Source organism: Ruminococcus champanellensis 18P13 = JCM 17042 (genome assembly GCF_000210095.1).
Lineage (GTDB): Bacteria > Bacillota > Clostridia > Oscillospirales > Ruminococcaceae > Ruminococcus_F > Ruminococcus_F champanellensis.
This window is the reverse complement of sequence record NC_021039.1, coordinates 1,953,018-2,010,688: the sequence shown is the minus strand read 5'-3', so window position 1 is coordinate 2,010,688 and position 57,671 is coordinate 1,953,018. Positions and strand designations below refer to the sequence as shown.

General features: G+C 53.1%; 56 protein-coding genes and 2 tRNA genes (1 of these 58 only partly in view). 5 read left to right on the top strand and 53 right to left on the bottom strand.

Going from position 1 to position 57,671, the window contains the following annotated elements:
• From RUM_RS09220 to RUM_RS09170, 11 genes are all read right to left on the bottom strand, one after another.
• On the bottom strand, nt 1-59 hold the 5' portion of the coding sequence (locus tag RUM_RS09220; protein WP_041326384.1) for a tRNA (adenosine(37)-N6)-threonylcarbamoyltransferase complex transferase subunit TsaD. 892 nt of this gene lie to the left of the window's left edge; the window shows 59 of its 951 coding nt (coding positions 1-59); the start codon lies at nt 57-59; its stop codon lies off the left edge, out of view.
• Between the two features lie 2 nt (nt 60-61).
• Entirely contained in the window at nt 62-478 is a 417-nt protein-coding gene (gene nusB / locus RUM_RS09215) for a transcription antitermination factor NusB (protein ID WP_015558850.1), read from the bottom strand.
• Between the two features lie 31 nt (nt 479-509).
• Nucleotides 510-845: an Asp23/Gls24 family envelope stress response protein gene (locus RUM_RS09210; protein WP_015558849.1), complete on the bottom strand. Its 336-nt coding sequence runs from the start codon at nt 843-845 to the stop codon at nt 510-512.
• Nucleotides 846-957: 112 nt separating this feature from the next.
• A complete protein-coding gene (locus RUM_RS09205; protein WP_015558848.1) occupies nt 958-1,518 on the bottom strand; it encodes a SpoIIIAH-like family protein in 561 nt (186 codons plus the stop codon).
• A 46-nt stretch (nt 1,519-1,564) separates the two neighbouring features.
• Nucleotides 1,565-2,098, bottom strand: a complete 534-nt coding sequence (locus RUM_RS09200; protein WP_015558847.1) for a hypothetical protein — start codon at nt 2,096-2,098, stop codon at nt 1,565-1,567.
• Entirely contained in the window at nt 2,092-2,547 is a 456-nt protein-coding gene (locus RUM_RS09195) for a hypothetical protein (protein WP_015558846.1), read from the bottom strand. Before RUM_RS09195 ends, RUM_RS09200 begins: the two co-directional genes overlap by 7 nt.
• A gap of 10 nt (nt 2,548-2,557) precedes the next feature.
• Nucleotides 2,558-3,679 (bottom strand): stage III sporulation protein AE, encoded by a 1,122-nt coding sequence (locus tag RUM_RS09190; protein WP_015558845.1) that lies wholly within the window; start codon nt 3,677-3,679, stop codon nt 2,558-2,560.
• A complete protein-coding gene (locus RUM_RS09185) occupies nt 3,676-4,068 on the bottom strand; it encodes a stage III sporulation AC/AD family protein (protein ID WP_015558844.1) in 393 nt (130 codons plus the stop codon). The genes RUM_RS09190 and RUM_RS09185 overlap by 4 nt, the downstream gene beginning before the upstream one ends.
• Nucleotides 4,062-4,259, bottom strand: a complete 198-nt coding sequence (gene spoIIIAC / locus RUM_RS09180) for a stage III sporulation protein AC (RefSeq protein ID WP_015558843.1) — start codon at nt 4,257-4,259, stop codon at nt 4,062-4,064. Before spoIIIAC ends, RUM_RS09185 begins: the two co-directional genes overlap by 7 nt.
• A gap of 14 nt (nt 4,260-4,273) precedes the next feature.
• Nucleotides 4,274-4,771, bottom strand: coding sequence for a stage III sporulation protein AB (locus tag RUM_RS09175; protein ID WP_015558842.1), 498 nt, complete (start codon nt 4,769-4,771; stop codon nt 4,274-4,276).
• Nucleotides 4,764-5,651 carry an ATPase, T2SS/T4P/T4SS family gene (locus RUM_RS09170; protein WP_015558841.1) on the bottom strand — a complete coding sequence of 296 codons (888 nt, stop codon included), beginning with the start codon at nt 5,649-5,651 and terminating at the stop codon, nt 4,764-4,766. Before RUM_RS09170 ends, RUM_RS09175 begins: the two co-directional genes overlap by 8 nt.
• Before the next feature lie 115 nt (nt 5,652-5,766).
• Between RUM_RS09170 and RUM_RS09165 the strand changes: the two genes are divergently transcribed.
• Nucleotides 5,767-6,522, top strand: a complete 756-nt coding sequence (locus RUM_RS09165; protein ID WP_015558840.1) for an N-acetylmuramoyl-L-alanine amidase — start codon at nt 5,767-5,769, stop codon at nt 6,520-6,522.
• A 211-nt stretch (nt 6,523-6,733) separates the two neighbouring features.
• Here RUM_RS09165 and RUM_RS09160 read toward each other — a convergent pair whose 3' ends face one another.
• From RUM_RS09160 to trmL, 9 genes are all read right to left on the bottom strand, one after another.
• Nucleotides 6,734-9,898 (bottom strand): hypothetical protein, encoded by a 3,165-nt coding sequence (locus RUM_RS09160; protein ID WP_015558838.1) that lies wholly within the window; start codon nt 9,896-9,898, stop codon nt 6,734-6,736.
• Nucleotides 9,885-10,784, bottom strand: a complete 900-nt coding sequence (locus RUM_RS09155) for a glycosyltransferase family 8 protein (protein ID WP_015558837.1) — start codon at nt 10,782-10,784, stop codon at nt 9,885-9,887. The genes RUM_RS09160 and RUM_RS09155 overlap by 14 nt, the downstream gene beginning before the upstream one ends.
• Nucleotides 10,785-10,950: 166 nt before the next feature.
• Complete coding sequence (locus RUM_RS09150; protein WP_015558836.1) at nt 10,951-12,309, bottom strand: zinc ribbon domain-containing protein; 1,359 nt, start codon at nt 12,307-12,309, stop codon at nt 10,951-10,953.
• Nucleotides 12,310-12,475: 166 nt separating this feature from the next.
• Nucleotides 12,476-13,993, bottom strand: a complete 1,518-nt coding sequence (gene gpmI / locus RUM_RS09145; protein WP_015558835.1) for a 2,3-bisphosphoglycerate-independent phosphoglycerate mutase — start codon at nt 13,991-13,993, stop codon at nt 12,476-12,478.
• A gap of 52 nt (nt 13,994-14,045) precedes the next feature.
• Complete coding sequence (gene tpiA / locus RUM_RS09140; RefSeq protein ID WP_015558834.1) at nt 14,046-14,813, bottom strand: triose-phosphate isomerase; 768 nt, start codon at nt 14,811-14,813, stop codon at nt 14,046-14,048.
• Between the two features lie 42 nt (nt 14,814-14,855).
• The gene (locus tag RUM_RS09135; RefSeq protein WP_015558833.1) at nt 14,856-16,076 is read right to left on the bottom strand and encodes a phosphoglycerate kinase; all 1,221 of its coding nucleotides are present in this window, start codon (nt 16,074-16,076) and stop codon (nt 14,856-14,858) included.
• A gap of 214 nt (nt 16,077-16,290) precedes the next feature.
• The gene (locus tag RUM_RS12200; protein WP_015558832.1) at nt 16,291-17,799 is read right to left on the bottom strand and encodes a dockerin type I domain-containing protein; all 1,509 of its coding nucleotides are present in this window, start codon (nt 17,797-17,799) and stop codon (nt 16,291-16,293) included.
• Nucleotides 17,800-17,821: 22 nt separating this feature from the next.
• On the bottom strand, nt 17,822-18,703 hold the full coding sequence (locus RUM_RS09125; RefSeq protein WP_015558831.1) for a DegV family protein: 882 nt from the start codon (nt 18,701-18,703) through the stop codon (nt 17,822-17,824).
• A gap of 1 nt (nt 18,704) precedes the next feature.
• Entirely contained in the window at nt 18,705-19,223 is a 519-nt protein-coding gene (gene trmL / locus RUM_RS09120) for a tRNA (uridine(34)/cytosine(34)/5-carboxymethylaminomethyluridine(34)-2'-O)-methyltransferase TrmL (protein WP_015558830.1), read from the bottom strand.
• Nucleotides 19,224-19,497: 274 nt separating this feature from the next.
• On the opposite strand from trmL, the gene RUM_RS12705 reads away from it, so the two are divergent.
• Nucleotides 19,498-19,671, top strand: a complete 174-nt coding sequence (locus tag RUM_RS12705) for a hypothetical protein (protein ID WP_015558829.1) — start codon at nt 19,498-19,500, stop codon at nt 19,669-19,671.
• Here RUM_RS12705 and ruvX read toward each other — a convergent pair.
• The 24 genes from ruvX to RUM_RS09005 all read right to left on the bottom strand — a co-directional run bounded on the left by ruvX (nt 19,664) and on the right by RUM_RS09005 (nt 43,388).
• Nucleotides 19,664-20,086, bottom strand: coding sequence for a Holliday junction resolvase RuvX (ruvX, locus tag RUM_RS09115; RefSeq protein WP_015558828.1), 423 nt, complete (start codon nt 20,084-20,086; stop codon nt 19,664-19,666). The genes RUM_RS12705 and ruvX overlap by 8 nt on opposite strands.
• On the bottom strand, nt 20,083-20,808 hold the full coding sequence (locus tag RUM_RS09110; RefSeq protein ID WP_049775540.1) for a histidine phosphatase family protein: 726 nt from the start codon (nt 20,806-20,808) through the stop codon (nt 20,083-20,085). The genes ruvX and RUM_RS09110 overlap by 4 nt, the downstream gene beginning before the upstream one ends.
• The gene (locus tag RUM_RS09105; RefSeq protein ID WP_015558827.1) at nt 20,802-21,713 is read right to left on the bottom strand and encodes a dihydroorotate dehydrogenase; all 912 of its coding nucleotides are present in this window, start codon (nt 21,711-21,713) and stop codon (nt 20,802-20,804) included. Before RUM_RS09105 ends, RUM_RS09110 begins: the two co-directional genes overlap by 7 nt.
• Entirely contained in the window at nt 21,706-22,485 is a 780-nt protein-coding gene (locus RUM_RS09100) for a dihydroorotate dehydrogenase electron transfer subunit (RefSeq protein ID WP_015558826.1), read from the bottom strand. Before RUM_RS09100 ends, RUM_RS09105 begins: the two co-directional genes overlap by 8 nt.
• 87 nt (nt 22,486-22,572) lie before the next feature.
• Nucleotides 22,573-25,767 (bottom strand): carbamoyl-phosphate synthase large subunit, encoded by a 3,195-nt coding sequence (carB, locus tag RUM_RS09095; protein WP_015558825.1) that lies wholly within the window; start codon nt 25,765-25,767, stop codon nt 22,573-22,575.
• Nucleotides 25,751-26,881, bottom strand: a complete 1,131-nt coding sequence (locus RUM_RS09090) for a carbamoyl phosphate synthase small subunit (RefSeq protein WP_015558824.1) — start codon at nt 26,879-26,881, stop codon at nt 25,751-25,753. Before RUM_RS09090 ends, carB begins: the two co-directional genes overlap by 17 nt.
• Before the next feature lie 20 nt (nt 26,882-26,901).
• Nucleotides 26,902-27,825, bottom strand: a complete 924-nt coding sequence (pyrF, locus tag RUM_RS09085) for an orotidine-5'-phosphate decarboxylase (RefSeq protein WP_015558823.1) — start codon at nt 27,823-27,825, stop codon at nt 26,902-26,904.
• A 12-nt stretch (nt 27,826-27,837) separates the two neighbouring features.
• Nucleotides 27,838-29,097 (bottom strand): dihydroorotase, encoded by a 1,260-nt coding sequence (locus tag RUM_RS09080; RefSeq protein ID WP_015558822.1) that lies wholly within the window; start codon nt 29,095-29,097, stop codon nt 27,838-27,840.
• Nucleotides 29,098-29,628 carry a bifunctional pyr operon transcriptional regulator/uracil phosphoribosyltransferase PyrR gene (gene pyrR, locus RUM_RS09075; RefSeq protein WP_276694780.1) on the bottom strand — a complete coding sequence of 177 codons (531 nt, stop codon included), beginning with the start codon at nt 29,626-29,628 and terminating at the stop codon, nt 29,098-29,100.
• A gap of 189 nt (nt 29,629-29,817) precedes the next feature.
• Nucleotides 29,818-29,985, bottom strand: a complete 168-nt coding sequence (locus tag RUM_RS12700; RefSeq protein ID WP_015558821.1) for a hypothetical protein — start codon at nt 29,983-29,985, stop codon at nt 29,818-29,820.
• Entirely contained in the window at nt 29,982-30,644 is a 663-nt protein-coding gene (trmB, locus tag RUM_RS09070) for a tRNA (guanosine(46)-N7)-methyltransferase TrmB (RefSeq protein WP_015558820.1), read from the bottom strand. The genes RUM_RS12700 and trmB overlap by 4 nt, the downstream gene beginning before the upstream one ends.
• A 6-nt stretch (nt 30,645-30,650) precedes the next feature.
• Nucleotides 30,651-31,931, bottom strand: coding sequence for a phosphoribosylamine--glycine ligase (gene purD, locus RUM_RS09065; RefSeq protein WP_015558819.1), 1,281 nt, complete (start codon nt 31,929-31,931; stop codon nt 30,651-30,653).
• 31 nt (nt 31,932-31,962) lie between these two features.
• Nucleotides 31,963-33,141, bottom strand: coding sequence for a phosphoribosylaminoimidazolecarboxamide formyltransferase (locus RUM_RS09060; protein WP_015558818.1), 1,179 nt, complete (start codon nt 33,139-33,141; stop codon nt 31,963-31,965).
• A gap of 15 nt (nt 33,142-33,156) precedes the next feature.
• The gene (locus tag RUM_RS09055; protein WP_015558817.1) at nt 33,157-33,870 is read right to left on the bottom strand and encodes an IMP cyclohydrolase; all 714 of its coding nucleotides are present in this window, start codon (nt 33,868-33,870) and stop codon (nt 33,157-33,159) included.
• 18 nt (nt 33,871-33,888) lie between these two features.
• Nucleotides 33,889-34,533, bottom strand: a complete 645-nt coding sequence (gene purN, locus RUM_RS09050) for a phosphoribosylglycinamide formyltransferase (protein WP_015558816.1) — start codon at nt 34,531-34,533, stop codon at nt 33,889-33,891.
• Between the two features lie 17 nt (nt 34,534-34,550).
• Nucleotides 34,551-35,585: a phosphoribosylformylglycinamidine cyclo-ligase gene (gene purM / locus RUM_RS09045; RefSeq protein WP_015558815.1), complete on the bottom strand. Its 1,035-nt coding sequence runs from the start codon at nt 35,583-35,585 to the stop codon at nt 34,551-34,553.
• A gap of 11 nt (nt 35,586-35,596) precedes the next feature.
• Nucleotides 35,597-37,018 carry an amidophosphoribosyltransferase gene (gene purF / locus RUM_RS09040; RefSeq protein WP_041326382.1) on the bottom strand — a complete coding sequence of 474 codons (1,422 nt, stop codon included), beginning with the start codon at nt 37,016-37,018 and terminating at the stop codon, nt 35,597-35,599.
• Nucleotides 37,019-37,025: 7 nt separating this feature from the next.
• Nucleotides 37,026-38,447 (bottom strand): amidophosphoribosyltransferase, encoded by a 1,422-nt coding sequence (locus RUM_RS09035; protein ID WP_015558814.1) that lies wholly within the window; start codon nt 38,445-38,447, stop codon nt 37,026-37,028.
• Between the two features lie 5 nt (nt 38,448-38,452).
• Nucleotides 38,453-39,166: a phosphoribosylaminoimidazolesuccinocarboxamide synthase gene (gene purC / locus RUM_RS09030; RefSeq protein ID WP_015558813.1), complete on the bottom strand. Its 714-nt coding sequence runs from the start codon at nt 39,164-39,166 to the stop codon at nt 38,453-38,455.
• Nucleotides 39,167-39,219: 53 nt separating this feature from the next.
• Complete coding sequence (gene purE, locus RUM_RS09025) at nt 39,220-39,717, bottom strand: 5-(carboxyamino)imidazole ribonucleotide mutase (RefSeq protein ID WP_022357978.1); 498 nt, start codon at nt 39,715-39,717, stop codon at nt 39,220-39,222.
• On the bottom strand, nt 39,710-40,744 hold the full coding sequence (locus RUM_RS09020; RefSeq protein ID WP_041326381.1) for a hypothetical protein: 1,035 nt from the start codon (nt 40,742-40,744) through the stop codon (nt 39,710-39,712). Before RUM_RS09020 ends, purE begins: the two co-directional genes overlap by 8 nt.
• 54 nt (nt 40,745-40,798) lie before the next feature.
• Complete coding sequence (locus tag RUM_RS09015) at nt 40,799-41,773, bottom strand: glycosyltransferase family 2 protein (protein WP_049775539.1); 975 nt, start codon at nt 41,771-41,773, stop codon at nt 40,799-40,801.
• Between the two features lie 125 nt (nt 41,774-41,898).
• Nucleotides 41,899-42,486, bottom strand: coding sequence for a flavin reductase family protein (locus tag RUM_RS09010; protein ID WP_015558811.1), 588 nt, complete (start codon nt 42,484-42,486; stop codon nt 41,899-41,901).
• Nucleotides 42,487-42,518: 32 nt separating this feature from the next.
• A complete protein-coding gene (locus RUM_RS09005) occupies nt 42,519-43,388 on the bottom strand; it encodes an SPL family radical SAM protein (protein ID WP_015558810.1) in 870 nt (289 codons plus the stop codon).
• Between the two features lie 230 nt (nt 43,389-43,618).
• Here RUM_RS09005 and RUM_RS09000 point away from each other — a divergent pair.
• Together RUM_RS09000 and RUM_RS08995 are read left to right on the top strand one after the other, a co-directional pair.
• Nucleotides 43,619-43,695 (top strand) — tRNA-Met (locus tag RUM_RS09000).
• Between the two features lies 1 nt (nt 43,696).
• Nucleotides 43,697-43,771: transfer RNA gene (locus RUM_RS08995), tRNA-Glu, on the top strand.
• Nucleotides 43,772-44,285: 514 nt separating this feature from the next.
• On the opposite strand, the gene RUM_RS08990 is transcribed toward RUM_RS08995, so the two are convergent.
• The 6 genes from RUM_RS08990 to RUM_RS08965 all read right to left on the bottom strand — a co-directional run bounded on the left by RUM_RS08990 (nt 44,286) and on the right by RUM_RS08965 (nt 51,761).
• The gene (locus RUM_RS08990; protein ID WP_015558809.1) at nt 44,286-47,159 is read right to left on the bottom strand and encodes a carbohydrate binding domain-containing protein; all 2,874 of its coding nucleotides are present in this window, start codon (nt 47,157-47,159) and stop codon (nt 44,286-44,288) included.
• A 154-nt stretch (nt 47,160-47,313) separates the two neighbouring features.
• A complete protein-coding gene (locus RUM_RS08985; protein ID WP_041326380.1) occupies nt 47,314-48,039 on the bottom strand; it encodes an amino acid ABC transporter ATP-binding protein in 726 nt (241 codons plus the stop codon).
• Nucleotides 48,026-48,727: an amino acid ABC transporter permease gene (locus RUM_RS08980; protein ID WP_015558808.1), complete on the bottom strand. Its 702-nt coding sequence runs from the start codon at nt 48,725-48,727 to the stop codon at nt 48,026-48,028. Before RUM_RS08980 ends, RUM_RS08985 begins: the two co-directional genes overlap by 14 nt.
• Nucleotides 48,728-48,750: 23 nt before the next feature.
• The gene (locus RUM_RS08975; protein WP_015558807.1) at nt 48,751-49,533 is read right to left on the bottom strand and encodes a transporter substrate-binding domain-containing protein; all 783 of its coding nucleotides are present in this window, start codon (nt 49,531-49,533) and stop codon (nt 48,751-48,753) included.
• A gap of 169 nt (nt 49,534-49,702) precedes the next feature.
• The gene (locus RUM_RS08970) at nt 49,703-51,217 is read right to left on the bottom strand and encodes a coiled-coil domain-containing protein (protein WP_015558806.1); all 1,515 of its coding nucleotides are present in this window, start codon (nt 51,215-51,217) and stop codon (nt 49,703-49,705) included.
• Between the two features lie 109 nt (nt 51,218-51,326).
• Entirely contained in the window at nt 51,327-51,761 is a 435-nt protein-coding gene (locus RUM_RS08965; protein WP_015558805.1) for a GNAT family N-acetyltransferase, read from the bottom strand.
• A gap of 184 nt (nt 51,762-51,945) precedes the next feature.
• Between RUM_RS08965 and sigG the strand changes: the two genes are divergently transcribed.
• Complete coding sequence (gene sigG, locus RUM_RS08960) at nt 51,946-52,719, top strand: RNA polymerase sporulation sigma factor SigG (RefSeq protein WP_015558804.1); 774 nt, start codon at nt 51,946-51,948, stop codon at nt 52,717-52,719.
• Nucleotides 52,720-52,727: 8 nt separating this feature from the next.
• Here the strand turns inward: sigG and RUM_RS08955 are convergent, their stop codons facing one another.
• The 3 genes from RUM_RS08955 to RUM_RS08945 form a co-directional block, all read right to left on the bottom strand.
• Entirely contained in the window at nt 52,728-53,537 is an 810-nt protein-coding gene (locus tag RUM_RS08955) for a ZIP family metal transporter (RefSeq protein WP_041326745.1), read from the bottom strand.
• A 113-nt stretch (nt 53,538-53,650) separates the two neighbouring features.
• Nucleotides 53,651-56,218 carry a polynucleotide kinase-phosphatase gene (locus RUM_RS08950; protein WP_015558803.1) on the bottom strand — a complete coding sequence of 856 codons (2,568 nt, stop codon included), beginning with the start codon at nt 56,216-56,218 and terminating at the stop codon, nt 53,651-53,653.
• Nucleotides 56,209-57,588, bottom strand: coding sequence for a 3' terminal RNA ribose 2'-O-methyltransferase Hen1 (locus RUM_RS08945; RefSeq protein ID WP_041326744.1), 1,380 nt, complete (start codon nt 57,586-57,588; stop codon nt 56,209-56,211). The genes RUM_RS08950 and RUM_RS08945 overlap by 10 nt, the downstream gene beginning before the upstream one ends.
• Nucleotides 57,589-57,671: the final 83 nt, after the last annotated feature.

Here is a 57,671-nt window from a genome sequence, read left to right as displayed (position 1 = left end):
TCATACAAGGCAGCAGAGGTGGTGTAATTACTGGTATCGATGCCCAGGAACCGTGCCACCGTCAGCCTTCTTCGCTGCTGTGCGCCCGGGCATATGCCCCAAGCACACCGTTGACAAAGGACACATCCTCCTGCTGGGCATAAGTCTGAGACAGCTGCACTGCCTCATTGATTGCCGCATTCATCGGTGTCTTTTCATCATACAGGATCTCATACAGGGCAATGCGCAGCACCGCAATGTTGATCTTTGCGATCCGGGACAGCCCTCGTTTGGAGCTATATTCGGAAATAATCCGGTCAAGCTCCTCAGTTTTGTCCAGGGTGCCTTCCACAAGCTCCCGCACCTGATCGTTTACGGTGATTTCATCCACCTCGTCTGCAATGGCATACAGTTCCTCAATGGGATCATCCCGCAAAAGCTTTTCAAAAATCAGTTTGAATGCACAGTCACGCACTTCACGTCTGGTCATACTGCTCATAGATATCCTCCAATTTCAACGTTCGGGGCAGTTATTTTTTCTCAAAAGCAATGCCTGCCACAACAACATTGACCTTGGACACTGCGATCCCCGTCATGGTCTGCACCTGATCCTTGACGGTCTGCTGCACCTGTTCTGCAACGGTGGTTGCACGGCAGCCGTATTTTACAATAATGTACGCAGTGATCTCCACCACATCCCCCATCAAATGTACCTGAATGGGAGCTGCCTTTTTCTTAAAAACAGACTTTCTGACAGCAAGACTGTCCACGCCGGCAACCTCTGCAATTGCATAATTCGCCATTTTCACAATCACTGCCTCGGAGATCCGCAGATCCCCTACGTTTGTTTTTGTTTCCTGTTCCATTTTATGACCTCCATCACTGAAAGATAGAGCAGGAGAAACCGGTTTGCATCGCCTTCTCCTGCGAATATACATTCCTAATTTATATTATACCAAAAAAGTTCGGAAGAAACAACTACTTTACCTCAAAAATTCTGATATTTTCTGCGGGAACCGAAACCTCCCCCAAAATAATGTCCTTGATGGCTGCTGCCTGGGCTGCTTCCATGCCATCGGTCTGCACAACTACCTTGGCGCTGGTGCCGTCCAGATATACCACACACTCGTTAAAGCCCTGAGCCTTGATGAGGGATTCGATGTTTCCCTCACTCTCCACCAGCTTGGACAGTTCCACTGCGTTGATAGCATTTGTCACCATTTCATCCTCGGACAAATCGCCGCCCCCCATAATGCTCTGCAAGGTCTGTACCGCATTATCCCGGCTGGTCTGCTTTTCCAGTCGTGCCTGGGCAAAGTAATCGGCGGTGCTGCTGCCATTGACAAACTGGGTGTCCCCATAATTGCCGCTTTGCTCCTCTGCCTGCTGTCCCACCACCGGCGCATTGGTGCTGACGGAGGGATCAGCCAGACTCTGGTCACTCAGCACATAATTCACATACACTGCAATGGCCAGCATCAATGTCAGACAGGAAAGGATGATCTGCTTCTTCCCGATGATCAGGTTTGGTTTTTTCATAAGAACTGCTCCTTTCTAGATCCGGAATCGTATCCGGTATGGTATCCTAGGATTTCATGGCTGCTACATAAATCTGCGCAGTGGAGATGCTGCACGCCACTGACACCGCCTGATAGATCTGCTCCTTGACCTGAATGCTGTCACCTCCCTCGCAAACCACCACTGCCCCGATGATCCGGGGCGCCTGGATCTGCTCCACCAATGCGGACTGGGCATTGCCGCTGCCGATCAGTACATGCTTGGACTCCCGGCTGGTGCGGCTGCCGTCCGTTTCGGTTTTCTGCTCTGTGGCATAGACCTGGGTCTCGCTGCCGGAGATCCGCAGCATGACATGCACCCTGCCCACGCCACGGATCTGTCCCAGCAGTTCTGTCAGTTCCTGTTCCGCTGCCGTCCGGTAGGCATCCTCTGTTTGCTGACTGCCGGTCTGCATCGGCTCCTGGGATATTTCCTCTGCTTTGCCCCCGCCTATGCCGGAAAGAAAGATCAGCAGCATGCCTGCCACTCCCATCAGCACGATCCAGGTCGTTCGCCCGGTTCGCTTCCACAATGCCTTGCATCTTTCAAGCCATGCTACCATACGTCCACCTCTGTTATCGTTATATCTGCTCCAAGGGTTCGGTGCAGTTGGGTCACGGCAGCCTGAAAGTCTGCGCACTGCAATCGGACTTCCCTAATATCTATGCCGCCCTGCTGATCAATATGTATTTCCACCTGTACTTTTTGACATGCTACCCCGGCTGCCTCCAGCTGCTCCAGCAGGGCATCCGCCAGATGTGCCTCTGTCTGCCGGGTCAGTGCCTGGGTATACTGCTGTGTATATGCCGACTGTGAATCCTCCTGGATCGCCAGGGCAGGCAAAGAAACATCCTGCCGCAAAAAGGGCTGGATCAATGCGATCAACAACAGCAGGGTCAGTATCAGCCGCAGCTGCTTTGCAAATCGCTCTGTTGGCATCAGGTGGGAGAGAATCCCGTAAGCAAGACTCACTGCACAGGCGCATAGCGCCGCCTGTCTGCATGTTTCCATACTTCCTCCTTTACCCGCCGGTTCCGCCGGCAATTATCACAATGGCTGTGGACAACAGCAACAGAAAAACGAACGTACACAGCATGCCCAGCGCCAGGGACAGCACCTGCTCCAGACTATGCAGCAGCTTGCTTAGAGAGCGGACCCCTGCCAGCTCCGCCAGAGTACCTGCCGCCAGTACAGACAGACGATACAGCCCCAACAACAGGATGGGGGGCAGTACCATGGCGCCAAGGGCAAGGATCCCAACGCCTCCCACACCGCTGCGCAGAACCCCCACGCTGCCACGCAAGGTGGTGTATGCATCCGAAACTGCACCTCCCACCACCGGCACACAGCTGGAAAGCATGAATTTGGTGGCTTTGGTGGCAACTGTATCAGCGGAGGCGGAAACCATACCCTGTACCGTTTGTAAGCCCACAAACAACGTCATGACCAATCCAAGCCCCCACTGTGCCACCCGTTTGACCCCTCGGATGATGCTGCCAAAGGAAAAATCGGGATGTACCGCATCCATGATCCCCAGTGCAAGCAGGATCCGCAGCAGAGGCATCAGATACATGCAGGTAAGCTGTACTGCCAGTTCCGCCAGGGAGAATACCGCAAGCTGATACACGGAAGCAGACACCACGCCCCCTCCTGCCGCAAGAATGGAGGACAGCACCGGCGCAAAGGACAGCATGAACCGGCTGCCGGATTCCATGGTATCCGACACCATGAAAAAGCACTGCTCCATAGGAGTCAGCAGTACGGAAACCGCAACCATGGCCACCAGGAAGCCGTATGCCCCGGACAAGCCCCGGTCAGAAATGGTATCCCCCAACCCGGAGGTGAATGCGCTGCAAATCACCACAAGCCCTAACGTGAAAAAGAGCCGGAGAGGTGCTGCCAGCTGGGCACGGAATGTGTTCCACATGGAACAAAGCAGCTCCTTTGGTGAAAGGGTCAGTACGCTTTGGGGATCGGTGAAGGAAATGGCATGATCCTCCAGAAAGGAGCCGGTCTGCTCGTCCACCGCAATGGAATCCGCACCGCTTTGCGCCAAAATCTCCTCCTGGGTATCCGCCGATACCGGAATCCCCGGCAGAAACCATATCACAAGCATCACTGCCAACAGCAGTATTTTTCTCATCCCAGCACCTCCGAAATCATGGACATCAGCCCCCGGATCAGAGGCAGTGCCTGTACCATCAATGCAATTTTCCCCGCCATATGCACCACGGAACACAGCGCCTCCTCCCGGCTATCCCGGCACACATCCCCGGCAAGCTGGGTCACATAACAAATGCCAAGCGCCTTCCACAGCACTGCAATGTAGGTATCGGGCAGACCCGCCACCTGGAATAACTGGTGGATTTGAGTCAACAGCGGCTCCAGCATAGTCAACAACAGAAGAAGCACTCCAGCCGCCGTGCCAATGGTCAGCATCACAGCCTGTTCCCTGGCATAGCGCTCCAGCACCTTGCACAGCAGTACCGAGGTCATGCACAGTGCCGCCACTGCAAACAGGGTATTCACCATAGGCCGAATACCGTTTTGATAGTATCAAACAAAGCGGCGATTTCGTTGACGATCATCATCAACACCACGATCAGCCCCGCAAGGGTGGTAAGCATAGCCTGTTCCTCCCGCTCCGCCCGCTTGAGCACCAGATTCAGCACTGCCACAATGATTCCGATCCCGGCAATTTTAAAAATCAGGTCTATGTTCATCTTCCGTCCCTCCGCTATGCCAGCAAAATCGCCGCCAGCGTACCCAGCAGCGTGCCCATGGCTGTACACAGTTTTCCCTTTTCCCGGCTTTGCTGTCTGGCACTCTCCAGCAGCATATGTATCCGTTCCTCCGCCAGACCAATGGCTGCAAGCTGCCCATCAATATCCGAATTCCCCAGCTCTCCCCCCAGCTGCAGCAGCACCTGCTTTGCCTCCCGGTGCGAACACGCTTCCCTGACCGCCCGACTCCATGCCTGTCCGAACGGCATCTGCCCCAGATAGGATGCTGTACCGGACAGAAAGGTCAGTGATTGGTATGCAGGCTGTGCGTACAATTGGGAAAGCAGTTGCTCCAGGGGTGGTGCCAGATAGCGGATCTCGGTCTGCATGCTCCGAAGGAATCCTTCCAGTGCTGCCAGCCATGCAGCCTGGTTCTGGAGCTGCTTTGCTTTCTGTAAGCCCAGCATGCCGCCGGTACCTACCACCAGCAGAAGTCCCAACAGCTTAATCATGCTGTAGTCGCTGGATGCCGACTACCTGTCCGCATCCTCCCAGAAGCACTGCCCACCGGAACACGCCTGCCTCCAACAAACAACGCAGCTGCGGACGTCGCTCCGCCTGGGCTAGGCTTCCGGCATGGGCAGTGCCAAGAATGGATACGCCGCTGTTCATGGATGCCAGCACAGCGGTCGTTTCGGCTTCGCTGCCCAACTCATCGCAGATAATGTAATCCGGGGTCATCACACGCAGTGCGATTTGCATGCCCTGTGCCTTGGGGTAGCCGTCAAACACATCCGTCATGGCACCAAGATCATGAGTGGGAATCCCCTGTCGGCATGCAGCCAATTCTCCACGCTCGTCTACCACGCTGACCCGGTACCTGCTGCCAAGCAGTCGGCATAAATCCCGAAGCATGGTGGTCTTGCCGCTGGCGGGAGGCCCCAGCAGCAGCACACTCTGCCGACCCTGTGCAAAAAGCTTCTCATAAAGAGCCTGTCCGCAGCCAAGCACCTGTTTTGCAATCCGGATATTCAAACTGCTCACATACCGGATGGTTTCCACTTCCCCGTCCCGGATCACCCCATTGCCGCAAAACCCGATCCGGTTGCCGCCTTCTACCGTGACAAAGCCCTGGGATAGCTCTCGCTGAAAGCTGTACAAGGAATCGGCGCAGGCAGTTTTCAGACACGCCTGAAGCTGCGCCTGCCGCAGCGGTTCACAACCCGGCAGAGGCTGCTCCGTTCTTCCGTCATAGATCCGGGGCAGTTGCTGTACCCGAAGCCGGATCTCCTGGATCTGCGCCTGCTGATGCTCCGGCAGCCGCCGGATTCCCTGGGCGGTGCTCTCAGGCACATACCGAAGCCCAAGGTTCAGTCCTGTTCCTTTCTGCATGCTCATCGCCTCCTGTCACACTATATGCTGCACCGGACAAGGTTATGCCGGTTCTGTAAAGCCGCTCCGACGCATAGAATGCATATAGAATACAGCCATCATGAGGAGGAACACTATGCCCCGTATTTTTTTAAGTCCGTCCACCCAGGAGTGGAATACCTATGTAAACGGCGGAAACGAAGAGCAGTATATGAATCTGCTGGCGGATGCCCTGGAGCCCTATCTGCTTGCCAGCGGCATATCCTTTGTACGGAACGATCCGGACCGGAACGTACTCGGCGCGATCCGGGATTCCAACGCCGGATACTATGATGTGCATCTGGCACTGCACACCAATGCAGCACCGGAATCCCTGGCAGGACAGCTCCGGGGTATTGATGTGTACTATTCCCCGGTCAGCTACAACAGCGAACGGCTGGCAACTATTATGGCAAACAATTTCAAGAGCATCTATCCCCTGCCCCAGCGGAGCAATGCGCTTGCCACCACAAGTCTTGGGGAGGTAACCCAGACCAGAGCAGTTGCAGTGCTGGCGGAGGTCGGTTATCACGACAATCCGGAGGATGCAGCCTGGATCAAAGGAAATCTGCAGCCCATAGCCGCCAATATTGCCCAGTCCCTGGCGGATTATTTCGGCATTCCCTTCAACGAGCCCTCCGGCATCCGTACCGGCATCGTCACGGCAGACGGTTCCGCCCTGAATCTGCGTGGATATCCTTCTATGGAAGGCAGCATTCTTGGCAGCATTCCGGACGGCAGCGCCGTTCAGATCTACGGGGCGGTGGAAAACTGGTATGTGGTGTCCTACGATGGACAGCTTGGCTATGCCAACGGGGATTTCATCACCCTCACCAACGGAGAATCCGCATAAATAAACAGCCGGCGCAGGTGCATGCAGACCTGTTCCGGCTGTTTGGAAAAAAGAAAGCGCCTCAAATGAGGCGCTTTCTTTGTTGGCTGGTATTACTTGAATACCGGCAGTTCGTTTTCGTCCGGATCAAACGGATCGCTTGTGGTGATCACATCGTCACATGCAAACTCCACGATTTCCAGTTCCGGCTTGCTGTACGCTTCCTTCATGCTTATTCCCCTCCTTTATTCAGATTGTAGGTGTATACCTCATTATCATACAGGTAAAGGGATTTTACCAGTGCGATCAGTTTTTCATCTTTAGACTGCTCGCACGCTGCCTGTACATAGCTTAACGGCATACAAGTAATGCTCCAGTCTCCCACACGGATGAGTTTGTCCGTCCGCAGCTCGGACATGCTGTAATCCACTTCAATCATGTAGTACTTGCCGCTTCTGAGCTTCATGTTATATTGCTCTGCAAGGGCGGGATCCTCCACAACAAAGTAATGACGCATGGTCACCTGGGAATTCAGCACCAGACTAAAGCCGTAGTAGGAGATGCCCTCCGGCAGATCGTTCAGCGTATTGGGCCGACAGTCCGGAATGGATAACTGCTCCATTTCCTCCGTCATGGGAATCGGATCCGCATCCGGATCAAAGTATGCCTTTGCATAAGTACCGTAGTTAGATAATGCCTGAACCAGGTCTGCGGCAGCGGCGTATTCCGCATTGTTGTCCTTGTTTTCCAGGATTGTGTTCAGATATTCCTCAACGGAGCAGTGATAAATCTTACCCTCTCCCTTGGCTGCGAATATCTGTACCGTGTATTTCTCGTGGATGTACTGTGCCGGTACCATGCAATAGAAGGTATAGCTGCCGTCCGTATTGAGCGTTGCATCACGCAGATACTGCTTTTCTACCTTACCATCCGGTGTGGTAAACTGCATGTAGGTTTCTTCCGGGTTCTGAACGGATTCGTCCAGCCCCATATACACGTTCAACCGGATTGCACTGTTGTCGATGGTCAGGCTGTTACCCAGCAGCTGCGCGCCGATGCCGTCCTCAAAGTTACCACATACGCTGCACTTATCGTCTTGATACTGATGTGCCGGGCGAATGTCCGCATTGGTATTGGAATAAGCGGTAGTGGGTACGGTATCTGCCTTGCAGTCCGCATACACATTGATCTGGTACACTCTGGAACCACCTACCCGAGGTCTGCTTTCCTGACCCAGTACCTGCCCCCAGGCTTCTCCCAGCCGATAAGCCGCTTCGCCGCCGGAAAGCTGCTCCTCAGTCAGTCCATTACCCTGCTCTCTGGTAAATGTCAGACTGGAGTCGTAATATGCTTCCAGCGTACTTGTTCTGCCACGTCCATAAAACGCAGAGGTTTCATCTCCCTCGTTCCCCTGCACCGTACCAAGCATCAGGCAATTGGTAAAATTAGAACCATTAGTTGCATAGCCAGAAAATCCTGCCAGATATGCCAGACTGTTCTCCACGCTTGCGTGGGTCACCGTTCCGTCAAACAGGCAGTTGGTAAAGTACACTCCGGTATCCGAACCGCCCACAAAGCCACCTGCTTGTACCGCTATAATACTGGATCCGGATTGTGTGCTGTTACCCAGCAGCTTAACATTCACACTACTGGTGCAGTTTTCAATCCTTGCGTTATTATTAGCAGACAAAGCAATTCCGCCTGCGTTTGTAACTGCAATCACTTCACCATCTACGTGCAAATTACGGATCACACCACTGCTACCAAGAACGCCAAAGGGTGCTGCTGCATTTGCGCTTTCATCCGTATATGCCACCGTCATGATATACCCGTTCCCGTCAAAGGTTGCAGTGTATGCATTGTTCCCATTGCCGATTATAAGATCCGAAGGCATGGTCACATCGTTCAGCAGCAGCGCATTCGCACTGACGCCTTTGTCCAGCAGCGCATTATATGCCCGGATATCCTCCTGGTTTTCAATCGCAACGTAGGATTCATTTTCCTTCACCGCTGCCTTAACCGTATACAAGGTCATAGGCTCCTGTATCACCAGACGTTCCGTGTAGACCTTGCCGTTCTGATCTGCGTAACCCTGTCCATCCGGCAAGGTAAACACCGTGCCATAAAGCACCGGCTCCTGAACCACACCGTCAATGACGATCGGGCAAAACTGCTGAACATTGACTGTATAGTCCTTGGTGATGTTCTGTCCGTCAAATTCGCCGTCCTCAGTGGAGTATGCAACAGTACAGCCCTCCGGCACTGCGGGCAGCTCCACGTTGCCACCGTCATAAATCTGAATCAAACGGGTAGAACCGTCCGGCATATTGAAGGTTACAGTATGTACTGCTGCATCCAGCTTTTCAACGACGATCTCGGAATTTTCCATGAACAGCTTGTAGCAGGTATCTGCAGTATAGAAGTAATATACCTCGTCATTGGTAGTGAATGTCTCCGGTGTCCACAGGGTGACCTCGCCTGTTTCGTCCGTATAGAGTCCTGACCAGGCAGAGCCGCCCATCTGGGTAATGGCTGTGGGAGCGGTGATATCCGGCAGAGTAACCGTGTAATTGTGCAGTTCCTGTCCTGCTGCATTTCTCGCAGGTCCACCCCAGTCAAACATAACATCATTGATCAAAGTCCCGCCGGTGAGTACAAAGTTCGTGGGAAGATAGAATGCTTTTAAATAGAGCGTTCCGCCGGACATATTGTACTTTGTATAAAACGGTAAATTATTATGACTGCCCACATCAAATGCAACGTTGCCTCCAAACATGTTGAACAATGGGCCATTTATGTCTTCATTGAAGCTTATAGCTTCACCGTCAACATTCGTCAGAGTCAGCTTTCCGCTCTGCTCCCCATAGCTGTTGAAATTCATCGCACCGGTAAAGGAGCAGGTTCGGAATGCCAAGGTGGAATCCGCCTTGGTGTACACATTCATAGTTCCTCTAATGTCCAGCAGATCCACTGTGCCGTAACTTCCGCCGCAGCCGATTTCTCCGTCATCATTTTTTATGTCCACACCGTCAAAAATCACATGTACCGTTGTGCGACCTGGTACAGTAATCGTTGTGTCCACATAAGCGTCATTGATGTAGTTGCTGCCGGAGATGACATAGGTTGCCCCGTCCTGATCCAGGTTCAGACTGATCCGGTTGTTTTCGATCAGATCCGCTCCCAGGGTGATCTGGATGGCGTTTGCCTCATCCATCACAGAGGTGGATGCATACTGGGGCAAAGAAACAGCCTCAGTCACGATTTCCGGAGTCGCTGCCTGTTCCGGCACAGCCATAACGGACATCGCCATGCCGGTAGCAAGGCTTGCTGTCATGGCGGCAATGCAGAGAATGCCGACAATCTTTTTTCTGAGTGTGCTGCGTTTATTTTTTTCCATTCTCATACGCTTCCTTTTCATTTTGATATTTATGATAAAGCTCCCCCAAGGGAACTTCAGCATTCCAGGGTTTGTTCGCACTGATGTAATGTACGACCGAGTAGTTATCCCGCAGATAGGGCGCAACAAGCGCCTGTCGTTCCGGATCCCTTCGCTCCATGGCTATGTTATTGGTGTAGTTCCAGGACACATCCAGCAGCTTTACATGCTCATGAAACAGAATGTTCAGCACATCCTGGTCATTATAGTATAACTGATTGCTGTGCAAAGTCCGGCAAACCTGTTCAAAGGTCACAAGCTCCCGGCATGCGGCAAGATCCAGCAGCAGCACCCCTGCGTTGAAATATCCGTCCGTCCCGGGCAGATGCAGCACCTGCTTGACATAATCCGTGATATTGTAGGGCATATTGCCGCAGAACACCGCCCGCTTGGTATGCTTTAAGATCTGCACGCCCACATCCGGCGCCGCACCCAGCGCACAACCCTCCAGAGGAATGTCAAACAGCCTGGAAATATCCCCGGTAACCACCGTGTCCGTATCCAGGTAGATCATACGCCGATAGGATGCAAACAGCTCCGAAAGCAGAAAGAGACGGTAATTGGTTTCAATGGTGTAATAGCTACCCAGGTCAGAACGCAGCGCTTCGTCATACCGATTGAGATTCACAAACCGAAGCTTCACATTCGGATACCGGCGGGCAATCCGCCGAATCATGACCCGGTTGGACGCCTGAATCTCCCGGTGGAGAACCAGAATATCGTACAGCCGCTTGGGGTTTGCGTTGCGCAGCAGAGAATACAGGCTGACCCCCAGATAGGGTGTGTAGCTATCGCTGCATGCGTAGCAGATATTCACCGGCGCAAAAGATGGTTGAATCGCTTCCATTGCTGTCACCGCCTTATCAAGATATAAAATTGGAGCATATTCTTATAAGCTATTGTAACACATTCTATTAAAAAAAGCAACAGCATCCTGTGAATTTTTCAAGTACTCCCATACGATAAAGCATATAAGAAGTCCCGCATCCGAAGATGCAGGACTTCTTTCATCATTATGAATCCAGTTTCTTTCCGCACTTGATGCAGAATTTCTGCACGCCGGGCTGGAGAATCTGTGTTCCGCATTCCTTGCAGAATGCAGGGGCAGACTCCTGTTCCGGAGTTGTCTCGATTGGAGATGCTGCTGCCGGTTCAGCGGGCAGTTCTTCCACAGGAGCAATCGGTTCCCCTGTCGGAGCGGCTGCCTCCTCAGGCACGGATGTATCCCCAGTGGGCGCATCGTCAGGAATCTCAGCAGACGGTTCCTCCTCTGATGCCGTAGACGTTAGCGCTTCCCCAGTCGGTGTCTCAGATGCAGCGGACAGGGGCGCAGGCTCTTCGGATACACCAGCTACAACGGGCACAGGCTCCTGCATGGGTGCTTCCACGCATTCAGGCGCAGCTGCCGGAATCTCGGAAAGAATCTCCGGCTCTGCCGCAGGCTTCTTGGTCAGCGACAGAATCATGGAAGCCAGAATCAGCATAAACACGGCAGCCAAGACGCCAATGCCGCCGAACATCAGCAGGGGTGCTGATGCACCGGAGGTAATGTCCGCCAGAACAGGCAGTTCCTGAAACAGATACTTTGCAGCCACATATCCGCCAACGCCGCCCAAAGTGTATATGCCAGAAGGAACCAGCAGCGTAATGGCAAACGCACGGATACCATGTGCTGCCCGGCCTCTGCCGCTGCAAAACAGCACGCACCAGCGAACCAAAATCACAACCAGCAGCACCAGTTCACCCAGCATGAACCAAAGATTCAGCTGCAACCGGTTCCAGAACCTTCCGATTCCGGTGTTGTAGTACCGCACCACACCTTCATTGTATGCGGTACAGGAATCCTGCATTTCTGCCACCAGCGTATCCTTGTCCGCCTGGGTGATTTCAATCTGTAGCTTCTCCTGGATCATTGCCTGGTTCTTGTCGAGTATATCCACAATCTCCTGGGGCGTGATGGTCTCCAGCGTATCTTCCGTCCCCCGGTAGTAATTCTGATAGTTGTCCAGCTTACGCATTGCCAGGGCTTCCAGGTTCATCTGGTTCAGCACAGCCTCCACATCTCCGGTGGTGACTGCCGGATCTGTTACATATTCCCGGCGTATGTACTCTGCCAGAGTCATTTTTTCTTCATCATGCATCACATCCACCGTAGAAAACTTCACATTCTCCAGCGCTTTGTGGATCACATCCTTATTCAACAACACCCGTGCAGTGGCACATGCGATCAGATGATTCACCAGGATCAAAGTTGCCAGCACCAGCAAAAAGGAATGCCCTACAACGTACCCCTTTGAACGTCGTTTCTTTTCGCCGCACACATGGCATCGGCCCTTCTCATTCAGTTCACCGCCGCATTTCTCACATTGCATATTGTTCCCTCCAAGCATTATTTAATTTATTATATCATACCTCCCCCGCAAAGTCAAACGAATCCAGGCGAGCAAAGCGGATACAATGTAAACTTATTGCTTATAATCTGTGAACACAAAAAGCGGAGAGACCCAAAAGATCTCTCCGCAGATTGAGACGAATTAATCAGAGAATGATGGACTTTCCGGTCATTTCCTCCGGCTGTTCCATATTCAAAAGCTTGAGCATGGTGGGAGCAATGTCCGCCAGTACGCCGCCTTCCCGCAGCTTTACATCATTTCTACCCACTACGATAAAGGGAACCACATTGGTAGTATGCGCAGTAAAGGGAGAACCGTCTGCCTCATACATTTTGTCTGCATTGCCGTGATCCGCAGTGATCAATGCAACGCCGCCGTGATCGGTCACAGCCTTCACAACAGATCCAACGCAGGTATCCACAGCTTCCACAGCTGCCTTTGCCGCATCAAACACGCCGGTATGACCAACCATATCGCAGTTTGCAAAGTTCAGAATAATCACATCCAGCGTATCTGCATTGATGGCATTGATCGCCTTCACTGCAACCTCATAAGCGCTCATGGACGGCTTCTGATCGTAGGTTGCAACTTCCTTCGGAGAGTCAACCAGAATCCGGGACTCACCGGGATACTGCTTTTCCACACCGCCATTGAAGAAGAAGGTAACATGTGCATATTTTTCGGTTTCTGCAATCCGCAGCTGGGTCAGACCATGCTCGGATACATATTCACCAAAGGTATTCTTCAAGGACTGGGGCTTGAAAGCGATCTCCACGTTAGGCATGGTAGCATCATACTGGGTAAAGCATACGAAATACACATCCAGCTTCTCCCGTGCAAAGCCGTCAAATGCCGGATCAACGAAGGTACGGGTGATCTCACGGGCACGGTCGGGGCGGAAGTTGAAGAAGATCACGCTGTCACCGGAATGCACCATCCCATCCTTGTTGATGACGGTAGGCACAACGAATTCATCGGTCACCTCAGCAGCGTAGGAATCCTCCATCGCCTGCTTTGCACAGGGGCACTGGTTGCCCTTGCCGTTAACCATGGCGTCATATGCCTTCTGCACACGATCCCAGTTGTGATCCCGGTCCATTGCGTAGTATCTGCCGCTGATGGTTGCGATCTCGCCCACGCCGATCTCCTGCATCTTCTCCTGCAGCTCCACAATGAAATCCTTGCCACTGGAGGGAGGAACGTCACGACCGTCCATGAAACAGTGTACATACACCTTGGTCAGACCTGCACGTTTTGCAAGCTCCAGCAGACCATACAGGTGGGAGTTGTGGCTGTGCACGCCGCCGCTGGACAGCAGACCCATCAGATGAAGGGCGCTGCCGTTCTTCTTACAGTTCTCCACCGCTCCGGTAAGAGCCTCGTTGGTAAAGAAATCACCATCCTGAATGGACTTGGTGATCCGGGTCAGCTCCTGGTACACGATACGACCGGCGCCAATGTTGGTGTGACCAACCTCAGAGTTGCCCATCTGACCATCCGGCAGACCAACACACATGCCGGATGCGCCGATGGTGGTATTGGGGCAGTTTGCAAAATAGCTGTCCAGGTAAGGGGTTGCAGCCGCCTTAATGGCATTGCCGTAGGTGTCCGGGTTGATGCCGAATCCGTCCATGATAATCAGTGCAATAGGTTTTTTGCTCATACTTTCCATCCTTTACTCAAATGGGGCGAACAACGTCCGCCCCACTGCAAATTTACTTAGAAGCCTCAGCCAGCAGAACGCCGAACTTTTCAGCCACCAGGGAAGCACCGCCGATCAAACCGCCGTCGATGTCCTCCTTTGCCAGCAGTTCAGCGCAGTTCTTTTCATTCATAGAACCGCCGTACTGAATGGTCATGCCGTCTGCAATCTCCTTGCCGTACTTATTGGCAACCACCTTGCGGATGAAGCCGCAAACCTCCTCTGCCTGGTCAGCAGTTGCGGTCTTGCCGGTGCCGATTGCCCATACAGGCTCGTAAGCGATGATCACGTTCTTTGCATCCTCAGCGGAAATGCCGGTGAATGCTGCAACAGTCTGGAGCTCTACCACATCCTCTGTAATACCATCCTCACGCTCCGCCAGCATTTCGCCAACACACAGAATCACCTTCAGACCGGCAGACAATGCAGCCTTGGTTCTTCTGTTGACGGTCAGATCCGTTTCAGCAAAGTACTGTCTGCGCTCGGAATGACCGATGATTACATACTCCACGCCCATTTCCTTGAGCATATCAGCGGAAATTTCACCGGTGAATGCGCCACTCTTCTTGAAGTGGCAGTTCTCAGCGCCGACCTTGATATTGGTACCCTTGGTCAACTCCAGTGCGGTTTCCAGATTGGTGTACGGAACGCAAATGATTACACCGCAGGTCTTGTCAGCAGCAATGGGCTTGAGTGCGTTGATCAGCTCAGCAGCCTCTGCTCTGTTCTTGTTCATCTTCCAGTTACCGGCAATAACTGCCTGTCTCAATGCTTTATTCATGATGATTATGACTCCTAATCTATAGATTCATCCAGTAAGGGATTACTTGTCAGCGATTGCTGCAACGCCCGGCAGAACCTTGCCTTCCAGGTATTCCAGGGATGCGCCGCCGCCGGTGGAAATGTGGCTCATCTTGTCAGCAAAGCCCAACTGCATAACGGCTGCTGCGGAATCGCCGCCGCCGATGATGGTAGTAGCGTCAGTTTCAGCCAATGCCTTAGCCACTGCAATGGTGCCCTTTGCCAGTGTCGGGTTCTCAAATACGCCCATCGGTCCGTTCCATACAACGGTCTTTGCGCTCTTCACTGCGTCCGCAAACAGCTGCTGGGTCTTGGTGCCGATATCCAGACCCATCTGATCAGCCGGGATCTTGTCAGCGTCAACCACTGCAACCTCGATCTCAGCATCGATGGGATCCGGGAAGCTCTTTGCGATAGTGGTATCAATGGGGAGCAGGAGCTGCTTGCCTGCTGCTGCAGCCTTGTCCATCATATCCTTGCAGTATGAAACCTTCTCATCGTCAACCAGAGAAGTACCAACCTCGTAGCCCTTTGCCTTCAGGAAGGTGTAAGCCATACCGCCGCCAATGATCAGAGTATCACACTTTTCGATCAGATTGGAGATTACGTTCAGCTTGTCTGCAACCTTTGCGCCGCCCAGAATGGCAACGAAGGGACGAACCGGAACCTCGACAGCATTGCCCAGGTACTGAATCTCCTTCTGCATCAGATAGCCCACAGCGGTCTCCTTCACAAACTTGGTCACGCCGGCAGTAGAAGCATGCGCACGGTGTGCAGAACCGAATGCGTCCATGACAAATACTTCATCGTTTACCAGATCAGCCAGCTCCTTGGAGAAAGCCTCCCCGTTCTTGGTCTCCTCTGCACTGCGGAATCTGGTGTTCTCCAGCAGAACGATCTCCCCGTCCTTCATTTCTGCAACAGCCTTCTTGGCATTTTCGCCAACAACGTTGTCGTCCTTTGCAAAGATCACCTTGGTATCTACCAGCTCAGCCAGACGCTTTGCAACCGGTGCCAGAGAGAACTTATCCTCCGGACCGTTCTTCGGCTTGCCCAGGTGGGAGCACAGTACAACCTTGCCTCCGTCAGCAATCAGCTTCTTGATGGTGGGAAGAGCAGCCTGGATCCGGTTGTCGTTGGTGATAACCCCATCCTTAAGGGGAACGTTGAAATCACAGCGCACGAGAACGTGCTTGCCCTTTACGTTGATATCATCCACGGAAACCTTGTTTAAACCTGCCATTGTAAGACATCCTTTCTGTTTATGATTGTGAATAGCCGCTGTTAGTTTTTTAACAACCCTACCCCATATTTTACACTATTCCATTGGAATTTACAAGACCCCGACGCGAAATTTTCTGAAAAAAAAGCAGAAAAACAACGGACGAATTTGTTCAATTCGCCCGAAGTCTCCGGCATATGCTGCATCGGAATCCGGACTCAGATGCCCGAACCGTTTATGCCTCCTGATTCAGGAGAATGTTCTTGAGCAGTACCAGATCGATTGCATTGATCTTGTTATCCGCATTGAGATCCGCCGTTACGGCTGCATCCTCTGTCAGATCCGGCTTGCCGATCAGATACCGCCGCAGCAGTACCATATCCGCAACGCTGACCTGTCTGTCTCCATCCAGATCTCCCAGAACAGGGTCTGGGGTCGGCGGATTCGTCTGTTCCAGCTGAATTCCATAAATAACGCCCTCTGTATTGGGCTTTTCGTTGATAGAATACCGTAAATAGCCAGTGTTATCCACCGTTATGCCATAGATGCTGCCCTGGTCAGCTTCCTGCTCCGTAAGCGTATAGAATGCCTGTTTGTCAGTGCCGTCCGGCAGAATGCTGTAGATGGTATTAGCTGTACCGTAATACAGCCGACCTTCCCATGTGCCAAGTCCGCTGTACACATTCAGCCAGTAGGAGCCTGCGTTCCCGCTGACATACCACTTTTCATCGATGGTGGTGCAAAGCGTTTCCTCGGCTGTGTGATCCTCGCTGTTGTAACGATACAGATTCAGCTTACCCTCATAATTTGCCGAATCATACAAAACTGTTGCCCAGTTGCCGTTGATGGGCACGATGGGTGCAACGGACTCATCCCAGAAGGAATCCACAAACCGGGTGTCGGAGGCCTCCGGCGGGGCATCAAAGCCGGTGACCTGCCAGTCGGAAGCGTCATGCTCCAGTGCCCGGATCTCCTCGTCCGTACACAGGAAATTCTTGTGGCGTACATACCCCAGCTGATCCGGCGTCGGATCGTCCCAGGTGGCATCTACATGATAGTAGCTCCCATCGATCTCCACCATATTCCAGGCGTGATTCAGTTCATCGCTGGCAAGGTAGTAGCAATCCACGCCAGCCTCCCGCATCAGATCCATATACGCCAGCGCATACCCCTGACACACGGCTTCATGGCTCACCAGCACATCATAGGCATCATAGTTGCTGTAGGTCAGATCATAACTGGTGGTGGCAACGATGGTATCGTGCAGAAACAGTGCCTTCTCCACATCGGACCATTCCGGATCCACCTGATTCAGGATTGCCTGTTTTGCATCATCGTATTCTGCACGCTTCTGGACAACCTCATCCTCTGTGCAGTTGTAAGTAAAATACACCTTTGTGATGCATCCGCTGGAAGAAGAATAAGAAAATTGATAGCTGTGCTCTACAAAAAAGTATGCAGGCGTGTCCATCATCAGCTGCCGCATAGCCGGTTTGAAATCATCCCGGCGGATCTTCAGCTTGGTCAGATCTGCTGACTCCTCCATGGAATCCCACGCAGCAGTCACGATCTGCCGCATGGCGTCATAGCTGTCCGAATCCACAGCCTTTGCTGATTCAAAGCCTGTTACACGGATCACACCACTGGTTTGTAAGCCGAACGCCTGCATAGGCATACAAACATTCAATACACACGCTGCCGCTCCCACAGCAGCGATCCGGGCAAATTGCTTGGTCAATCGCATAAATTACCCTCCCCATCAAGGTTCATTCCGCATCAATGCGGGGCTCCGAACGAATGATAATGCCAACCACATCAGGACCGGCATTACAGGATACTGTTGCGCCGATATGGAACAAATGCTCCGGCTGATAGCCCAGCTTCTTCACCAACTCCTTTTTCAATTCATTTGCAAAGGTATCGTCACAGCCCGCAACCAGCGAATAAGGGGTTCTGGGAATCATCCGCTGCTGAATGTACCGGGACATGGTGGGAATGATATTCTTGTCCCCCCGGATCTTGGTTTCCACCTTGGAAACCCCGTCTGTAATGCGGATCAGGGGCTTGAGTCCCAGCAGCTCACCGGCAAAGGCTGCTGCTGCCGAGATTCTGCCGGATCGCTTTGCATATTTCAGCGTCAGAGGCACAAACAGCACCTCTGCGCTTTGAAACCATTCGGTCAGATAATTCAGTACTTCTTCCACAGAGGCGCCCTTCTTGATTTTAGCGGCTGCCTGCATAACCGGATACCCGTACACACCGGTATAATTCTTAGAATCCACTACATGAATCTGCAGCTTTTCCGCACCAGGCACCTGGGCGTAAAACGCATCCCGTGCCATGATGGCATTGCTGTATGTGGCAGAGCCCTGGGACGCAATGGTCACATAAATTAAGTTGGTATACCCTTCCTGTAGTGCCTGCTCATAGGCTTCCTGAATCTCAAAGGCGGTCAGCTGTGCCGTAGTCGGAAATTCCACGGCATGCTCCAGCATCTGATAAAACTCTGTATTGGTAAAATCCTGTCGTTCCCGATAACCGACTCCATCCACCGTTACCGGGAAGCACAGGATCTGAATGTCCAGGGACTGTTCCAGCTCCGGATCGATATCGCTGGTGGAATCTGTCATCAATTTGATTTTCTGCATACTACACCTCTTCGCAGTTGGTATCTTCCCAACGGTACGCCCGCAGGCTTCCCGTCCGGGTAAGATCAGGATAATCCCACTGCCGCAGCGCTTCATACACTGCAATGGCAACGGAATTGGAAAGATTCAGACTGCGCAGCTCATTGCGCATCGGAATCCGCACACATTCCTCTGGATGTGCGAACAGCAGATCCTCCGGCAAGCCCTGATCCTCCCGCCCGAAAATCAGATAGGCGTTGTTGGGATACACGGCATCGCTGTGGATCTTTCTGCCCTTTGTGGTAAAAAAGAAATACGCGCCCGGATTCCTTGCAGAAAACTCCGCAAAGGAATCGTAATATGTAATATCAAGCTTATCCCAGTAGTCAAGCCCCGCCCGTTTCAGATGCTTATCCGTTACAGTAAAGCCCATAGGACGGATCAGATGCAGCCTGGCACCGGTCACCGCACAGGTTCGGGCAATATTGCCGGTATTCTGGGGAATCTGGGGTTCAACGAGTACAATATTTAACTGATGCATGATTTACTCCATTATAGCACATTCCAACCGGAAACGCAACTGTTTTCGATAGGCAATACCGCACAAAGATTGTATATCCTTGCGTTTCCGGGCACATGCCCGGGAATACGAGCATGGCTTTTATTTATTATAGCGCAAAACCGGAAACATTGCAAGGGCTTATGCACAAACAAAAAAGCCTCCGGAATCCCAGAGGTTGAGATGATAAAATGACGTGCATATTTCACGCATTCGGTCAGATACTAACAGCAAATCCATCAAAGGAGGTGGAAACATGCAGATCAAAGCAATGGTCACCGGCATTGCCGCCGGGGCAGCAGTGGGCACTGTCTGCTATATGCTTACAGGCTCCAGCGCCCGGCAGCGCCGTCATCTCCGGCATGCCACCGGCCGTGCCCTGCGGGCTGTGGGAGGCATGATGGAGGGCATGTCCGATATGCTCAGATAGCTGTGTTCTTACGATAGGCAAGATAGCTTTCCAGAATGATGGTTGCCGCCACCGCATCCACCACTGCCTTTCGCTTCTTTCCTCTGGTATTGGTCTGGTTCAGATAACGGTGTGCCGAAACCGTGGTACACCGTTCATCCCAGAGCACAGTTTCAATTCCCGCCAGTGTCCTCAGTTTTTCTGCAAACAAGGCGCATTTTTCTGCCCGCTCCCCGATGGTGCCATTCATGTTCTTCGGATACCCCACCACGATCTGCTCCGCACGATGCTCCCTGGCAGCCTCTGCGGTTTTTTGGATACATACTTCAAAATCCGTTTCACTGATAACGCCTGCCGGAGAAGCCAGCAGCTCAGAACGGTCGCAGCATGCAAGCCCGGTGCGTGCATCGCCGAAATCTACTGCAAGAATGATCATGCCTGCGCCTCCTGTTCCCGGTCTATCCCCGGTGTATAGGTCTGATCCGTCAGATACGACTTACCGTCATGCCGGCACCACCTGGACTTTGCCAGAGTGGAAAGCTTCGGCGGCAAATGGGACGCATCATTCTTAAAAATCAGCCGACAATGTCCGGATGCGTCAAATTCCACCTTGGACACGGCGGTATTGTCCGCCCAGCCCACCTGATCCAGGTGACTGATATCCTCACCTGCTGCATAGCAAAGGAAATTCCGGATGGCACAGCCGTGGGATACCACAGCAATGGTCTTGCCGCAATGCCCGGCAGCAATGCCGCATACTGCCTGCCGCATCCGGTCAAATACCTGCTGCATGGACTCCCCACCCTGTACATGAAACAGATGCATCTGCTCCTGCCACAGCCTGTAGGACTCTGGATACAGCCTGGGTAGATCCGCCCAGGGTTTGCCTTCCCACACGCCGCCGTTGATCTCCATCAGCTCGTCCAGATACTGTACCGGCAGTTGGTGATACCGATTCACTGCCGCAGCAGTGACACGGGTGCGCTTCAAGGGACTTGCATACAGCACCTGAATGGGAATGTCCCGGAACCGTTCTGCCAGGCAATCCAACTGCCGCATGCCCTTTTCCGTGACCTCCGTATCCACTCTGCCCTGGAAGGTTTCGTTCACATTGCCTTCTGCTTCCGCATGCCGCACCAGATAGACGGTGGTTACCACGGCTTCACACTTCCTGTCAGTTCTCTTGCAGTGGCAATGTGGTTTTCATCCAGCCACTGGTTCATTTCCCGGATGATCCGGATGGGCGCATAGGGATCTGTAAAGATAGCTGCACCAACCTGTACGGCGGATGCCCCTGCCATCATCAGTTCAATGGCGTCCTTGCCGGTGGTAACGCCCCCCATGCCGATAATGGGGATCCGCACCGCATTGGCACACTGCCACACCATGCGAACCGCAATGGGGAAAATCGCTGCGCCGGACATGCCGCCCATATTGTTTTTGAGAATGGGGCGACGGCTGCGGATATCGATCCGCATGCCCAGCAGGGTGTTGATGAGGGAAAGCGCATCCGCACCGGCTGTCTCCGTTGCCTTTGCGATTTCCGCAATATTGGTCACATTGGGAGAAAGCTTGACCACCAGGGGCTTGGTGGTTGCCTTCCGCACTGCCCGGGTAATGGACTCGGCTCCGGCACAGCTTGCGCCGAACGCCATGCCCCCCTGCTTTACGTTGGGGCAGGAAATATTCAGCTCGATCATGTGAACATCCGTCTGCTCCAACTGCTGTGCGATGGTCACGCATTCCTTCACCGTAGAGCCGGCGATATTCGCCAGGATCACCGTATCCTTCTGCATCAGATAGGGCAGCTCCTTCTTGATGAAGGCATCGATACCCGGATTCTGCAAGCCAACGGAATTCAGCATGCCCCCTGTGGTTTCCGCAATCCGGGGTGCATCGTTGCCATTGCGCTTTGTGATGGTGGTTCCCTTTGTGGCGATGCCGCCAAGCTCCGACAGGGGGAACAGTTCCTCGTATTCATGGCCGTAGCCGAACACACCGGAGGCAGGAATAATGGGGTTCTTGAAGGATACCCCTGCTACATTTACGGACAGATCAGCCATTCCAAGCCACCTCCTTTGCATTGAATACCGGGCCGTCCTTGCACACATGGGCTGCATGGATCTCTCCGTTTGCCAGCTTCATTTTGCATGCACATACCAGGCATGCGCCTATGCCACAGCCCATACGTTCCTCCATGGAAACCTCGCAGAAAATGCCCTGCTCCTCTGCGATCTTTGCAATGGCACGAAGCATGGGGGTAGGGCCACAGGCACAGATCATATCCGGCTTCTCCTGCCGGATCTCCTCCAGCAGAGGTTCCGTCACCATGGCATGCAGACCGGCGGTACCATCATCGGTACAGAGAATGGTTTTCGCTCCGGTCTTTGCAAATTCCTCCTGGAGCATCACTGCCGGCATGCTCCGGAAACCGGAAATGACAGTTGCCCGCTCCCCGTAAATCTCTGCCAGTGCCAGCATGGGAGGTACGCCAATGCCGCCGCCCATTAAGATCACCCGGTTTGCATCCGGCTGGATCGTGAAGCCATGTCCCAAAGGCGCCAGCATATCCACATAATCCCCTGCACGAAGATCCGCCAGCACTGCGGTGCCTTCCCCACGAACCGCAAACACCAATGTCAGAGTGCCTGCCTGTCTGTCGATCTGGCATATGGAGATGGGGCGGCGCAGGGTGCTGCCCTTGGGAAGAATGTGTACGAACTGACCCGGTGCAGCAACGGCCGTGATCTCCGGGCACTCCAGTACGAACCGATACAGATCCTGACCCAGATTATCCTTGCGGATCAGCCGGTATTCGCCTTGCGTATATTTCATAGGATACCCCTTTCCAAACACAACGGGGCGGGATGTGCCCGCCCGTTGCCGTAAGGCTGCATTGCACAATCTCTCTGCGATGCCGCCTTAAATCTTTGTAATATCTACCAGTTCCACATCGGACATCTGACGGCCGGTTTCCAGCACATTTGCCAGTGCCCGGGCGGTATCGATCGCCGTTACGGAGCAGATGGAACGCTCCACCGCTTTCCGGCGCATCTTTACACTGTCTCTTGCAGGCAGTCTGCCGTTTGCAGAAGTGGAGATCACATAGTGGATCTTTCCGCTTTCCAGCAGAGTCAGCACATTTGGCTCCGGCTCGGAAATCTTGTTGATTACGTTCGTAGCAATCATATTCCGGTTCAGCACGCTTGCTGTACCCTCCGTACCGTAGATCTCAAAACCCATGCGGCTGAATTTGTCCGCAATGGGGATCAGCTCCTGCTTGTCCGTATCCCGCACGGAGAACAGCACGCCGCCCTCGCATTTCAGATCATAGCCTGCTGCGACCAGTCCCTTCAGCAGTGCATCCTCAAAGCTGGTGGCAATGCCCAGGCACTCGCCGGTGGACTTCATTTCCGGTCCCAGCATGGTATCCACGTCCTGCAGCTTTTCAAAGCTGAATACGGGAACCTTGACTGCAACGTACTTGCCCTCCGGATACAGACCACTCTGGTAGCCCAGCTCCTTGAGGGTATGTCCCAGCACCAGCTTGGTGGCAATGTCCACCATGGGAATGCCGGTCACCTTGCTGATATAGGGCACCGTTCTGGAGGAACGGGGGTTCACTTCGATGACATAAACCTGGTTGTTGTATACCACATACTGAATATTCACAAGGCCCTTCACATGCAGCTCCATTGCAAGACGGCGGGTATATTCCACGATCGTCTCCCGGATCTCCTTGGAAAGGGTCTGTGCCGGGTATACGGAAATAGAGTCGCCGGAGTGAACGCCTGCACGCTCAATATGCTCCATGATGCCCGGGATCAGGAAGTCGGTACCGTCGCAGATAGCGTCTACCTCAACCTCCGTACCCATCATGTACTTGTCGATCAGTACCGGGTTTTCGATCATGGTGCGGGTGATAATGCCCATGTACTCTACCACATCACTGTCAGAGTGGGCAATGATCATATTCTGTCCGCCCAGTACATAGGAGGGACGCAGCAGAACCGGATAGCCCAGATCATTGGCGGCTGCAACCGCTTCCTTCATGGTCATAACCGTATGTCCGGCCGGACGGGGAATCTGGCAGCGCTCCAGCAGCTCGTCAAAGCGCTCTCTGTCCTCTGCCGCATCAATATCATCCGCAGAGGTACCCAGAATGTTCACGCCCATATCTGCCAGGTGACGGGTCAGCTTGATGGCTGTCTGTCCACCGAACTGTACCACAACGCCGTAGGGCTGTTCAGTCTCGATGATGGATTCCACGTCCTCCTTGGTCAGCGGATCAAAGTACAGTCTGTCGGCTGTATCAAAGTCGGTGGAAACCGTCTCCGGATTGTTGTTGCAGATAATGGCCTCATAGCCCATTTCCTTCAGCGTCCACACACAGTGTACGGAGCAGTAGTCGAACTCGATGCCCTGTCCGATCCGGATGGGGCCGGAACCGAATACGATGACCTTCTTCTTGCCTTTTTCATTCCGCTCGATGAATTCCTTTGCTTCATTTTCCTCATCAAAGGTGGAGTAGAAATAGGGTGTCTCCGCCTTGAACTCTCCGGCACAGGTATCAACCATCTTGAATACTGCACGGCGGCGCAAAGGGCACTTCTGCCCGGAGAACCGCTCAATGGTGCTGTCCAGATAGCCGTACTGCTTGGCAATATTGTATTTTTCCTCAGTGAGTTCTCCCTCTGCCAACCACTTTTCCAGGTTCACCAGGTTCAGCAGCTTGTTCAGGAACCAGTTGTCCACCATGGTCAGCGCATGGATCTGCTCTACGGAGATGCCACGCTTCAGTGCCTCGTAGATCTGGAAGCAGCGCTCATCCTCCACCTTGCCGTCCAGCATTTCCAGGATCTCATCCGTGCTGTAGGCTTCGTATTTCTTCATGTTCAGAGAATCCAGACCCAGCTCAATGGAGCGAACCGCCTTCATCATCGCCTGCTCAAAGCTGGTGCCAATGGACATGACCTCACCGGTAGCCTTCATCTGGGTGCCAAGAGTTCTCTTGGCGTATACAAACTTATCGAACGCCCACTTGGGGAACTTTACAACCACATAGTCGATTGCCGGCTCAAAGCATGCATAGGTCTTGCCGGTAACCTGGTTCAGGATCTCGTCCAGGGTGTAGCCGATGGCGATCCGGGTGGCAACCTTTGCAATGGGATAGCCGGTGGCCTTGGATGCCAGAGCGGAGGAACGGGATACACGGGGGTTTACCTCGATGACCGCATACTCAAAGCTGGTGGGATGCAGGGCAAACTGACAGTTACAGCCGCCCTCTACCTTCAGCTCCTGAATGATGTTGATGGCAGCGGTACGGAGCATCTGATACTCCCGGTCGGACAGCGTCACAGCCGGAGCAATTACGATGCTGTCACCGGTGTGTACGCCAACCGGATCAAAGTTCTCCATGGAGCAGACAGTGATCACATTGCCCTTTCGGTCCCGGATCACCTCAAACTCAATTTCTTTCCAGCCGCTGATGCACTTTTCGATCAACACCTGGGTAATGGGGGAAAGCCTCAGACCATTCTTTGCAATATCCCGCAGCTCCTCCTCATCCGCAGCAATTCCGCCGCCGGTGCCGCCCAGGGTGAATGCCGGACGCACGATCACCGGATAACCGATTTCCTCGGCAAAATCCACCGCATCCTCAATGGTCTCTACCACCTTGGAGGGAATGCAGGGCTCCCCGATCTTTTCCATCGTGTCCTTGAACGCCTGGCGATCCTCCGCCTTGTGGATGGTTTCCGGATCTGCACCAAGCAGCTTTACGTTGTGAGCATCCAGGAAGCCCTCCGCCGCCAGCTGCATGGACAGGGTCAGACCAGTCTGTCCCCCCAGGGTGGACAGGACGCTGTCCGGCTTCTCGATCTCAATGACACGCTTTACGGTTTCCAGGGTCAGAGGCTCGATGTAGATCTTATCCGCCATGGCCTTATCCGTCATGATAGTCGCCGGATTGGAGTTGATGAGCACAACCTCCAGTCCCTCCTGCTTCAGCGCACGACATGCCTGTGTGCCGGCATAGTCAAACTCTGCCGCCTGTCCGATTACGATCGGGCCGGAGCCGATTACCAGTACCTTTTTAATATCACTTCTCAGCGGCATTTCTGTGCTCCTCCTTATAGTTCATCATCTTTGCAACAAATTCATCAAAGGCATACGCAGTGTCCAGGGGACCGCCGTGGGCTTCCGGATGGAACTGTACCGTGTGTGCATCGCAATCCAGATACCGTACGCCCTCACAGGTCTTGTCGTTGGCGTTGATATGTGTCAGCACTGCAACCTTGGGATCCAGGCTGTCTGCAACCACTGCATAGCCGTGATTCTGGCTGGTGACATAGGTTCTGTCATGCTCCAGGTCGATCACAGGCTGGTTGCCGCCCCGGTGGCCATACTTGAGCTTTTCGGTTCTCGCACCATGTGCCAATGCCATGAGCTGATGCCCCAGGCAGATGCCGAAAATCGGGATCCCCAGCTTGCAGATCTCCTTCAGATTCTCAATCACCTCTACATTTTCCTCCGGATTGCCCGGGCCGTTGGACAGCATGATTCCGTCCGGATCGATCTCCCGGATCTGCTCTGCTGTGGTGGTGGCAGGCACTACATACACCTGGCAGCCACGCTCGATCAGCATTCTGCGGATGTTCCGCTTATAGCCAAAGTCAAACAGCACCACACGCAGGGGCGCATCTTCGTCTCCGTACACCCGGATCTGGGTATCAGTCACGCTCTTGACAGCGTCCTTGATGGAGAAAGCCCGGATCTGCTCCAGGTATGCATCCTTGTTGGCATACACATCCTCCGTGGTAATCATACCGTTCATAACGCCGGTTTCCCGGATCATTCTGGTCAGACACCGGGTGTCAATGTTGTGAATGCCGATCACGTTGTGCCGGATCAAAAAGTCATTGATGTTGCCCTCGCAGCGGAAATTGGAGGGGGTATTGCACCATTCCCGGATGATGTAGCCACTCAGGTATGTATCGTTGGACTCTGCGTCCGCCTCATTCACACCATAGTTGCCGATCAACGGAAAGGTCTGGGTTACGATCTGTCCGTAATAGCTGGGATCTGTCAGCGTTTCCTGGTATGCAGTCAAACCGGTGGTAAACACCACTTCGCCGATGACGGTGCCCTTTGCGCCGCAGCTGCGGCCCTCAAAGACTTTGCCGTTTGCAAGGAGCAGATACGCTTTTTCGCCCTGATTAAATAATGACATCTGTTTGCTTCCCCTCTCACTTATTTGATATCGATGTAGGAGGTCAGATCCTCCCGCATGCGGATCGCTTCTCTTCTGGCAGCCTGAGCAAACTCATGCTCATCGCAGCCTTCCTTCTGGTATGCACACATAATGGCACGGGAAGAATTCACAATGGCACCTAAGCCGTTTGCGTCAAACGCACCAGCCACACCAGCTGCGCCGCCTCCCTGCGCCCCGTAGCCGGGAACCAGGAACATGGTGTGAGGCAGGCGGGCACGCAGCTCCCTGAGCTGTTCCGGATAGGTAGCGCCTACCACCGCACCTACGGAGGAGTAGCCGTACTGTCCGATCTGTTCCCTGCCCCAGGCTTCGCACATATCTCCCATAATAGCATAAACCGGAACTCCATCAATCAATCTGTCCTGTAGCTCACCGCTGGAGGGATTGGAGGTCTTGACCAGTACGAAAATGCCCTTGTCATGCTCCTTACAGGTGCGCAGCAGAGGGTTGATCCCGTCGGAGCCCAGATAGCCGTTTACGGTCAATGCATCCGCACCGAAGGGAGTGCACTCATTCTCCCCCACCATGGTGGTGCCCAGATGTGCCGCTGTGTATGCTTCCATGGTAGCGCCAATGTCGTTCCGCTTGCCATCGGTGATGACAAACATGCCCTTAAGCTTTGCATAGCGAATGGTTCGCTCCAGTGTCTTGATGCCATGATGCCCATACATTTCATAGTAAGCAGCCTGGGGCTTGATGGCGGGAACAATGTCGCAGATTGCATCAATGATCTCCTGGTTGAACCGGAAGATCGCCCGGGATGCAGCCTTCAGACTCTCCCCATCCACATCCATATAGGTTTTCTGAATGTAAGAGGGCACATAGGCAAGCTTCGGATCCAGTCCCACAACGGTGGGGTTCTTCATCTCCCGGATTTTCGTAATCAGTCTGTCAAATGACATGACACATCCTCCTTAGTTCTTGTTGTATTGAAAGCGGATCTCTCCGCCGGTTATCGTAGCATGCACTCGACCCCGGAGGGTCATGCCCTTGAATACCGTGTTGTGGGATTTGGAATGCAGCTTGTCCGGATCCACTGTCCAGCTTTCATTCAGATCCACCAGGATCAGCTCTGCATCCGCTCCTTCGTGCAGCCGGGGCACCGGCAGTCCCAGCAGCTTCCGGGGGCTTTCAGCCATCAGCCGGACAATATCCGCCAGCGTCAGTTTTCCGGTATGGTACAGCCCTGTCAGGGTTGCTGCCAAAGAGGTTTCCAATCCGACCACCCCGTTGGGTGCCGTTTCAAAGACCGCCTTTTCCTCCGCACTGTGAGGAGCATGATCCGTTACAATGCAGTCGATGGTACCGTCGCACACGCCCTGTTCCACAGCCAGTCGATCCGTCTCCTCCCGGAGAGGAGGATTCATACGAAAGTCCGCATCCCGGGCCAGCAGCTTTTCCTCCGTCAGCAGGAAGTAATGGGGGCATGTCTCGCAAGTCACCTTGACACCCCTTGCCTTGGCTTGTCGGATCAGTTCCACACTGCCTGCCGTGCTGACGTGCGCAATGTGGATCCGGGATCCGGTTTCCTCCGCCAGGCGGATCTCCCGGGCGGTGATGCTGTCCTCGGACGCCCGATCCATGCCCTTCACGCCCAGCTGTTCGCTGATTTTCCCCTTATGCATGATGCCGCCGTTGATGATTTTCAGATCCTCGCAATGGGAGATAATCAGCAGTCCGTTCCGGATGCTCTCCTCCATGGCTTCCCGCAGCAGTCGGTCGGATTCCACCGGTCTGCCATCGTCGGAAATCGCCCGAACCCCTGCATGGATCAAGGCATCATACTCGCAAAGTGCCTTTCCCTGCATACTCTGGGTGATACACCCTACCGGATACACCTTTACGCCGGTATCCGCTGCCTGTTCCAGGATGTACTGCACCGTTTCCGGAGAATCAATGGGAGGCTTGGTGTTGGGCATGCATGCCACACCGGTCACACCTCCTGCCAGAGCTGCCGCCGCTCCGGTGTGGATATCCTCCTTATAAGTCAGCCCCGGATCCCGGAAATGCACATGCATATCAAACAGACCCGGCAGTGCTGTCAGCCCGTCAGCCCGGATTACTTGATCCGCAGGCTCCCGGATGTTGCCGATTTTCTGGATCTTTCCATCCCGGATCAGCATGTCGCATACTGTGCCGTTCAGGGTCACATTCTGAATCAGAATCCTATTCATTCAGCCCTCCTCCGCATACAAAAAAACACCATCGGCATTGTCGAGCTCCGTCATTTTCACCCGCACTGTTTCCTCCCCGGAAGTGGGGAGATTCTTTCCCACATAATCCGGACGGATGGGCAGCTCCCGGTGTCCTCTGTCCACCAGTGCCGCCAGCTGGATGCAATCCGGTCTGCCCCGGGTAATGAGGGCGTCAATCGCCGCCCGTGTGGTTCGCCCGGTGCAGATCACGTCATCCACAATGACTACTCGCATGCCGTTGATGTCAAAATCGATCTTTGTTTTTTCCGGTAAATCAGATTCCTTCTTGTCGTCCCGATAAGGGGTGATATCCAGTGCGCCGCAGGGCACGGTCACATGCTCCAGGGACTGGATCTTAGCGCTGATCCGTTTGGCAAGTACTGCGCCCCTGGAGAAGATTCCCACCAGGCACACGCCCTCCGTTCCCTTGTTCCGCTCCAGGATCTCGTAGGTGATCCGGGTAATTGCACGCTCCATGGCGCTTGCATCCATAATCACACGGGTCTTCAACCAAACCGCTCCTTTCAACAAAAAACGTGCACCGGCTGACCGATGCACGTAGCTTGCAGAAAACCAGGGCTTACACTGCCCCCGACTCCGATTCTATTGCACCTTGTCAACCTCACAGGATCAACTTAAAGGTTTCATTTGTACTAGTATATCATACTTTGCAGCATTTGTCCAGTATTTTTTTCAAATTTATGACCGCATCCGCCGAAAAAAGCGGAGAAGCCGGACGAATCCCATGCAAGCAGCAATCAGAATGCAGGGAATGGTCATCAAATATGCGTTTTTCGCAAGCTGCACCTGCTGGGGCTTTGGTGCGCCGATGGTGAGAAATCTGCCGCAGCCGAACACTACTTTCATGTTTCATCCTCCGGCTGGGCAATCAAAAACTTGATACGCTTGCCCTCATCTGTGAACATTTTTTCGTGCTCTGTTTCCAGATTTTCTGCAAATCCGCTGGCATGCAGATCCCGGGTCTGATAGGTAATCCGGTAGCCGCACGCCGGCAGGTATTCCAGCGTTTCCTCGAATAGCTCATCATCATCCGTCTTAAACCACAATTCCCCGGTCAGAAACGCCTTGTACTGCATCAGCTGTCTTGGATGGGTAAGACGGCGTTTTTTATGCTTCGGGCGAGGCCAGGGGTTGCAGAAATTGATGTAGATCCTGTCCACCCGATCCTCCGGCGCAAAGGCATCCGAAATATAGGAGATATTGAAAATGGCGATTTTCACGTTCTCCGCCGGCTGTTGTGCTGCCGCATATGCCGCTTCCAGTTTCCGCTTTGCAAGCCCCAGCATCTCATTTTTGATATCCAGAGCAATCAGATTCACCTGGGGGTATTGCAGCACCGCCTGGGAGATCCAGCCCCCCTTACCGCAGCCCAGTTCCAGATACAAAGGGCATCCCGGCTGGGAAAACTGCTCCCGCCAATGCCCCCGCAAGGTCTTTGGCTCCGGCACATAGAAGGGGCATGCCTCCAATTCCGGCTTTGCCCACGCCTTATGTCTGATCCGCATAGTCCCTTACTTTCCGCATGCCAGCGCACGCTGACCAATGTCCTTCCGGTAATGCGCACCCTCAAACCGGATCTGCTCCACCGCCGCATAGGCACCATCCAGCGCCTGCTGTAAGGTGTCCCCTGCTACAGTCACACCAAGCACTCTGCCGCCGGCAGTCAGGAAGGTACCGTTTTCATACCTGGTACCTGCATGGTACACGAAAGCAGAATCCAGCTGTCCCTTTTCGTTCAGCCCGGAAATGGGCAGACCGGTAGCATACTTCTTGGGGTATCCGCCGCTTGCCATAATGACGCATGCCACACAGCCCTTTTTCCACTGGATGTCCAGCTGATCCAGAGTACCTGCGTGAATGGCCTTGATAATGTCCACAAAGTCCGTTTCCAGCAGGGGCAGAACCACCTGGGTCTCTGGATCCCCGAACCGACAGTTGTACTCGATCACCTTGGGACCATTGGGGGTCAGCATCAGACCAAAGTACAGACAACCCTTGAAGGCTCTGCCTTCCTTCGCCATAGCATCCACCGTAGGCAGGAAGATGGTTTTCATGCACACGTCCGCAATTTCCTCAGTATAGTAAGGATTGGGAGAAACCGTACCCATACCGCCGGTGTTCAGTCCCTGATCTCCGTCGTTTGCCCGCTTGTGATCCATGGAGGAGATCATGGGACGCACGGTCTTGCCGTCTGTAAAGCACAGCACAGAAACCTCAGGTCCGGTGAGGAACTCCTCCACCACGATCTGTGCGCCGCTTTCGCCGAAGATCTTATCCTCCATCATGGAGCGCACCGCAGCTTCTGCCTCGGCAAAATCCTGCGCCAGCACCACGCCCTTGCCCAGCGCAAGACCATCCGCCTTAATCACAGTGGGGTATGTATTCTTCGCCTTGATGTAGGCAATCGCTTGATCCGGCTGGGTAAAGACCTCATATCCGGCAGTGGGAATGCCGTACTGCTTCATCAGCTGCTTGGAGAATACCTTGCTGCCTTCGATGATGGCAGCAGCCTTGCTGGGGCCAAAGGTCATAAAGCCCTCCGCCTCCATGGCGTCCACCATACCCAGCACCAGCGGATCATCCGGTGCCACAAACACAATATCCACTGCCAGTTCCTTCGCCAGCTTTACCATACCATCAATATCCGTTGCCTTTACCGGATAACAGGTTGCAAACTGTGCAATGCCTCCATTGCCCGGTGCGCAATACAGAGCATCCACCTGCTTGCTTTCCGCAAGCTTCATAATAATGGCATGCTCTCTCCCGCCGCCGCCAACTACTAAAATCTTCATTTCTTTCCTCCAGCTTGTTTGTGATGCTCCATCAATGGTGGAACAGACGGATGCCGGTAAACGCCATAGCAATCCCGTACTTATTGCAGGTCTCGATCACGTTATCATCCCGGATAGAACCGCCAGGCTGCGCAATGTATGCAACGCCGCTCTTTTTAGCCCGTTCGATGTTGTCGCCAAAGGGGAAGAATGCGTCAGAGCCCAAGCATACATCCGTATTCTTTGCAAGCCATGCCTGTTTTTCTTCCTTGGTAAATACCGCAGGCTTTACCTTGAAGATCTGTTCCCATGCGCCGTCTGCCAGCACATCCATGTATTCATCGGAAATGTATACGTCAATGGCATTGTCCCGGTCTGCCCGACGAATGCCGTCTACAAACTGCAGACCAAGCACCTGGGGAGACTGACGGAGCCACCAGTTGTCCGCCTTATTGCCAGCCAGACGGGTACAGTGGATTCTGGACTGCTGCCCGGCGCCGATGCCAATGGCCTGCCCGTCCTTCACATAGCATACGGAGTTGGACTGGGTATATTTCAGTGTGATCAGAGAGATCAGCAGATCCCGCTTCTTGTCATCGGGAATGTTCTGATTGTCCGTTACCACATGCTCCAGCAGCGCATTGTCGATCTTCAGATCATTTCTGCCCTGCTCAAAGGTCACGCCGAATACCTGCTTGCGCTCAATGGGGGCAGGCTCATAGCTTTCATCGATCTGGATGATGTTGTAGGTGCCCTTCCGCTTGGACTTGAGGATCTCCAACGCTTCCGGCTCATAACCCGGGGCAATGATGCCGTCGGATACTTCACGCTGGATCATTTTTGCAGTGGGCACGTCGCATACATCGGACAGGGCGATAAAATCCCCGTAGGAGGACATGCGATCAGCGCCTCTTGCTCTTGCATAGGCACTTGCCAGAGGAGAAAGCTCTCCCAGATCATCTACAAAATAGATCTGCTTGAGGGTGTCAGACAGAGGTGCGCCCACTGCTGCTCCGGCAGGAGATACATGCTTGAAGGAGGTTGCGGCACACATGCCGGTAGCCTGCTTCAGCTCCCGTACCAGCTGCCAGCCGTTGAAGGCATCCAGTAGATTGATATAGCCTGGCTTGCCGTTCAGCACCGTAATGGGCAGCTCCCCGGATTCCATATAGATTCTGGACGGCTTCTGGTTGGGATTGCAGCCGTATTTCAAAAACATTTCGTTCGCCATGATGTTCTACCCCTCTCAGGAATTTTTGTTGATGATCTTGGAAATGGTGTCCCCGGTGTGCAGGTCAATGTACCGCACAAACAGAGAAACCTTATTGTCCGGATTCAGGCTGTCCCACAGCTGACGGGCAAATTCCGTGATGTCATTCGGAACTCCTACCAGCTTGGGTTCACCCTCAAAGCTGGGCAGCGGATTGCCGTCCCCCTGATAGGTGTGGATGAAGTGACCCTGCCCGCTGATGGGATTTTTATAAGTAAAGGTGAAACGCTGACAAGAGGACGGATCCCCGTTTGCACTCTTGAGGATGGACAGTGCGTAGTTAAAGTCCTCCTTATCGTGCTTGATGACGCCGGAAATGCGGGGTGTATAATTGGGTGCATCCGGTTCAAACTCCCGGCTGCGCAGGGACTGCTCAAAGGTGAGCTGGTTGTTCATGCCATCATAAATGGTGTCGGTCTGATCCCCATTGGTGACGATGGTTTTATTACCCAACACACGCACCGGTGCATAAATAATCAGACTGGGATCGGTAAGCTTGCTTTCGTCAAACGCCTGGGTACGGATGCCCAGCCCATCGTTGACAAAGACCCGGTTCCGGCTGTTTTCGCTGCGGCCCATGATAAAATAAACCGCAACCGCATGCTTGCCGTCCTGGCTTTTGCCCAGCATAATGCCCCGACCAGGGTACGCATTGTTCTTCAGTTCCTCAAAAATTGAACGCATTTCCATTGTCAGCATCTCCTCTTATCAAATTGATCCGTGAATCACAGTACGGCCGTCCCGCACCTCAATTTTATCCTGGCAGAACAGGGATACAGCCTGGGGAAGGATCTTCCACTCTGCCTGTTCCATGATCCGCCGCTGCAGCGTCTCCGGTGTGTCATCGTCCTGCACGTCTACTGCTTTCTGCAAAATAATGGGGCCTCCATCGCAGACCTCGGTTACAAAATGCACCGTTGCGCCGCTGACCTTCACACCTGCTGCCAGTGCAGACTCGTGTACATGCAGCCCGTAGAAGCCCTTGCCGCAAAAGCTTGGGATCAGTGCCGGATGCACATTCATCATACGGTTCGGATACGCCCGGCAGACGCTCTCGTCCAGAATGGTCATAAAGCCCGCATACACCACCAGATCCGCCTGTTCCTCCTGCAAAGCTGCGAGAATTGCACGGGAATAGGACGCAACATCCGGATACTCCTTCCGCACCAGCACACGAGTCGGAATCCCGTTTTCTCTGGCACGGGTCAGAGCGTAGGCATCTGCCTTGGAGGAGATCACGCATGTGATCCTTCCCCCGATGATCTCTCCCCGGTTCTGGGCATCGATCAGAGCCTGGAGATTGGTGCCGCCGCCGGAAACCAGCACAACAATACGCTTGTCAGTATGCTGCATACGCTGTCCTCCTTGCATCAGCAGATGATTACGCCTTCCTCGCTCTCAACCAGCTCACCCAGCACGTAAGCATGCTCGCCGGCTGCATTGAGAATGGAAATGGCTTTATCCGCATCCTGCTTGTCTACGGAAACGATCATGCCCACACCCATATTGAAGGTGTTGAACATATCACGCTCCGGAATGTGACCGGTTCTTGCGATCAGATCGAAGATGGGCAGCACCTGCACCGCACTGCGTTCGATCTTTGCGCTGATGCCCTTGGGCAGGCTCCGGGGAATGTTCTCGTAGAAGCCGCCGCCGGTAATGTGGGAAATCGCCTTGACGTTTACCTGTTCCAGCAGGGACAGAATGGACTTTACATAGATCTTCGTGGGAGTCAGCAGGCATTCACCCAGGGAAGTACCCAGATCCGCAAACTGTCTGCCCAGCGTCTCCTCATTTACAGTAAATACCTTCCGAACCAGGGAGAAACCGTTGGAATGTACACCGCTGGATGCCAGTGCAATCAGCACATCCCCAGCCTTCTGGGTATCCGGCTTCAGGATCTTGTCCTTGTCCACAACGCCTACGGAGAATCCGGCAAGGTCGTACTCATCCACCGGATAAAATCCGGGCATTTCTGCGGTCTCGCCCCCTACCAGGGCGCATCCGGACTGTACACAGCCCTCTGCAACGCCGGAAACGATATCAGCAACCTTTTCGGGATAGTTCTTGCCCACAGCAATGTAATCCAGGAAAAACTGAGGCTTTGCGCCGCAGCAGATGATATCGTTGACGCACATTGCCACGCAGTCAATGCCCACGGTGCTGTGCTTGTCCATCAGAAATGCGATCTTCAGCTTCGTGCCAACGCCATCCGTGCCGGACACCAGAACCGGCTTGCTGATCCCGGTCATATCCAGCTCAAACAGTCCGCCGAAGCCGCCGATGCCGGACAGCACGCCGCTTGTCATGGTTCGTGCCACATGTGCCTTCATCAATTCTACCGCACGGTAGCCGGCAGTCACGTCCACGCCTGCCTTTTTGTAACTTTCAGAATAGCTATTCATCAGAACCTCCGTTATTCTCCGATTTTACGTTCAAATTTATCCTTGGGCATCTCCTTGGGTACCGGGATCGGATATTCACCGGTGAAGCAGCCCGTACAGAAATCACAGTGATCGTTTGCAGCGATTGCCTTTACCCCATCCACGCTCAGGTATCCAAGTGAATCCGCTCCAAGCTCCTTGCAGATGCCCTCCACAGGCAGCCGGCAGGCAATCAGCTTATCCTTGCTGTCGATATCTGTGCCGAAATAGCAGGGATTGGTAAAAGGCGGACTGGAAATGCGTACATGTACTTCCTTTGCCCCAGCCTCCCGGATCAGACTGACAATCCGGGCAGAGGTGGTACCCCGCACAATGCTGTCATCCACCAGAATCACGCGCTTACCGGCTACCACATCCCGTACCACATTCAGCTTGATGCGCACCGCATCCGTCCGCTCCTTCTGGGTGGGCTGGATGAAGGTTCTGCCCACATAGCGGTTCTTGATGAATCCCACTCCATAGGGAATGCCGGATGCATGGGACAGACCCAGTGCCGCATCCAGACCGCTGTCCGGCACGCCGATCACCACATCCGCCTCTACGGGATGCTCCTTCCAGAGGATCTCCCCTGCTCGGAGCCGGGCACGGTGTACGCAGACGCCTTCAATCACGGAATCCGGCCGGGCAAAGTATACATACTCAAACACGCAGATATTGCACCGCTTGCCGCAATGGGAACGGATGGAACGAGCCCCCTCCTTGTCCACCACCACGATCTCCCCCGGGTCAAGATCCCGGATAAAAGCAGCGCCGATGCTGTCCAGAGCGCAGCTTTCAGAGGTGAACACCAAAGAGCCGTCCGGACACTTGCCCATGCAGAGCGGTCGGAACCCATTGGGATCCCGTGCGGCGATCAGCTTGGTGGGAGACATGATCACCAGGGAGTATGCCCCTTTGAATCGGTACATGGCTTGCTCCACCGCCGTTTCGATAGAGGGGAACTTCAGCCGCTGCTCCGTAATGGCATAGGAAATCACTTCCGTGTCATTGGTGGTATGGAAAATGGCGCCCTTCAGCTCATATTCCTCCCGAAGCTCTGCCGCATTGACCAGGTTGCCGTTATGGGCAATGGCCATAGGGCCTTTTACATGCCGCACAACCAAAGGCTGCGCATTGGCACGGTTATTGCCGCCGGTGGTGCCGTAGCGCACATGCCCGATGGCAATGTTCCCAAGCCCCAGCTTTTCCATATGGGACTGGTTGAATACCTCCGGCACCAGCCCAAGATCCTTATGATAGGAAAACACACCCTTGTCATTGACTACAATGCCGCAGCTTTCCTGTCCCCGGTGCTGCAGCGCATACAGCGCCATATAGGTCTTGGCTGCCACATCCCCAGTCTGCTGACTGAAAATACCGAATACACCGCATTCCTCATGGATACCTGTTACCAATTGAACCTCATTCCCTTCCGTTCCAGCAGTATGTACAAAGCTCACACTGGGGCCTGCCCACCGCCTTGACAGTACCCTCCAGCGACTGGAATTCCAGAGAGGTCAGCTTCAGACGCCTGCAGATTTCGTCCCGCAGCAGCTTCCCTCGTTCTGTGGTCGAATCGCTGTATTCCTCAATGTACTTTACGCCTTCCGCACCCTCCTGCTCGTCAATGATCTGCCGTGCGATCAGCTCCAGCTCGGAGGTGCTTCTGGAAAAGTTCAGATATTTGCAGCCGTACATGATGGGCGGACATGCAGAGCGCATATGCACTTCCTTGGCACCGTTTTCATACAGAAATTCCACGGTTTCCCGCATCTGGGTGCCCCGGACAATGCTGTCATCCACAAACAAAAGCTTCTTGCCTTCAATCAGCTCGTGCACCGGAATCAGCTTCATTTTCGCAACCCGGTTCCGCATGGACTGGTTTGCAGGCATAAAGCTCCTGGGCCAGGTAGGCGTATATTTGATAAAAGGTCTTGCAAATGGAATGCCGCTCCGGTTTGCGTATCCAATGGCATGGGGCACACCGGAATCCGGGATGCCGCAAACATAGTCCACCTCCGGCAGCCTGCCGTTTTTCATATCGTTTTCCGCCATGATCTCCCCGTTCCGGGTTCGCATGACTTCTACATTGACTCCCTCATAGCATGCAGTGGGATAGCCATAGTACGTCCACAGGAAGGTACAGATTTTTTTCTGTTCCGTACCAGGACTGAGAATTTCAAATCCATCCTTGGTGATCCTGGTGATTTCCCCTGCCTGTAGCTCATGACAGGTAGAATAGCCTAGCTTCTGATAGGCAAAGGATTCAAAGGAGAAGCAGTAGCCGTCCGACCTTCTGCCAATGAGAATGGGCAGACGACCGTCCTTGTCCCGAGCCACTATAATGGAGTGTTCCGTCATCAGCACCAGGGACATGGTACCCTGGATTTTGCCTTGGGCATAGCGGATGCCCTCCACAAAGCTGTCCTTCTGGGCGATCAGCGCACCGATCAGCCCGGCAGAGTTGATGGCGCCGCTGCTCATGGTCTCGAAATTCGCACAGCCCCTTTCCAACAGCTCATCCGCCAGTGCGGCAGCGTTGGTAATGATGCCGATGGAGCACAGGGCATACAGCCCAAGCTTGGAACGAACCATAATGGGCTGGGGATCCGTATCGCTGATACAGCCGATACAGATATTCCCCCGCATTTTCTCCACGTCTTTTTCAAACTTTGTCCGGAAGGGAGAGCTTTCAATGCTGTGGATATTTCTCTGAAAGCCAAGCTCCGGGGCATAGGAGGTCATACCGCCCCGACGCGTACCCAGATGGGAGTGATAGTCCGTGCCGAAGAACACGTCCTGGATGCAGTCATTGGCAGATGCTGCTCCGAAAAAACCGCCCATACGCCTTATTCTCCCATAACTCGCTTAATCATTTCCTGATAAGCTTCTTCCACGCCGCCCATATCTCTTCTGAATCTGTCCTTATCCAGCTTTTCGTGGGTCTTGGAATCCCAGAACCGACAGGTGTCCGGAGAGATCTCGTCCGCCAGCAGGATCTGACCGTGGAACCGACCGAATTCGATCTTGAAATCAATCAGGTCAATGCCAATGTTCTTGAAGAAGCCCTTCATAAATTCGTTTACCTTGAAGGCATACTTGGTGATATCCTCGATCTCCTGCTCCGTTGCTAGGCCCAGACCCAGTGCGTAATACTTGTTGATAAAGGGATCCCCCAGCTCATCGCACTTGTAGCTGAATTCCAGGGTAGGCTGCTTCAGAGGTGTACCCTCTGCAATGCCCAGCTTCTTGGAAAAGCTGCCTGCTGCCACGTTTCTGACGATAACCTCCAGGGGAACGATTTCCACCTTCTTGACAATGGTTTCCCGGTCGGAGATCTCCTCTACCAGATGGGTCGGAACACCCTCCTTCTCCAACAGCTTGAGCATATAGTTGGTCATCTTGTTGTTGATAGCACCCTTGCCAACGATGGTGCCCTTCTTCTCTCCGTTGAATGCAGTGGCATCGTCCTTGTAGTCCACGATCACCAGATCCGGATCATTGGTGGCATACACCTTCTTTGCCTTGCCTTCATAGAGCTGCTCAGTTTTCTGAATGTTCATTGTCATTTCCTCCATATATCTCAAACTTTGGGTTCCCATGATTCCGTGCAGGATTACAGTGCTGCAACCCGCTCCTGCATCGCCTTGTCCTTTTCCAGAACGCCAGCCTCCATCTTTGCCTTCCGGGCAATGAGCTGTTCCTTCAGTGCCGGATCCGAAAGTGCCAGCATCTGTACTGCCAGGATCGCAGCATTGGCAGCCCCATCAATGGCAACAGTCGCCACCGGAATACCGCTGGGCATCTGTACGGTCGCCAGCAAGGCATCCAGCCCATCCAGGGTTGAGGACTTCACCGGAATGCCAATGACCGGCTTCACCGTATGGGCTGCCAGCACCCCTGCCAGATGAGCTGCCTTTCCTGCCGCCGCAATGATCACATCCACATCATTGTCACAGGTCGCCTTTGCAAAAGCAGCCGCCTGCTCCGGAGTCCGGTGTGCGGACATCACATGCACCTCATATGCCACACCAAATGCCTTCAATTCTTCAATAGCTGCCTTGACAACCGGGAAGTCACTGTCGCTTCCCATAATAACTGCTACTTTACTCATGCTTTTCTCCGGACGATTGCTCGTCCGCTCCTTTCGTTGAATCCATAATCACCTGACCGGTCTGCATATCCACCGGCTGCTCCTCCACGCTGTACAGCAGCAAAAGCCCGTCCGCATCCCGCCGCATCCGCAGGATCAGGTTGGAAGCCTGGGGCACCACTCCCGCATCCGTTTTCAGCCGATAGCAGAACCGGAAGGTGCAGGCGTAGCGCAGCACCGGCTCGCTTTCGTCCCACTCCGTATCCAGCAGAGTCATGGAGGTAAAATACCGGTTCTGCATCCGGTGTTCATCAATGACCGCACTGTAGGAATCCGCCGCAGTAATGCTGTAAACATCGCTGTAATCCTGTCGCAGCATCGCTTTCAGATACTGTTGAGAAAGCTGCGCCAGCTGCGCCAGCACCGTATAGCTTTCCACCCCTGCCAGATCCTCAGCGTCAAAGGAAAAGTACAGTGGCTCTCCTGCCAGTACCGTGCGCATGGTAACTGCCGTCATGCGAATGGTGCTGCCGCTGACTTCTGCGGTATACTGTGCCGTGCCGGACATGAGACGCAGAACTCCATCCTCAGCCACGCAGCTGTCCCATGCCTGAGAAAGCAGCTGCTGTCCTTCGGTGTTATAAAGGATGGTTTTTTCATCCTCTGCTGTCACTGCTGCAAGGATCTGTCCGGTCAGAGGAGTGATGGAACTGTAAGCAAAGGGAATACGCACGTTTTCGTTGATCTGGATCATGCCGTACCGCAGGGCGCCGCCTGTTCTGCGAGAAACAAGCAGCGTCTGCTCTCCGGCAAAAGACAGGGAATTCCATTCCGCATCCACCAGCACACGATCGTTTTCATTCCGCACACCATACAGTCCGGTGTCATCGTCCTGAAAGATGTAATATTCCTCACGGCCGGCAGGCTGTGTGGTTTTGCTGTCACCAGTATCCTGGGTGGTGTCCAGATTCAGTTTGATCAGTCCGGTTCCCAGCGCTACGATCACGACCGCCAGCACCAGCATCAGAAGCCGTATCCGCCGTGTCACACCCGTTCCTCCTTTGCCCCATGCCCATCATGCAAAACACCCATCAACTACGTCCTAATCCTGGTGCTCTGCCTTTCTTTCCTGATAGATCTGCTCCGTTTCACGCACGATGTAAATAGGACGCTGCTTGGTTTCCAGGTAGGTCTTGGACAAATACTGCCCCAGCACACCAATGCAGAACAGCTGCAAACCGCCCAGCAGAAAGATCGCACACATGATGGACGGGAAGCCTGCTACAGCTTCTCCGAACGCCAGAGTCTTGACAATGATCCAGATCATCATCAGAAAGGCGATCACGCAGCTGACAAGCCCCAGCACCGAAGCGATCGCCAGGGGGGCTGTGGAAAAGGCAAAAATGCCCTCCAGAGAATACCGGAACAAGCTCCAGAACGACCACGCCGTTGTCCCGGCGGCACGCTCTACGTTCTCGTACTCGATATACTTGGTCTTGAAGCCCACCCAGCTGAAAATGCCCTTGGAGAAACGATTGTACTCCCGCATGGACAGAATGGCATCCACCATCTGTCGGCTCATAAAACGGAAATCCTGCGCTCCGTCCACGATCTCTGTCTGGGAGATCTTGTTCATGATCCGGTAGAATTTCCGTGCGAACCAGGAACGCACCTTGGATTCGCCCTTCCGGCTGACCCGTCGGGTAGTGGCGCAGTCGTATTCTCCGTCCCGTACATAGCTGTACATCTCGGGCAGGAAGGACGGCGGATGCTGCAAGTCCGCATCCATCACCACAACAAAGTCCCCTGTTGCATTCTCCAGACCGGCAAACATACCGGCTTCCTTGCCGAAATTGCGGGAAAAGGAAATGTACCGTACCCGCTGGTCCTTGGTGGCAAGCTCCCGCAGCTGCGTCAGCGTCTTGTCCCTTGAGCCGTCATCGATGAACAGCAGCTCAAACGTCAGTTCGGCGTAAGTGCGCTTCATTTCGTCCATCACCCTCGTGATCTCTGCGTAGAACAAAGGAAGTACCTCTTCCTCATTGTAGCAGGGCACGATGATCGAAAGCTTCTTCACACGATTCCTCCTTACTGCTGGATGCGCCGGAACGCAGACAGCCCACCCATAAAAATACTATTATATAATACCTCAAAACGGACAAAAAAGCAAGGGCTTTTTTGTTTTTTGTCAAAACCTACGGTCTATTTGCTCATCCGATCCGAACTCCGCTTTCTTTTCCGGACGGAAAATCCGAAATCTCCCAGTTTTCTGCCCAACGCAAAGTACTCTCCATGCGCATACGCCGCAAGACCACACTGCTGCAAATTCAGCCCGCCCTTACTATCCAGATATTGTTCATCCACGTCCACCCCCAGAATCTCTGCCAGAAACAGCTCGTGAGTTCCCAGCAGACGGCTTTCCGTCACCCGGCACTCCAGCGCCACGGGACATTCCTCCAGAATGGGCGCAGAGATCCTCTGTGCCGGCAGCGGATGCAGACCGCACTGCGCAAACTTGTCCACCTGGGCACCGCTACGTACTCCGCAAAAATCCGCAGCCTTCACCAATCTGGAGGGAGTCAGATTGATGGCAAACTCGCCGGTCTGCCGGATCAGTCCGTAGGAATACCGGCTGGGTCGGACGGATATATAGGTCATAGCCGGCCGGGTGCAGATGATCCCCGTCCAGGCAATAGTCAGCACATTTGGTTCCTCCATAGTGCCGCAGGTCACCAATGCGGGAGGCACCGGTGCCAGCAGCGCACTGCCCTCCCAAAATACTTTACCCATCTGGTTCTCCTTTCTTTCGACAGCATGCAACCTCAAAACAAGGACAGCTGCACCCCTGCCTGTTTGTCTTCAAATGCATGCAGATATGCAAAGATCTGCTGCTGATCCGTACAGATTCCATAGCGGCGGCAATCCTCCCGGAAAATCCGATACAAGTCATCCGCATGGGGACTGGGCAACTCATAGGCATTGCCGTAAACACGCTGATACTGCTCCTTCAGACCCGGAAAATGCTGATTCAGCTTCCGGTAATAGTATTCCCGGTTCCCCTCCCGTAACGTCAGACCCATGCCAAAGGAAAGAATTCCCCACACCCCTGCATCCCGGCAGGCTCGCAAAATTGAGCGCAGATTCTCCGGCGTATCATTGATGTAGGGCAGCAAAGGCGTCAGCCACACCACTGTGGGGATCCCCCGTTTCCGACATGCATGCAGCGCCGCCAGTCTGGCACTGGTGGGAGCTACACATGGCTCCAGAATCCGGCAAAGGACATCGTCGTAGGTAGTAATGGTCATCTGTACCACACATTTTGTAACATGGTTGATCTGCTCCATCAGGTCAATATCCCGGAGAAAATCCGGTGACTTTGTCTGAAAAGTAACACCGAAGCCGTAGCGCTGGATCAGCTCCAGGCAACTGCGCATATGGCATAGCTGCTGCTCCAGGGGAATATAGGGATCCGACATACTGCCGGTTCCGATCATACAACGATGTCGTTTTCTGCACAAGGCATCTTCCAGCAGTTCTACCGCATTCTCCTTGACCTCCACGTCCTCAAATGGGTGATCCATCTGATAACAGGTACTTCTGGCATCGCAGTAAATACAGCCATGGGTACAGCCCCGGTACAGATTCATCCCGTTTGACTGGGATAAAATTCCCTTGACACGCCGCATGTGCATACACAGCCCCCCTCTCCATTTAAGCTTACACTATTTTTTGAAAAATCACAAGCATCTGAAAAAAATCTAAAAAATATAAGCGCTAAGTGCATAATAATAGTCTGTATGTTGAAAATAACATACAGACTATATAAATTCAAGAAAGTATGCACAGAAGGGTTGACTTTTGACGCATCGTGTAGTATAATAACATAGTCGCAGTTACAAAGAACGTGCGGCATAGTAAAAATGGCGGCATAGCTCAGGTGGCTAGAGCACTTGGTTCATACCCAGGGTGTCGTTGGTTCGAATCCAATTGCCGCTACCATGGCCCGTTGGTCAAGAGGTTAAGACACCGCCCTTTCACGGCGGAATCATGGGTTCAATTCCCGTACGGGTCACCATTCAACGTTCTCGGAAACAGCGTAATATCGCCGTTTCCGAATTTTTCTTTTATACCAAAATGCTTTGTCAACTATTCGGATATTTTCAGCGGACAAAGCTTTTTATACGTTTCTCAACTACACTATTCTCAAACACATCGTCCGGTAGGTGCGTTTGCTTTCGAGTTAGATTACCATCTTAAACTGCACTACAAGTTCAAATAAGCTTTCAGCGAACGTATCGCTACGGCGAATTCACAGTGTGTGAGAAAATAAAGCCTCTTCAGAGGCTTTATTTTTTTGTAAAATCCAACTCCATCTTCCTGTAATGTGTTCGTTTTCCAGTATTATAACACGTCACAAGGAAAAATGCAATAGAAAATGCGAAAAATTCTGAGAAAAAATACAACATATGCACAAAGCACCACCCAAAACCGATCCATTCGATCGATTTCAAGTGGTGCGATTTGCTTTTATTATGGTTTTACATGCAGCTGAAAACTGCTTGCCACGGGCATGCTGAACGAAATCTTACTCAAGACTCGGTCTTGAAAATGGCCCTTACAAAATTATACATATGCGCATGAATGGAGTTATCCCCATGATATCCGCCGCTCACATAGTGCCAGATGTGGGGTACACCGTTTTTGGTAAAGTTGTTATGATAGTTCTCCGGGTTGGAGTAAACCACCGTGTCATTGCTGCCGGCGGTAATAAACAGCAGGTGAGGTGCTTCCTCGTCACTGTTCCACTTGAATGCGCCGGTTACACCAGGAGCCGGGCAAATTGCGCCTACATAGCCAAACAGATCGGAGCGCTTCATACCAATCAACAGAGATTCTCTGCCGCCCATGGAGAAACCGGTAATGGCTGTGTTGTCCCGACCGGTTTTCACACTGTAGGTGCTTTCAATGTGGGGCATCAGATCCACCACCAGATCGTTGATAAAGTTGTCGTATGCCGCATTGTTGGCATCATCCATAGCGGAGCAGCTATCCTGGGTTGCGCTGGAGTAAATGTAGGGGAACACCACAATCATATCCTCAGCATCACCAGCTGCAATGGCGTTTCCAATGATCTGTCTGGTATACATGGTACCGTTGCCCTTGATAATCATTCTGTCCTGATTCTCCCAGTAACCGTGCATGCAATACAGCACCGGATACTTCTTGCTGGAGGAATAATTTGCAGGCAACAAAATGTTGTAAGGCTTGTTGCGCTTGCAAGTTGTGGAATAATAGCTGCCGGATTTTACTGTACCATACTGTACGCCAGCTTGTTCATTGTGGGATGCATCCGGCTCTTTTTCTACAACCATTTTAGAAATCATATCCGTATATTCCTGCATGGTGTATGCCTTCTTTTCCGGCTCCGGCGGAGTCTGGTCAGTAAAAGCAGTGGTCTTTTTCAGCAGAAAGGAAGAAAGCTCCTGAACATCCTCTGCATCGAATACTGTGCTCTTGTTTACGTCAGCCACCTTTGCGGAGAATACATTGTCAAATCCGCCTGCTGCCAAACCACGCTTTGCAGCAGCCAGATCAAAGCCGTCAATGACTCCATCCAGGTTTATATCACCGGGGATCAATGTCTCCGGCACATCGATTGCGCCTGCACCAGGAATCACCGTGCCTGCAACAGCTCCAATAGCTTCATCAATGTAGAAATTGTTAGTGGTATCTGCTGTTTCCACATAGATCTGCATATCCTTTGCGCCTGCTGGAATGGTGTAATTGGTGTTGGCAAGCTGTACCCACTTGCCCTGTACACCTTTTGCCGTTGCAATACTGTCATACTGGGTATCTCCGTTGGCATCTGTATACTGGAGTTTTAAGTAAAATGTATCCGTCAGATCTCCGTCAAAGTAGGACACATTGGCGCTGAAGCTATACTCCTTGCCGGGAACAAATGCTTTGGCGTTCAATGCCTTGGTCGCACCGTTCCATGCAGCGGTTCTGTCCTGTACCAACAGGGCTTCCTTGCCAGCATAGTTGGTTCTGCCGCTGGTCATAACGCCGGCAGCGCCTCTTCCCTCCCAGGAGCAGGTGTCCGCTTCAAATTCATCATGGAAGTACCAGCCGTTTTCATCCGGATCCGTATTTGCAGAGCCCAGGTCTACAACAAAGGTGGACACACTCTGTGCAGGCAGCTGCGCCGCAAAACCTGTGCCGTTAAAGCTGATCTCGCTCTTTGCCAGATTCTCAGAACCGGAACTGCGGTACCGGGTAACGCCGGAGATGCTTTCACCGGAGCCCATGGAGAAACTCTGGTTGTATTCGCTGGTTGTCTTATTTACTGCAACGATGGTAACCTGATCCGCATCGTTCTTGTATGCAGAGACAAATACGTTCTGGGTAGGCTGCTCGGTTGCGTCAATCCGCACATCCCCGGGACGGACAAACTTAGAATACTGTGCCATCATATAGCCCCGCTTAGAAATGTTTCCATTTTCCTTCATAGGGCCATAGGAGCGGCGGATATACCACCAAACATACGCACTCATATTGCCCACAGTCATGCCGTTGTGGATATTCTCAGCCACATCCAGCGCCTCCGGCCAGGTATCTGCATCGGAAGAACTGTTGGGTACATAAACCTCTGTCATCCAGATAGGCTTCCCGCAGCTCTCCAGTGCCGGGAAATCCATCCAGGCTCTCTGGGTGCCATAGAAATGAGTTCCGAACAGATCACAGTTTGCAAATGCTTTCTGGTTGTTCAAGATCTTGGTATAGTACTTCTTGCCACCGTCTGCCACCCAGGATGCGGTCTCCGGCGCATACTGAAAGGACTCCGGAGACATGACTCTGGTGCTGGTGATCTTGTCCGCATAGTTTGCCAGGAAGTCCGTGGTTTCGTCCGTTGACCATCTGGTCCACTCGGAAGCGTAATCCGGCTCATTTTGAACAGAAATCGCATACAGATCCACGCCCTGGTTCTTCATATAGGTACCGAAGTTGTTCAGATGCTGAGCATAGGCGGTATAGTTGGACTTTGGCAAATGCAGCTTGCCCCCATTGCTGTCGGATTCCGCCAGGTTGGAAGGCGGCTCCCAGGGCGACGCAAAAACCTTGGCACCATGCTGAGCAGCGAACTTCGCAGTGGGCACTGCCTTGTTCCACTGATTGCTGTCCGGGTTTACGAAAATACGCAGGATCGTAAGACCCAGCTCATCTTCCCCATTGCCGAAGGCCTTCTGACGCTGTGCATCGGTCAAGTCACTGCCCATCCACTCCGGATGATTCATGCCGCCAAAACCGTCAATGGTCTGATACTCCTTGCCGGTATTCACCACAACGGTATCCGCCGCATAAACGCTTGGTTCTGATTCGGGCATGACCGCCAGAGCCGGTGTCAGCATAGCTGCCGCCAGCAAAACTGACAGAGATGCCTTCAGTTTCTGTTGCATCGACATAGATATATTCCCCCTCAAATTATATATGTATCTATTGTAAACAATTTATGAATGTTTGTAAACCCACAAAACAACGAAATGGTGGACAAAACGCAGATTCTTGTATAAAAAAATGGCTATGATCTGCGTAGATTCATAGCCATTTATACATAACTTATAAAACCTTGGACAGGAACTCCTGGAGTCTTGGATTCTCCGGATGATCAAAGAATTTCTGAGGTATATTTTCCTCCATGATCTTTCCCCCGTCCATGAACATAACACGGGAGGCTACCTCCCGGGCAAAACCCATTTCGTGGGTTACAACCACCATGGTCATGCCATCCTCCGCAAGCTCCCGCATCAGCGCCAGAACCTCGCCAACCATTTCCGGATCCAGTGCAGAGGTTGGCTCATCAAAGAGCATCACGTCCGGGTTCATAGCAAGAGCACGGGCGATGGCGATCCGCTGCTTCTGACCGCCGGAAAGCTGCCCCGGATACTGCTTTGCTTTATCAGAAAGCCCCACCTTTTTCAGCAGCATGGACGCTTTCTCGTCCGCCTCGACCTGGGTCATAAGCTTGAGCTTGACCGGCGCAAGCGTAATATTCTTCTGAATGGTCAGATGAGGAAACAGATGGAAGTGCTGAAACACCATACCCATTTTTTCCCGCACCACATAAAGCTGCTTATCAGACATGGCAGTCAAATCCTGTCCCTCAAAGAGAATCTGTCCGGAGGTAGGCTGCTCCAACCGGTTCAAGCAGCGTAAAAATGTACTTTTACCGGATCCAGAGGGACCGATAATGACAACCTTTTCACCTTTTTCAATGGTGGTGGTAATGCCCTTGAGGATATGCAAATCTCCAAAGGATTTTTCCAGATTCTTAACCTCGATCACTCTTTGCCAGCCTCCTTTCCAGCTTGGTTACCATAGCGCTCAGAAACATAACCATTACCAGGTAGATAATTGCCACGGCGATCAAGGGCAGGAACGCCTCATAGGTCTGACTGCGGATGATATCTCCGCCCTTGGTCAGATCCACCAGAGCAATATATCCGGCAACGGAGGTCTCTTTCAGCAATACGATACACTCGTTGGCAAGCGCCGGCAGAATGTTCTTGAACGCCTGGGGCAGGATGATGCAGAGCATGGTTTTGGAATAATTCAAGCCCAGGCTTGCGCCGGCTTCAAACTGTCCGTTGTCAATGGACATAATGCCGGAGCGGACGATCTCCGCCACATAGGCGGCAGAGTTCAGTCCAAATGCAAGGATCGCCACCAGAGTTTTGTCAATGTTGACCGTTGCAAAAATAATGAAATACAGGATCAGCAGCTGCACCACAACTGGCGTGCCCCGAATCACCGTTAAATACACCTTTGCAAAAAAATTCAATACGCCCAGCTTCCCGTTTTTGTCGTGGGTGGCACGGACAATGGCAATCAGAAATCCCAGAACCATGCCAAGGATCACGGCAAAAAACGTGACGATCAGCGTAGTGGACAAGCCATCAGTCAGATACTTCCATCGATCATCCTTTAAGAAGGTATTCGACAGGGCATCCGGTAAATCTCCAAAAATATGCATGCCGCCTTACTCCCTGCGTTTTATTAGTCCTTGCGAACGATAATAACCTGTGTGGAGGTTGCATAGCCCTGTGTAAAGGATACGCTCTTTTCCCGATCCGGTGTTACAGAAAGACCAGCCACGCCTACGTCAGCTTTACCGGATTCTACAGCAGCGAGCACCGCATCAAAGTCCATGTTCTCGATCTCCAGAGTCATGCCCAGCTCGTCGCAGACAGCCTGCATAATATCCGGATCAATGCCTACTACCTTGTCGCCGCTCATGCTTTCATAGGGCGCAAACTCAGCGTTGGTAGCCATCTTCAAAGTACCGTTGTCCCGGGAAACGCTGGAGTCCGGTGTGTAAGAAACACGGTCAGCCTCATCGCCGATCCAGTGCTTCACGATTTCGTCCAAAGTGCCGTCATTCTTGAGCTTGGTCAGTGCATCATCCAGCTTCTTGCCAAGTTCATCGTTGCCCTTCTTGTATGCGATTGCGTAATCCTCCTGGACAAATGGATCGTCCAGGATCCGCAGGGTATCATTCTTTTCTACGAAGATCTTCGCCGGCTCGCTGTCAATGAGGACTGCATCCACCTTGCCCTGCTTCAGTGCCTGCACCGCATCAGCGCCCTTGTTGTAAGGCTCAACCTTGGCATCCTTGACCTCAGTTTCTGCAAAGGTATAACCAGTGGTACCCAACTGTGCGCCAATGGTCTTGCCCTCCAGATCCTCAGCCTTAAACACCGTGTTCGCAGGCACACCGCAGCCTGTCAGGGAAAGTACCAGCAGCATGCCGGCAGTCAGAAGTGCAGTTGTCTTTTTCATGTGAAACATTCCTTTCAATTTTTCGTTGAACATGCCTATTGTTCTATTATAACGCACACAGCAGAAAAAAGCAATATAAACTTGCTGATTTTTGCAGGTTTATCGCAACAGCCGGCATAAAAAGAAGGATCTGCCCATCAGAGCTGATCCTTCCTCAATCCAAATGCGCTTAGGATTTTGCCTTTTTCTCTGTCTGCTTCTCAGTGGACTTTTCCTCAGGCTTTGTCTCCGCTTCCGGCAGTTTGCCCTTCTCCAGGCGCAGACCGTATATAAACGCTGCACACAGGTATACCAGCAATGCCACAGCCTCCAGAATGACCGCCGGCTTCATAGCCCCGTTGATCAGACTCCGGATAAAGCCCATAGCAGAACTGGATGCAGGAACCAGAACGTTATAAGCGTTTCCAAAGGCAACGTTTTCGTAGTATTCATCCGAAGTGGCATTGACATCATCCAGCAGCTTATTGACCTTTTCGTTCAGGTCAGCCAGATCCTTTTCAACCCGCTCCATCTTTTCCCTGGATGCAGCTGAACGATCCTCCAGCGCTTCAATCCGAGTTTCAAAGAAGTCGATCTGCTGTGTAGCAGTGGACACTTCCTTCTGTGCGGAGATCTTCTGGCTGATCAGCTTGTCATACTGCTCAGATGCCTGGGTATAAGTGGTGTTTACATTGTCCGTGCCATTGCCGAAAATCAGAATGCTGTCCTTTTCGTACTTGTCGATGGATTCTGTAATGGTATCCAACCGCTCCTGGGAAATGTTTCTCTTCCGTCTGAGTGAATCCACCCGGTACTGATAATAGGTCATCAGCGCCTGCCGATCCTTGGTTACATTGTTGACTGTAATGTAGGAGGAGATCAGATCCAAATCCATGCTTTCAATGGTCTCCACGGCAGAAGACAGGTCAGCAAAGGTGTAGCCGGTCTTGTTGGAACGGAACCGGGTGGTATCCTCCTCAGCCAGCTGATCCAGATAATCTGCCAGCGTAGTCAGTGTGGTGCTGAACACATCTACTGCTTCTGCATAGTCGTATGTGCTGTAATCAATTGCTGCAATGGCGCTGCCCAGCGCCTTGTTGTAACCGTAAACCTCAAAGAAATAGCTCCGGTAGCAATCCAGCATCTGGTTCAGAACCTGTACAGCCTCATCGCTGCTGTAGCTGGTATCGCTATAGTCAAAAATAACCTGGTACTGTGTGGAATAATAGGATACATCCAGCATAGCCTGTGCAGCAGACAGTGCACCGTTGGTTGCATTTTGATACACATTCTGGTAGGTGATGATCCGGTCCATCGCATCTGATGGAATGATACCATTTACGCTCAGACCGGCACGAACGGACTCCAGCTCATCAGTCGGGCGACCAAGCTGGGTCAGGGCATTCTGGATCACCTCCGGATTGCAGAGACTATCCTTTACATTAAAATCCTTTCCAGCAGGATCCTTGCCCTGTTCGATGCCCTTATAGGTAAAGCTCACCAAAGCAGAGGTGCGCTTATTCTGGTCAGAAGCAAACAGTGCGCTGAACAGAATAGAGAAGATGCCCAACAGAATGGCAGCGGCAATCCAAAGAATAAAGAACCGCTTGAGTCCTCTCCAGATACTGAACACGGATATTACAATCTCAGATTTTCCTTCCTGTTCCATTTGAAGTGTAACGTTAATATCTTTTTTTTCATCCATATCTCCGATTCCTCCTAAATCGACGTGATAAGCAACAAACAAAGTAATTATAGCATACGCCCGGTGAAAAGTAAAGCACTTTTCATGAAAAATCCAGATGAATCCTCCATCAGAGCCACTGCACAAAACCGGTCTTATCCGCTGCGTTATAACCGGCACGCCGATAGAACTCCAGGGTACGCTCCTGCTTGGAGCCGGTCATCAGCATGAGCTTATAGCAATGGTTCTCGATGGCAATTTCCCTTGCATATGCAAGGCAGGCGGAAGCGTATCCCCTGCCCCGGAATCCATCCAGCGTCACCACATTTTCGATCAGCCCATAGGGGCGCAGTCCCCGGGTGAGATTCGGCACGATCAGACAGACGCAGGAGGACACGATTCTGTCCCCCGCTTCATACACCAGCACATGATGCATAGGATCCCCCAGGATCTGCTGCCAGACTGCATGCAGTCGTTCCGATTCCTCCGGTACTGCGGTTTCATGCAGACACAGGTACAATTGCAGCAGCCCCTGCAGATCCTCCTGTTTTGCCTCCCGCACCATAAACTCATCTCCTTTTTCGCCATTATAGCATGTCCGCCGCAGGATGTCAACGAGGAAGATTTTTCTTGTGGTTTCTCCTGCGCACGTCCGTTTATGAAGGATACGACAGAGCCATACTAAGACCGTGCAGCATCCTGCAATGCGCGCAGGATACTGCCCAAAGAAAGAAAACGGAGGGTTCGGCATGGCGTATCAGAAGGTTATCATCTCCGGAATCAACACCTCGAAGCTGACAGTACTCAAGGAAAGCGAAAAAATCGAACTGCTGCGGGAGATCCAGCGCACCGGCAGCAAGGAAGCACGGGACAAGCTGATCAACGGCAACCTGCGGCTGGTGCTCAGCGTGATCCAGCGCTTTGCCGGCAGAGGGGAAGATATTGATGATCTGTTCCAGATCGGCGTGATCGGTCTGATCAAAGCCATCAACAATTTTGACCTGTCCAAGGAGGTGCGGTTTTCCACATACTGCGTACCCATGATCAGCGGAGAGCTGCGCCGATTCCTGCGGGATTATAATCACATTAAGGTCAGCCGCTCTCTGCGGGATCTGGCATACAAAGCCATGCAGGCAAAGGAACAGCTGACCGCCGAGCAGCAGAAGGAGCCCACCATGGATGAAATCGCAAAGCGCATTGACGCCAAGCGCAGTGATGTGGTACTGGCACTGGAAAGCGTAACGGATCCGGTTTCGCTGTACGAGCCGGTTTACTCAGATGCCGGAGACACGCTGTATGTACTGGATCAGATCAGCGATCAGAACAGCGTGGACAGCTGGCTGGATGAAATCGCACTGCGGGATGCCATCAAGGCATTACAGCCCAGGGAAAAGCGGATCCTGTATCTGCGTTTCTTTCAGGGCAAGACCCAGGTGGAGGTCGCCCAGGAGATCGGCATTTCTCAGGCGCAGGTATCCCGGCTGGAAAAGGGGGCGTTGAACCAGATCAAGGGAGACGTTTAAGGCACGCCTTAACCCAGTGCCACATCCAGCACCATCATGCAGGAAAAGCCCACCATAGTAGCAAGCGCCATGTAGTTTTTGTTTTCATTGGTCTGGCTCTCCGGGATCAGTTCTTCCACCACCACATAGATCATAGCCCCCGCAGCGAATGCCAGCAGAAAGGGCAGCGCCATGCGCACCTTCAGCACCAGCAATGCGCCCAGCACGCCGGAAATGGGCTCCACGATACCGCTGAGCTGACCGAGGAAAAATGCCTTGCCCCGGGACAAGCCCTCCCGGCGCAGGGGAACGCTGACTGCCATGCCCTCCGGCAGGTTCTGAATGCCGATGCCCAGTGCCAGCATGAAGGCAGTGAGAATGGTTGCCCCCTCCAGATCATAGGTCAGGGAACCGAAGGCAACCCCCACTGCCAGCCCCTCCGGAATGTTGTGCAGGGTAATGGAAAACACCAGCATCAGACAGCGTTTCCACTTGCTAGAACGATTTAGCTTGCCGGACAGCTTGGGAGAACGCTCCAGCCTGCTGTACAGCTTATCTCCCCCAAACAGCAGCAAGCCGCCTCCTAGAAACCCTGCCAATGCCACAAGCCAAGGGGTCATCTCCAGGCTCTCCGCCATATCAATGGCCGGGGAAAGCAAGGACCAGAAGGATGCAGCGATCATAACGCCCCCAGCAAAGCCAAGCATGCCGTCCATCCAGTTTTTATTTACATTCTTGAAAAACACAACGCTGACAGCACCCAGAGCAGTCAATGACCAGGTAAACAGGGTGGCAAACAATGCCAGGGTTGTGTATGAAAAATTCTGCACAGCCTTCACTCCTCTCAATACTGCCGGATACACCCGGCACTATCCCAGTGTATGACACACCATGAAAACTGTGCAGAAAAGCCGCCTCCCATGTGGGAAGCGGCTTTGTTTCTGATTAGCAATTATAGTCTTGGATCCACCGGCTCACTCTCCAGCGCCAGCACGCCGAATACACAGGCATGCACCTGATGCAAAGGCTCCTTCGCCACAAATCGGTTCAAAGATTCCATGCCCAGGGCAAACTCCCGCAGTGCAAGGCTCCGCTTTCGGCTCAGTGATCGCTTTTTCAGCCGCTCCAGGTGGGCAGGCGTCCGATACTCCGGCCCGTAAATGATCCGCAGGTACTCTGCGCCCCGGCATTTCACCGCCGGCTGCAGCAGCGTGTGCTCCTGCATAGCCGTAAATGGCTCCGGCTTCACCACCATGCCCTCACCGCCACTGCCGGTCAATGCCACCCACCAATCCACTCCGGCCTGGATGCTGTCCGGATCCTCCGTATCCACCTGCAAATAATCCGTTGCAATGAAAATCGGATCCACCCCGGTACAGTATTGCTTCAAAGTTTCCATATGCCACAAATTGGTTCGATCCGAGAACACATGCCCTTCACAGGCAAGCAAATGAAAGGGGGCGATTTTCAGATCCTCCACGCTGTTCACCTGCCAGCAATACTCCCGGTATGCCGTCGTGTACCGACACAGCGCATCCTGCTTTTCCCGATACTGCTCCAGCAATGCCCGTGGATCTGCATTCTGTCCGGAGGTCTGCGGATCCACACGAAAGGCATGATTCTGTCGGCAGCAGGTCTGCTCCAAAGCATCCACTGCTGCTGCCAGGCCATTCCGCCCCGCAACCCCTACCGGTGCATACTGCCGCTGCAGCAGAGTCTGGGCCTTCTCTGACCAGGGCATCAGCTCTGTGTCCAGGCATACCCAATCCGTCGCAAAATCCTTCCAGAAACCGGTTTTCATCAGCACAGCATCCAACCGATCCAGTACTGCCTGTTCCATTTGTACATCCTCAAAAAAGCGCCTGCCGGTACGGGTATAGATAATGCCTCTGGTACCATCCTCCACGCCAAAACGTCTGGATGCAGTTTCTGCGTTCCGGCACAGCACGACCACCGCCCGGGAACCCATATGCTTTTTTTCACAGATGACCTGCCGGATGCCATGCTCCCGGTAATAGGAAAACGCCTCCAGGGGATGCTCCAGATACTCCGGCAGTTGGCTGGTCTTGCAGGGGGACATGGTGGGCGGCAGATAAATCAGCCACTTGGGATCCGCCGCATACCGGCTCATGGCCTCCAGGGCTGCCGCCGCCTGTGCTTCGCCGATCACGATGGAAGGGATCAACCCGGTGGTCAACTGCATACGCCCCTGCACATCCTGCACCATAAGCGTATCCGTTCCCGGCTCCACCGGCTCCGGCTGTAAGGCTCTCAGAGGCTTTGCATACTGCTGCAATGCGGGTACAGAAATGGTCTCCTGCTCCGGATACCGTAGCGCTGTCAGCATGCCGCCGAATACACAGCCCGTGTCAATACAACAGGTATGATTTTCCCAGCGCACCCACTCCCCGGGCACATGCCCGTACACTACAAGCGCCTTGCCCCGGTAATCCGCCGCCCAGTTTCCCCGGACGGGCAGTCCGTATGCATCGGTTTCTCCGTTCACATCTCCGTACAGGCAGAAATCCCGGATCCTGCCGGAGCCTCTGCCGATATACTTCTCCTTGATGCCGGCATGGGCGATCACCAGCTTCCCCTCGTCCAGCACATAGTGACTCACCAGTCCCTCCAGGAACTGCTGCACCTGACTGCGGAAGGCATCGCTTTCCCCATCTAGCTGGGCTACCGTGATCTCCAGTCCGTGGTTCAGCTGCACCCGGCGACCCTGTAAATATTTGAGTAATTTGACATCATGATTCCCGGGTACCGCCAGGGCTGTTCCTTTGGATACCATGCCCATCACCAGCCGCAGAACTCCTGTATTTTCCGCCCCCCGGTCACACAGATCCCCCAGAAAGGCAGCCATTCTGCCCTGGGGATGCACATATATACCATCCGGATCCGGCACATAGCCCAGCTGATCCAGAAGGAGTTTCAGCTCTGCCAGACAGCCATGTACATCTCCGATGATATCAAAAGGACCATGCAGTTCCTTCTTGTTGTTCCACAGCTTGGTGCGGATGACCTCCGCCTGGTCGATGGCTTCCTGGGAATCCAGCACATACACGAACCGGAAGCCCTCTTTTTTCAAAGAGCGGATGCTTTTGCGCAGCTGCTGCACATGCTGCCGGATCACACGCTCTGGATATCCCCTGCCGGGATCTGCTGCATTCCGCTCCAGCAGGGTCTTTTCCGGCTGATTCAACACAATGGCAACGCTGTGAACATGCTGCTCCCTGGCAAGGGACAAAATCCGTTTCCGGGCAGACTGCTGCACATTGGTGGCATCGATCACAGTGGTTTTCATCCGGCTCAACCGCTTCTGTGCCGCATAATACAATAAATCAAAGGCATCCTCCGTGGCTGACTGATCGTTGCAGTCATCGGACACGATCCCTCGGCATACATCCGAGGACAGTACCTCCGTGGGCAGAAAATGCTTTGCCGCAAAGGTACTCTTTCCGCTGGAGGTGGCGCCCACCAGGGCAACCAGGGCAAACTCCGGTATCTCTATACGCATTTTGTAAACACTCCCATCTGTGTCGGTGCTCCCACCTGGGGATCTTCCTCCCCGATGCCGCTGCACACCACTTGATATCCATAACTGCGGCAGACATGCGCCGCCCAGTCTGCAAACTCCTGTCGGGTCCACTCAAAGCGATGATCCCCATGCCGGAGTGCGCCAGTCTTCAGTGCCGGATACTTTACATTATACTCCCGGTTGGGTGTGGTGAGGATCACTGTGCCCGGTGCTGCATGCGCAAACAGTACCTGTTCAAACGCCGGGATCCGGAACGGATCCAGATGCTCCAGCACCTCCACCACACAGGCAGCATCAAAGCCGGAAAACCGAGGATCCCGGTACACCGCCGATCCGTGCATCAGAGTCAGCTTCTCCCGCTTTGCCTGTGGCATCCGTTCCAGCCGCAGCCGGGACTTGCCACGTTCCAGTGCCTGTATGGACACATCCGCAGCGGTGATCCGCCTAATCTGGGACTCCTCCAACAAAAGCCTGGTCAGCTTGCACTCTCCGCAGCCCAGATCCAATACGGTGGCAGCCCCGCTTTCCAGCACTGCCTTGCGCACCGCCTCCAGCCGCTTTGTATTCAGGGACACAAAGGGCGTCTGCTCCGGCTCTGATTCTTCCGCATCCACCGAAGGCTGCTCCTCCAGCAGGCTCATAGCCTGCCGGGCATAGCTTTTGTGCATGCTAAAATACCGGCTTGTAATCTTCTCCCGTGCCGGGTGAGTTTCCAGCCAGCCTTTGCCATGCGCCAATAGCTTACTGATCTCATCCTCTCCCACAAAGTAATGCTTCTGCCGGTCAAACACCGGAATCAGTACATACAGATGATTCAGCAGCCGGGACAACGTTACCTGCCCGGTGATCTCCAGATCCAGATAGCTGCTCATGCCCCACTGCGGAAACTGCTCATCCAGCAGATAGCTTTTGGTCATTACCTGATAGCCCAGCGGCTCAAACAGTTCCCGTGCAAGCGTCTCTCCGCCCCGACAGGGCAGCATATGAATCCGGGCACTGAGTGCCAGTCTTTGCTGTACCAATTCCGGTTTTTTGTCGCAGACCCCATGGATGGCGGAGCCGAACACCCGGGCAATCGCGGTACTCAGAAAGGATGAGGACACATAGGGGCGGTCATTCACATAGTCAAAGAGTCCGCCCTCCATTGAGCCTGCCTTTCCACGGGCAAGGTCAATGGGGTCTATATCCAGCAGCAGTGCCGCCGTTGTCCGGTCATCGGACGCCTCCGGATAAAATACATAGACTTTCCCAAATGACAGGGTAAATTGCTGTGTCCGATCCGGATGCTTATACAGCAGATATCCCAGATCCCTGGCATTTTGCCCGGTATATGTAATCGTCAATAGCATGATTGATTCCTCCTTTTCGTCTGTAGACAGTATAGCATACTGCCGGGAGGAAATCACGGAAAAAAAGCTGCGCATTACTGATA

Coding starts and splice junctions, on each gene's coding strand:
- nusB (WP_015558850.1), bottom strand. CDS start 478: ATGAGCAGTATGACCAGACGTGAAGTGCGTGACTGTGCATTCAAACTG.
- RUM_RS09210 (WP_015558849.1), bottom strand. CDS start 845: ATGGAACAGGAAACAAAAACAAACGTAGGGGATCTGCGGATCTCCGAG.
- RUM_RS09205 (WP_015558848.1), bottom strand. CDS start 1,518: ATGAAAAAACCAAACCTGATCATCGGGAAGAAGCAGATCATCCTTTCC.
- RUM_RS09200 (WP_015558847.1), bottom strand. CDS start 2,098: ATGGTAGCATGGCTTGAAAGATGCAAGGCATTGTGGAAGCGAACCGGG.
- RUM_RS09195 (WP_015558846.1), bottom strand. CDS start 2,547: ATGGAAACATGCAGACAGGCGGCGCTATGCGCCTGTGCAGTGAGTCTT.
- RUM_RS09190 (WP_015558845.1), bottom strand. CDS start 3,679: ATGAGAAAAATACTGCTGTTGGCAGTGATGCTTGTGATATGGTTTCTG.
- RUM_RS09185 (WP_015558844.1), bottom strand. CDS start 4,068: ATGGTGAATACCCTGTTTGCAGTGGCGGCACTGTGCATGACCTCGGTA.
- spoIIIAC (WP_015558843.1), bottom strand. CDS start 4,259: ATGAACATAGACCTGATTTTTAAAATTGCCGGGATCGGAATCATTGTG.
- RUM_RS09175 (WP_015558842.1), bottom strand. CDS start 4,771: ATGATTAAGCTGTTGGGACTTCTGCTGGTGGTAGGTACCGGCGGCATG.
- RUM_RS09170 (WP_015558841.1), bottom strand. CDS start 5,651: ATGCAGAAAGGAACAGGACTGAACCTTGGGCTTCGGTATGTGCCTGAG.
- RUM_RS09165 (WP_015558840.1), top strand. CDS start 5,767: ATGCCCCGTATTTTTTTAAGTCCGTCCACCCAGGAGTGGAATACCTAT.
- RUM_RS09160 (WP_015558838.1), bottom strand. CDS start 9,898: ATGGAAAAAAATAAACGCAGCACACTCAGAAAAAAGATTGTCGGCATT.
- RUM_RS09155 (WP_015558837.1), bottom strand. CDS start 10,784: ATGGAAGCGATTCAACCATCTTTTGCGCCGGTGAATATCTGCTACGCA.
- RUM_RS09150 (WP_015558836.1), bottom strand. CDS start 12,309: ATGCAATGTGAGAAATGCGGCGGTGAACTGAATGAGAAGGGCCGATGC.
- gpmI (WP_015558835.1), bottom strand. CDS start 13,993: ATGAGCAAAAAACCTATTGCACTGATTATCATGGACGGATTCGGCATC.
- tpiA (WP_015558834.1), bottom strand. CDS start 14,813: ATGAATAAAGCATTGAGACAGGCAGTTATTGCCGGTAACTGGAAGATG.
- RUM_RS09135 (WP_015558833.1), bottom strand. CDS start 16,076: ATGGCAGGTTTAAACAAGGTTTCCGTGGATGATATCAACGTAAAGGGC.
- RUM_RS12200 (WP_015558832.1), bottom strand. CDS start 17,799: ATGCGATTGACCAAGCAATTTGCCCGGATCGCTGCTGTGGGAGCGGCA.
- RUM_RS09125 (WP_015558831.1), bottom strand. CDS start 18,703: ATGCAGAAAATCAAATTGATGACAGATTCCACCAGCGATATCGATCCG.
- trmL (WP_015558830.1), bottom strand. CDS start 19,223: ATGCATCAGTTAAATATTGTACTCGTTGAACCCCAGATTCCCCAGAAT.
- RUM_RS12705 (WP_015558829.1), top strand. CDS start 19,498: ATGCAGATCAAAGCAATGGTCACCGGCATTGCCGCCGGGGCAGCAGTG.
- ruvX (WP_015558828.1), bottom strand. CDS start 20,086: ATGATCATTCTTGCAGTAGATTTCGGCGATGCACGCACCGGGCTTGCA.
- RUM_RS09105 (WP_015558827.1), bottom strand. CDS start 21,713: ATGGCTGATCTGTCCGTAAATGTAGCAGGGGTATCCTTCAAGAACCCC.
- RUM_RS09100 (WP_015558826.1), bottom strand. CDS start 22,485: ATGAAATATACGCAAGGCGAATACCGGCTGATCCGCAAGGATAATCTG.
- carB (WP_015558825.1), bottom strand. CDS start 25,767: ATGCCGCTGAGAAGTGATATTAAAAAGGTACTGGTAATCGGCTCCGGC.
- RUM_RS09090 (WP_015558824.1), bottom strand. CDS start 26,881: ATGTCATTATTTAATCAGGGCGAAAAAGCGTATCTGCTCCTTGCAAAC.
- pyrF (WP_015558823.1), bottom strand. CDS start 27,825: ATGTCATTTGACAGACTGATTACGAAAATCCGGGAGATGAAGAACCCC.
- RUM_RS09080 (WP_015558822.1), bottom strand. CDS start 29,097: ATGAATAGGATTCTGATTCAGAATGTGACCCTGAACGGCACAGTATGC.
- RUM_RS12700 (WP_015558821.1), bottom strand. CDS start 29,985: ATGAAAGTAGTGTTCGGCTGCGGCAGATTTCTCACCATCGGCGCACCA.
- trmB (WP_015558820.1), bottom strand. CDS start 30,644: ATGCGGATCAGACATAAGGCGTGGGCAAAGCCGGAATTGGAGGCATGC.
- purD (WP_015558819.1), bottom strand. CDS start 31,931: ATGAAGATTTTAGTAGTTGGCGGCGGCGGGAGAGAGCATGCCATTATT.
- RUM_RS09060 (WP_015558818.1), bottom strand. CDS start 33,141: ATGGCGAACGAAATGTTTTTGAAATACGGCTGCAATCCCAACCAGAAG.
- RUM_RS09055 (WP_015558817.1), bottom strand. CDS start 33,870: ATGGAAATGCGTTCAATTTTTGAGGAACTGAAGAACAATGCGTACCCT.
- purN (WP_015558816.1), bottom strand. CDS start 34,533: ATGCAGCATACTGACAAGCGTATTGTTGTGCTGGTTTCCGGCGGCGGC.
- purM (WP_015558815.1), bottom strand. CDS start 35,585: ATGAATAGCTATTCTGAAAGTTACAAAAAGGCAGGCGTGGACGTGACT.
- RUM_RS09035 (WP_015558814.1), bottom strand. CDS start 38,447: ATGGGCGGTTTTTTCGGAGCAGCATCTGCCAATGACTGCATCCAGGAC.
- purC (WP_015558813.1), bottom strand. CDS start 39,166: ATGAACATTCAGAAAACTGAGCAGCTCTATGAAGGCAAGGCAAAGAAG.
- purE (WP_022357978.1), bottom strand. CDS start 39,717: ATGAGTAAAGTAGCAGTTATTATGGGAAGCGACAGTGACTTCCCGGTT.
- RUM_RS09010 (WP_015558811.1), bottom strand. CDS start 42,486: ATGGGTAAAGTATTTTGGGAGGGCAGTGCGCTGCTGGCACCGGTGCCT.
- RUM_RS09005 (WP_015558810.1), bottom strand. CDS start 43,388: ATGCACATGCGGCGTGTCAAGGGAATTTTATCCCAGTCAAACGGGATG.
- RUM_RS08990 (WP_015558809.1), bottom strand. CDS start 47,159: ATGTCGATGCAACAGAAACTGAAGGCATCTCTGTCAGTTTTGCTGGCG.
- RUM_RS08980 (WP_015558808.1), bottom strand. CDS start 48,727: ATGCATATTTTTGGAGATTTACCGGATGCCCTGTCGAATACCTTCTTA.
- RUM_RS08975 (WP_015558807.1), bottom strand. CDS start 49,533: ATGAAAAAGACAACTGCACTTCTGACTGCCGGCATGCTGCTGGTACTT.
- RUM_RS08970 (WP_015558806.1), bottom strand. CDS start 51,217: ATGGATGAAAAAAAAGATATTAACGTTACACTTCAAATGGAACAGGAA.
- RUM_RS08965 (WP_015558805.1), bottom strand. CDS start 51,761: ATGGTGCGGGAGGCAAAACAGGAGGATCTGCAGGGGCTGCTGCAATTG.
- sigG (WP_015558804.1), top strand. CDS start 51,946: ATGGCGTATCAGAAGGTTATCATCTCCGGAATCAACACCTCGAAGCTG.
- RUM_RS08950 (WP_015558803.1), bottom strand. CDS start 56,218: ATGCGTATAGAGATACCGGAGTTTGCCCTGGTTGCCCTGGTGGGCGCC.
- RUM_RS08945 (WP_041326744.1), bottom strand. CDS start 57,588: ATGCTATTGACGATTACATATACCGGGCAAAATGCCAGGGATCTGGGA.